We start from the raw sequence: 54,818 nt of genomic DNA, 5'->3' as shown, positions 1-54,818 counted from the left end.
TGACCGAATTTTGACATAACATCTAGTAAGCTGCGGTGCCGGAGAAGCAATTCGGATACTTGCTGTTGAAATTGATCCAGTGTAGGAGCACTCATTGGTTTCACCTCTTTCACCACCCTCTTAGGATGCGATCTTAATTTACATTATAAGCTTCTTATGCCGTCTTTTCAAAATATGAATTATTAAAAATTATAAATCTTTGTAATTTGTAGCCGCCCCTAGGGTTAACAAGGCAATTATTGGAACATAATTGTAATGGAGGTGAACCATAATGGTTAGACGAATAATTCAAATAATGGGTATGTTGTTTGGTGGTATGGCTGGCGGTGAAGTATACGGATGGATCAACGGAGCGGCCGTATGGTCAGGCTCATCCTTTGGAATGATGCAGCGATCCGGCACTTATTACATGAATGTAGCCATTGGCGCGGTTTTTGGTGTGGTTTTGGCAACGATGCTAGCAGGACAAATCATTCGCTATATGCACAAGGGCGCAGAGCAGGCAGCAGCACTACCGATGCCAAAGCTGATTGCAGGCGCAGGAGGGCTGCTCGCAGGGCTGTTATTGACTGTATTGATTTATCCGGCAGTATCCGCTCTGGAGGGAATGGGGAGGCTTATTCCTGCGGTTATGATGATAGGCTTCGGTTATTTGGGCATGCATATCGGTTTGCACAAACAGGAGGAGCTTGCAGAGGGATTTGCAGCTTTGCTTGAGAGACGCAGAAGCGTATCTCCTGTAGATGAGGCTGGCGGCTATGAGGAACATAAGATACTTGATACAAGCGTAATCATTGATGGTCGTATTGCAGACATCTGCAAGACAGGCTTTATTGAAGGCACTCTTGTTATTCCAGAATTTGTGCTCGAGGAGCTTCAGCATATTGCTGATTCTTCAGATCTGTTGAAGAGGAATAGGGGACGGCGCGGGCTTGATATTTTGAACAAGATTCAGAAAGAGCTCGATGTGAAGGTTCTTATTTACGAGGGAGACTTCGAGGAAATCGGTGAAGTGGACAGCAAGCTTGTAAAGCTGGCTAAGGCGCTTCATGGCAAGGTTGTTACGAATGATTTTAATTTAAATAAAGTTTGCGAGCTGCAAGGCGTATCGGTACTTAATATTAATGATTTGGCTAATGCAGTGAAGCCTGTAGTCCTGCCGGGAGAAGAAATCATTGTTCAAGTGATAAAAGACGGCAAAGAGCATGGACAAGGCGTCGCTTATTTGGATGACGGCACGATGATCGTAGTGGAAGGCGGACGTGAATATATCGGCAACACGATGGAAGTGCTCGTGACGAGCGTGCTGCAAACGTCAGCAGGCCGAATGATATTCGCTAAGCCTAAGCTGTTGGAAAAAGCGCTGTAACAAGGTATGATAGTACTATTGTTTAAGCGCAAACGGCTAACGCCGCCGGATGGCGGAAAAAGCTCGTTTCGCAGTGAAGCATAAATGGGTTTATAGATGCGAGTCTTATAGACGCATATGCTTTAACACAGTGTGAGGCGGGTTGAGTCATGGGAGCAGATTGGGGAGTTATCGTTGTTGCAGCTGGAAGAGGCACAAGGATGGGAACTAAGGAGAGCAAGCAGTATTTGCAGCTAGGGGACAAGCCTATTCTCGTCCATACGCTAGAGCTGTTCGAGTCGATGGATACGGTGAAGGAAATTGTGCTCGTAGTTGGAAGCGAGGACGTAGAGCGCTGCCGGGACTGGGCCTCGCAATATGCAGTAACAAAGGTGAAGAGCATTGTTGCCGGGGGAGCTGAACGCCAGCATTCTGTTTATTGCGGCTTGAAGGAGCTGTCGACGGACTGGGTTATGGTGCATGACGGCGTGCGTCCGCTTGTAACGGCGGCTGCGGTTCGTGCGTGCTGCACGCAGGCTGAGCGAAGCGGTGCTGCTGTGCTCGCTGTCCCGGTTAAAGATACGATAAAGCAAGTGAATGAAGCGGGAATGATCGTTTCAACACCTGACCGCCGAAGCTTGTGGGCGATTCAAACGCCGCAAGCTTTTCGGCGTGTCCAGCTGCTGGACGCGCATGAGCGTGCAATGGCAGAGCAATTTATCGGGACAGATGATGCGATGGTGGTTGAGCGTATGGGCGCTAGTGTAACTGTTGCGGAAGGCGAATACACAAATATAAAAATTACGACGCCTGAAGATTTGCCGTGGGCGGAATTTTTGCTCGCAAAGCGTCGTGCCGATCAGGCAGAGAGGAACGGTGAGCAAGAATGATTCGAGTAGGACAAGGATTTGACGTGCACCAATTGGTAGAAGGGCGTCCCTGTATCATTGGGGGAGTAACCATTCCGTATGAGAAGGGATTGCTCGGGCATTCGGATGCCGACGTGCTGCTGCACACGATAACGGACGCTATTTTAGGCGCACTTGCGCTTGGCGATATCGGCAAGCATTTTCCTGATACCGACGCTGCATTTAAAGATGCCGACAGCTTGAAATTGCTCGAGGAGGTATGGAAGCTTGTGCGTGAGCGCGGCTATAAGCTAGGCAATATTGATTCCACTATTATTGCACAGCGGCCCAAAATGCTTCCTTACATTCCCCAAATGACAGAAATTATTGCAAAGGCGCTCGAGGCAGATGTAACCCAGGTGAATGTGAAGGCTACGACCACGGAGCAGCTGGGATTCGCAGGACGCGGCGAAGGGATTGCTGCACAATCCGTTGTCTGTCTAATTAAGGATGTGCTATGATCGGAAATATTCAGCGTTAGCGAATGTTTTCGAGTGAGCAAAATTTAGAGGAGGTATTTGAAATGACAGCAGAGGTTAGAGTTCGTTATGCCCCATCTCCGACGGGACATTTACATATTGGCAATGCAAGAACGGCCTTATTTAATTATTTATTTGCTAGAAATCAAGGTGGAAAGCTTATCATTCGTATTGAGGATACGGATGTGAAGCGCAATGTAGCAGGCGGGGAAGAAAGTCAGCTACAGTATTTGAAATGGCTCGGTATAGATTGGGACGAGAGTATTGATATTGGGGGCGGCTATGGCCCTTATCGCCAGACGGAGCGTCTTGATATCTACAATGAGTACTGGCAGCAGCTTATCGATCGCGGTTTAGCATATCGCTGCTACTGCTCTGAGGAAGAGCTTGAGAAGGAGCGGGATGAGCAAACAGCGCGCGGTGAAACGCCTCGTTATTCAGGACAGCATCGCCATTTGACGGAGGAGCAAATACAGGCTTTTGAAGCTGAGGGTCGTGTTCCGAGTATTCGTTTCCGTGTGCCTGAGAATCGGACCTATGCGTTTAACGATATCGTAAAAGGCTCAATTAGCTTCGATACTGTAGAAATGGGCGATTTCGTCATTGTGAAGAAGGATGGAATACCGACCTATAACTTTGCGGTAGTGCTGGATGACTATTTGATGAAAATAAGCCATGTTCTTCGCGGTGAGGATCATATTTCCAATACGCCGCGTCAATTGATGATCTATGAAGCTTTTGGCTGGGAGCCTCCGCTATTTGGACATATGACGCTAATTGTAAATGAGCAGCGCAAGAAGCTGAGCAAACGTGATGAGTCGATTATTCAGTTTATTTCACAGTACGATGATCTCGGTTATTTGCCGGAGGCAATGTTCAACTTCATTACCTTGCTCGGCTGGTCGCCGGAGGGTGAGCAGGAGATCTATACTCGGGACGAACTGGTGTCTGTCTTTAACCCGGAACGCTTAAGCAAAAGCCCTGCGGTATTCGATACGCAAAAGCTAAGCTGGATGAACAATGAATATTTGAAGAAAGCGGATCTAGCGCGCGTTGTAGATCTTTGCTTGCCGCACTTGCAGAAAGCAGGCCTTGTAGCTAGCGAGCTTGATGCGGAAGGCCGTGCATGGGCTACTGATCTGGTAGCACTCCATCAGGACAAACTTCGCTATGCATCGGAAATCGTGCCAATGACAGAGCTGTTCTTCCGTGATACGGTAGAGGATGAAGAGGAAGCGCTAGCGGTGCTGGCTGAGGAGCAGGTGCCTACAGTGCTTCAAGCCTTCCTGGCACTGATCGAAGCGGGAGAATCCTCGTTCCAGGTGGATGGCATCAAAGAAATGATTAAGGCTGTTCAGAAGGGAACAGGCTTCAAAGGAAAGCAGCTATTTATGCCGATTCGTGCTGCGCTTACCGGGCAGACTCACGGGCCTGACCTCAATCAATCGATTGCTTTATTAGGAAAAGAGAAGGTTATTGGTCGACTGCGTGGGCGTCTAACTGGATACGGTCTATAGGAGCGATAAACGGTTAATATAGTAGAGTGAACAGAATGTCCTTGTCACATTTTTGGGTATTCGGTATACTATGACTAATAAATGAATGAATTGAACGGCCATGAACAGGAGAAGTACGTTTGCTTGTGGATTCGCAGAGAGGACAACCGTCATTCGAATCGGCGTCGCATGTGATGTGACAAAGGGAAAGCAGAATGGGGCTGCAAGTTGTCTGGTCCGCCGAACGGAAATATGCACCTGGGAGCTTTGTTCTGAGCTGCTGCAGCAGGAGATGTACGATCATAAGGATAAAGCGAGCATGTTTTATCGTTTTTGAGAATGTACATTGGGCTAGGCAGGGTAGGCAACAACGTAACGTCTGCGTTAAAGACCTTAAGATGAACAAGACACAGCACAGGCTGTTTCTTTGTTTGAGCAGAGTGGGACCGCGAGATAACACGCCTCTGCAGCATAATATGCTGCGGGGGCTTTTTTATTTGAATTTTATGAGTGTTTGAAAAAGGAGCATTGCTTATGTTTCGTCATTTCCGATCGGACATATTGGCGGTTTTCGAAAATGATCCGGCTGCCCGCAGCCGCTTTGAGGTTGTTTTCACCTATTCGGGTTTACACGCCATATGGGCACATCGTATCGCCCATCCCTTATATCGCAAAGGCTTTTTTACGATAGCGCGAGTGATCTCGCAGATCAGTCGCTTTATGACAGGGATAGAGATCCACCCTGGGGCTACAATCGGAGATCGTTTGTTTATCGATCACGGTATGGGAGTGGTCATAGGGGAAACCTGCGAAATAGGTGATGATGTCGTCATCTATCAAGGTGTCACCCTAGGCGGAACAGGCAAAGAAAAAGGTAAGCGGCATCCGACTATTGGCAATAATGTCGTTATAGGCTCAGGTGCTAAGGTGCTCGGCTCGTTCGAGGTTGGCGAATTTTCCAATATTGGGTCGAATGCGGTCGTTCTGAGAGAGGTACCTGCCAATTGTACGGTGGTGGGAAATCCCGGACGCGTAGTAAAACGGAATGGACAGCGTGTAGGCGATCGATTAGACCACACACAGCTTCCAGATCCGGTCATAGAAATGTTCCGTACGATGCAGAAGGAAATAGATGGGCTGAAAACCGAACTAAAGGAGCTTCGGAAACCTGTAGCTGGAGGAGACATAAGAAAATGACAGTAACGATTTATAACACGGCATCACGGCTGAAAGAGACCTTTGTGCCGCAAGAGCCTGGGAAAGTCAAAATGTATGTTTGCGGTCCAACCGTTTACGATTATATCCATATTGGTAATGCAAGACCCGTTATTTTCTTTGATGTAGCTCGTCGTTATTTGGAGGATATCGGAAATGAAGTGCAGTACGTTGTGAATTTTACAGACGTTGACGATAAGCTTATTCGTAAAGCGGAGCAGCTGGGTACGACTGTTCCGGAAGTAGCGGAGACGTTTATTGCAGCATTTTATGCAGATATTGAATCTTTAGGCGTTCATAGGGCTACACTTAATCCGCGTGTAACTGAGCATATTCCTCAGATCATTACGTTTATACAAGGGTTGATAGACAAAGGCTATGCCTATATGAGCGAAGGCGATGTATATTATCGCACAGCTGCATTCGCGGATTATGGTAAGCTGTCCCATCAAAATATTGATGAGCTTCAGTTCGGCATCCGGGTTGAAATTGGCGACCGCAAGGAGAACCAGCAGGATTTCGTGCTTTGGAAAGGCGCTAAGCCAGGAGAGATCAAATGGGATAGCCCATTCGGCGCCGGACGTCCAGGCTGGCATATTGAATGCTCAGCAATGGCTCGTGAGTATCTTGGCGATACGCTGGATATTCATGGCGGCGGACATGACCTTCAATTCCCGCATCATGAGTGTGAGTGCGCACAATCAGAGGCGTTGACAGGCAAGCCGCTCTCCAACTACTGGATGCATAACGGTTATATCCACATTAACAATGAAAAAATGTCCAAATCACTCGGCAATGGCATTACAGTCCATGAACTGGTGAAGCGGGTAAAACCACATGCAATTCGTTATTTTATGCTATCCACTCACTATCGCAGTCCGCTCAATTTTAGCGATGATACGGTATCGCAAGCGGAGAATAGCGTGGAGCGGATTGCCAACTGCGCAGCGAATCTTAAGCATAGACTGTCAGCGTTTAAAGAAGAGTCGCTTCAAGCGGCAGCTACAGTTAATGGACTAGTTCCATCTGGAGATGATGCTCTAGATGCCAAGCTTAAGTTAATACATGAACAATTCCATGCCAAAATGAGTGATGATTTCAATACGCCTGACGCCATCACCTCTATATTTGATTTAGTGGGAGAGGCGAATCAATATTTGAATCGAGCGGATGCTTCATCCAAGGCAATCCAAGCGCTGTTAGTGTTGCTGGAACGAATGGATGCTGTGCTTGGACTGCTCCCTCAGCAAGAGGCGGACGCAGAGCTGCTTGACGAGGACATTGAACAGCTGATCATCGAGCGGACAGAAGCCCGTCTTGCCAAGAACTGGGCGAGAGCTGATGAAATACGCATACTGCTGACTGAGAAAAATATTATACTCGAGGATACTCCGCAAGGTATCCGTTGGCGGCGCAAATGAGCGGGGATAATGCAACAAACATGCTGCTATTTCATCCCCCATCCAAAAAACCGCAGCTAATGAATCCAATTATTCTCGCTTATGTAGGAGATGCGGTCTTCGAGCTGCTTATCAGACAATATTTAATTTCGCTCCCGAACCAGAAATCGCATCATATTCATCGGGAAGCAACCAAGTTTGTATCCGCAAAGGGACAGAAAAAAATATTGGATCGCTGGCAGCCGCATCTGACTGAGGAAGAGGCGGATATTGTCCGCCGCGGTCGAAATGCAAAGTCGGGCACACCGCCCAAAAATGCTGATCTTGCTGACTATCGTCTCGCTACAGCTTTGGAGAGCTTAGTTGGTTATCTATATTATGAAGGCCGTATAACTAGGCTGAATGAATTGATCGCGATTGCAATTGGAGATCCAGAGAAACAATAAACAGCAGCAACCGTGAAAAACAATAAGAAGATACGAGGAGGGATACCGATGACTGAAGAAATTATCCAGGACGAAATGATTGCCGGTAAGCACCCTGTACTTGAGGCGCTGCGCTCGGGTCGTGAAATTAATAAAATATGGATTGCCGACGGTGCGCAGAAAACATTAACGCAGCCGATCGTTGCTGAAGCTAAAAAGTTTGGAATCGTTGTTCAGTTTGTCGACAAACGGAAGCTTGATAGCTTAACACCGGGCGTAACTCATCAAGGCGTTGTCGCACAAGCTGCCGCCTTTGCTTATGTGGAGGTAGAGGAGATTCTTGAGCGTGCGAAGCAGAGGGATGAAGTTCCATTTATATTGCTTCTGGATGAGATTGAAGACCCGCATAATCTCGGCTCCATTCTGAGGACAGCAGAGTGTACGGGTGTACATGGCGTTATTATTCCTAAGCGCCGCTCGGCATCCTTGACGGCTACTGTCCTAAAAACGTCTGCAGGCGCCGCCGAGCATGTGCCTGTCGCTCGTGTAACGAACTTGGCTCAGACCATTGATAGGTTGAAGGAAGCGGGAGTATGGGTAGCGGGAACTGACCTGGCAGCTTCGCAGGACGTATACAAGATGAAGTTTGATATGCCGCTGGTTGTTGTCATTGGCAATGAGAGCAAAGGAATGGGAAGACTAATTAAGGAAAAATGTGATTTCCTCGTTAAGCTGCCGATGCTTGGCCAATTGAATTCGTTGAATGCATCTGTTGCAGCTGGTGTTCTGATGTATGAGGTCGTTCGACAGCGCCGGAGTACTTAGATCATGAACCGGCGCGACGATATTTTGTTAGTCGACGGGTATAACATGATTGGGGCTTGGCCGGTGCTTGAGAAACTGAAGGAATATGACCTTGAGGAGGCTCGTGATAATCTGCTTGGCATGCTTGCGGATTATCAAGGCTTCACCGGCATGCAGGTTTATGTGGTGTTCGACGCGCATCAGGTACCTGGGATAGGAGCCACATATCGCAAGCACAAGCTAACGATCGTCTATACAAAAGAGAAAGAAACGGCTGATGAATGTATCGAGCGTCTTTGCTCAGAACTATTTGTGAGACGAAGGAACATTTATGTTGCTACGTCCGATTTAGTAGAGCAGCATGTGGCTTTTGGCAAAGGAGCGCTGCGTGTATCCGCTCGCGAGCTGCTTATTGATATCGAGCAAAACAAAAAAAATATTAAACAATCGCTCCGTGAGGATAAGCCCGGAACACGCAATTCGGTAGACGGTATCGTGAGCCTTGAGATTCGCAGCAAGCTGGAAAAGCTTCGACGCGGTGAGAAATAAAAGAAATTAGATGAATAAGGATGATAAGAAAAGGTTCATTGATCCACAAGGTTACAAAAATGCTAATTAATAGATTATATTTGGAAGTCTGATTGGTTGACGGTGTAAGGTTACATAATGTATACTAGCTCTAATATTAGCGATAAGAACGAGTGGATTTTGCTTGGTATACATTCTTATCTTTCGGCGTTGACCACTGCTTAATTCATACTTATGGATAAAGCTAGATCGGTTAGCGTGAATATGAATCTAGCGATGTACGCCTTGCAGGCCGGAGGGATAGTTCGTGAGTATCGACCTCAAAGAATGGAGTACGCTTGAGTATGACAGCAGTACGGACGAGGATATCGTAGAAGCGGTCCGCAATGGCGACAGCATAGCGTTGGAATATTTGATAAATAAGTATAGGAACTTTGTGAGAGCCAAAGCGCGCTCGTATTTTCTTATCGGTGCGGATCGGGAAGATATCGTACAGGAGGGTATGATTGGTCTTTATAAGGCAATTCGTGATTTTAAAGGTGATAAGCTTGCAAGCTTTAAAGCCTTTGCGGAATTGTGTATAACCAGACAAATTATTACCGCCATCAAAACAGCCACGCGTCAGAAGCATATCCCGCTTAATTCCTACGTATCACTCGATAAGCCCATTTATGATGAAGACTCGGATCGTACGCTGCTCGATGTTATTTGCGGCACGCGAGTTTCTAATCCTGAAGAATTAATCATAAACCAAGAAGAGTTTATAGGCCTGGAAGATAAGATGTCTGAAATATTAAGCGACCTTGAGCGTAAGGTATTAATGCTTTATTTGGACGGAAGATCGTATCAGGAAATCGCGGTTGACTTGGATCGTCACGTCAAATCGATTGATAATGCTCTTCAGCGCGTAAAGCGTAAGCTTGAACGTTACTTGGAAGTCAGAGACATAAGCGGTTAAACACAATGATTTGTATATCGTTCAAGGTGAAGACTGTCTTCCATCTGGCGGTTTCTAGATGAGAGATAGTCTTAATTGTTTTAAATGGCTTGAAGTAGAGTATACTGATAGAAACGAGCCTGATGTCAAGGTAGTTACCAATTATTCGTAGGCCGCACAGCTATCTTTTACGTTGACATCAAAATTACGGTATGATAAAGTGTTTAGGTAGGCCTAAATTCGAGGTTTTTTTTCGTATTGGCGTCGGAATCAATGAACTTTCATATAGAGCTTCATGATTCGTATTTTGTAGCAGTTCGGGAGGTGTAATTCAATGCGGGTAATTATCACGTTGGCATGCACAAACTGCAAACAGAGAAACTATGCGAGCAGCAAGAACAAACGCAATCACCCCGACCGCATCGAGTTGAAGAAGTTTTGCAAGTTCTGTAACGAGCAGACTCCTCATCGCGAGACGAGATAGTCAAATGGAGGTGTGAACGTGGCATTTTTGGCTAAACTAAAGCAAAGCTTTGGGACAACGTTTAGTTTTTTTGCCGACAGCTGGGCGGAGCTTAAGAAGGTTCGCTGGCCAAGTCGTAAAGAGTTGACAAGCTATTCAATCGTAGTTTTGCTTACGATCACGCTTGTAACGATTTATTTCTGGCTTCTTGACATCGGGATCTCGTCTCTGGTTGAACTCATTGTTTAAGAAGGGTCCAAAGGTGGATTTGTGATGGAAAAAAGATGGTACGTCGTGCATACCTATTCAGGCTATGAGAACAAGGTGAAAGCCAATTTGGAGCGCCGTGTTGAATCAATGGGCATGGAAGATAAGATCTTCCGCGTGCTCGTTCCTATGGAAGAAGAAGTGGTAGAGAAGGATGGCAAGAAAAAAACCGTCCAACGTAAAGTCTATCCCGGATATGTTCTTGTGGAAATGGTTCAAACCGATGATTCATGGTACGTTGTTCGTAATACGCCTGGCGTAACTGGATTTGTAGGATCAACAGGTGCCGGTTCAAAACCGATTCCTCTATTGCCTCATGAGGTTGAGCAAATACTCAAGCACATGGGCATGGATGAGCCGAAACCGAAAATCGAGTTCGATCTGAAGGAAACCGTACGCGTTAAAGTAGGTCCTTTCGCAGATTTTGTCGGTACAGTGGAAGAAATTTTATTGGACAAAGCGAAGTTGAAAGTTCATGTTAACATGTTTGGCAGGGAGACCCCGCTAGAGCTGGATTACACTCAAGTGGAAAAGATATAATATCTGGTTCCCGTACCCACCCGGAATGAATGGGTGGGGATTTGGAGCGAAGTGACATTGCTTCTTTGAGAAGTAAATGTTGCTTACGCATGGAATAAAGGGTTAGGAGGTGTGTCAGGCATGGCAAAAAAGGTCATCAAATTGGTCAAATTGCAAGTTCCTGCTGGTAAAGCAAACCCAGCGCCGCCGATCGGTCCAGCACTAGGTCAAGCAGGCGTTAACATTATGGCGTTTTGTAAAGAGTTTAACGCTCGTACAGCAGATCAAGCAGGCTTGATTATTCCAGTCGTTATTACAGTATTCGAAGACCGTTCCTTTACATTCGAAACTAAAACGCCGCCGGCAGCAGTATTGCTACGCGTTGCAGCTGGAATTGAAAAGGGTTCAGGCGAGCCTAACAAGAAAAAGGTCGCTACTGTAAAACGTGACAAAGTTCGCGAAATCGCTGAGCAAAAAATGCCCGATCTAAACGCAGCTTCAGTTGAAGCAGCAATGCGTATGGTTGAAGGTACTGCTCGCAGCATGGGCGTAACTATTGTTGACTAATACCGCGAGGTAGCTTGCTTTGCGAGGCTTCGGCTTTCGCGAGTGGGAGGATCATCCTTAGGAGGATTTTCCGCTACAACCACATAAGGAGGAAATTACAATGGCTAAACAAGGTAAAAAATATTTAGAAGCTGCTAAGCTTATTGACAGCGAAGCAACTTACGAGCCTTCAGAAGCGATCGAGCTTGTGAAAAAGGCAGCTACAGCTAAATTTGACGAATCCGTTGAAGTAGCAGTACGTTTGGGTGTAGACCCGCGTAAACAAGATCAAGCTGTTCGTGGTGTAGTTGTACTGCCACACGGTACAGGTAAAACAAAACGCGTTCTCGTTTTCGCAAAAGGCGAAAAAGTGAAAGAAGCGGAAGCTGCGGGTGCTGACTTTGTTGGCGATGCAGATATGATCAACAAAATCCAACAAGGCTGGTTCGAATTCGACGTTTGCGTAGCAACGCCGGACATGATGGCTGAAGTTGGTAAACTTGGACGTATCCTCGGTGGTAAAGGTTTGATGCCTAACCCTAAAGCAGGAACAGTAACGTTTGACGTTGCTAAAGCCGTTCAAGAAATTAAAGCCGGTAAGATTGAATACCGTCTTGATAAAGCAGGTCAAATCCATGCTCCTATCGGTAAAGTATCTTTTGATGCTGAGAAACTCAACGAGAACCTCAAAGCATTGATCGACGCGCTTAACCGCGCTAAGCCAGCAGCAGCAAAAGGTATTTACCTGAAAAACATCGCCGTTTCTTCGACAATGGGCCCTGGCGCTCGTGTTTCCACAGCGGTATATCGCTAAGAAGAACGGAACTAAATTCGAATACGCATACCGTAGACAGTAGGTGCCATTAGGCTTAATTTCCTACCGAGGTGTTATGATAAAACGTTTGTAAGCAATATTCGATCCTTTCGGATTGATGCGCGATAACGACATCATGGCCTTCGCAGTCTCTGCGAAGGCCTTTCTCATGCATCGAGGCGTGGAAAGCCCGTCGTAATTAACGGAATGTATACTATTACGGGAGGTGTACAGTTTGGCTAACGCAAATATCATCCAAGAGAAACAAGAGGCAGTTGCCGTAATCGCGGCAAAGATCGCTGCTAGCTCCAGCACAGTAGTAGCTGATTATCGTGGATTGAACGTTGCGCAAGTAACTGAACTTCGGAAACAACTTCGTGAAGCAGGGATCGAATTCCAAGTTCTTAAAAACTCGCTCGTTCGTCGTGCAACTGAAGGTACGGATTATGTAGAATTGAACAATATTCTTACAGGTCCTACAGCCATTGCATTCGGTACAGAAGACGCTATTGCTCCAGCAAAAATTTTGAACGATTTCGCTAAGAAAAATGAAGCTTTGAAACTTAAAGGCGGCATTGTTGAAGGTAAAGTCGTATCAGAAGAAGAAATCAAAGCTCTTGCGGAACTTCCGTCCCGCGAAGGTTTGCTTTCTATGCTACTCAGCGTATTGCAAGCTCCAATGCGCAACTTCGCGCTTGCGGTTAAAGCAGTCGGCGAGAAACAAGAAGCACAAGCTTAATATTCAACTAGCTACAGCGTTAAGCCGACGAAAGTTGGCTGTGTGATAAACCAAAAAAAATAAACCATATTCCCGGAGGTATAATCATGTCTAAAGATCAAATCTTAGAAGCGATTAAAGTAATGAACGTTCTTGAACTGAACGATCTTGTTAAAGCAATTGAAGAAGAATTCGGCGTAACTGCAGCAGCTCCAGTAGCAGCAGCAGGTGCTGGCGCAGCTGTTGCAGCTGAGCAAACTGAATTCGACGTAATTCTTAACGGTGCTGGCGCATCGAAAATCAACGTAATCAAAGTTGTTCGCGAAATTACAGGTCTTGGCCTGAAAGAAGCGAAAGACTTGGTTGACAGCGCTCCTAAAGCTGTTAAAGAAAAAGTTTCTAAAGAAGATGCAGAAGCAGTTGCAGCTAAGCTTTCCGAAGCTGGCGCTTCCGTAGAAGTTAAATAGTATTGCTTTGACAAAATAAGCTGATCATGCGATTGAACGTTGAATCGGCTGACGAGCCCCTTGAACCGTAAGGATTCAAGGGGTTCGTTGTATGTTAAAAGATAAGAATGTATAAGTTAGCATACTTATACATTCTTATCTTTCAACGCGAAACGAGCCATTGCCGCTGCGGCTGGTGATAGCTGTTAGCGATGGATGCTATGCAACAACGGAGGAGATGAATGATGTCGAATCACTATTACTCACAGAGCCCAGATGTGAAGCATAATCGTCAAGTTCATGAAGTGTCTCTTCGAGACTTTTCTTTTAAATTAATGACGGATGCTGGCGTATTCTCAAAGTCGGGTGTCGATTATGGGAGCCGAGTATTAATTGATGCATTAGAACTGGACGCTAATGCAAAGGTGCTGGATGTTGGTTGTGGTTACGGGCCAATTGGTCTGACAGCAGCGAAGCTTGCTGAGAATGGGCAAGTAACAATGATTGATATTAATGAAAGAGCAGTGGAGTTATCGCGTGAGAATGCAAAGCTCAATCAACTGTCCAATGTAACTGTTTTGCAGAGTGATCTGTTCCAAGCGGTTAAGCATCTGAAATATGATGCCATCGTAACGAACCCTCCTATTCGGGCGGGTAAAGCGGTTGTTCATCAGATATTTGAAGAAGGCTATGAATTGCTCGAGGATGGCGGCAGCATGTGGGTTGTCATTCAGAAGAAGCAAGGAGCGCCTTCGGCGAAAGTGAAACTAGAGTCTTTGTTTGATGAAGTAGAGGAAGTGACGAAGGACAAGGGCTATCGAATTTTTCGAGCTGTAAAAGGCTAGTTAAATGATGCAATTGTTGTTTGTAAAATAGTTTTGAAAATCAAGTTAAATTTATTGACTTGACTTTTTAGATATGGTAAAATTATAAAATGTCAGCATTAAATTGGGCTCTATCTCTTTAGTTAACTAAAATGTCAAGTGTAAATTTAGAGCGCGGAATGCATAACTTTTACACAATTGACGTATAATGTTTACGTTTTGGGCAAAATTATTTGATATGAGACTATCGCGATCCGCGCTGTGATTGGTTAATTGCCGGAACATGCTCTTTTTTCGAACCTATTCGATAAGGGCTTTTCTTTATTTGACTATATAGGCGGCTGGTCCGTCTAGAGTGACGCAGTGGTATCGATGCTGTGATACAGACATGAGGGGTGAGGTTAAGTTGGCAGGACAACTTGTTCAGTATGGTCGGCGCGCGCGAAGAAGCTACGCCAGGATCAACGAGGTGCTGGAAGTCCCGAACCTGATTGAAATCCAACAAAAATCGTATGAGAAGTTTTTGGACAGTGACTTAATTGAATTGTTCCAAGACATTTCTCCGATTTCGGACTTTACGGGCAATCTATCGCTTGAGTTTATCGACTATAGCTTAGGTGAACCGAAATATTCGGTCGATGAATCTAAAGAGCGCGACGTGACGTATGCAGCTCCTTTACGTGTTAAGGTACGTCTTTTTAACAAAGAAACCGGCGAAGTAAAGGAACAAGAAGTTTTCATGGGTGATTTCCCGCTTATGACAGACACCGGAACGTTTATTATTAACGGAGCCGAGCGTGTCATAGTCAGCCAATTGGTTCGATCCCCGAGTGTGTACTTCAGCACGAAGGTCGATAAGAACGGGAAGAAAAACTACACGGCGACGGTTATTCCTAACCGCGGCGCGTGGCTAGAGCTTGAAACGGATGCTAAAGATATCATCTACGTGCGTATTGATCGGACTCGTAAAATACCGGTAACGGTGCTTTTGCGTTCGCTTGGATTCGGTACGGATGCTGAGATTCTTGAGCTGCTTGGCCATGACGAGTATATTCGCAACACATTAGACAAGGACAATACGGATTCAACTGAGAAAGCGCTGATTGAAATTTATGAGCGTCTTCGTCCAGGTGAACCGCCGACTTTGGATAATGCGAAGAGCTTGCTGGTCGCTCGTTTCTTTGATCCAAAACGTTATGATTTGGCCAACGTAGGCCGATACAAAATAAATAAAAAACTCCACATCAAGAATCGGTTGTTCAACCAACGACTGGCGGAAAATTTAATTGATCCTACCACTGGCGAAATCATCGCTGAAGCCGGACAAATGATTGACCGTCGTTTGCTTGATGAAATCCTCGAAAAACTCGAGAAGGATGTTGGCTTCAAAACTTATCACGTGGCTAACGGCGTATTGGATGCTGATAGTATTCCACTACAAACGATAAGTGTATTCTCTCCATATGATGAAACCAAGGTTATTAAAGTAATTGCTAATGGCACGATTGATAAATCCGTTAAGCACATCACGCCTGCGGATATTATTTCTTCCATTAACTACTTTATCAACTTGCTTCATGGTGTAGGCAGCACGGATGATATCGATCATCTCGGTAACCGTCGTCTGCGTTCAGTAGGAGAGCTGCTTCAAAATCAATTCCGTATCGGTTTGTCTCGGATGGAGCGCGTTGTACGCGAGAGAATGTCCATTCAAGATGCGAATGCAATTACGCCACAAGCGTTGATTAACATTCGACCGGTTATTGCTTCAATAAAAGAGTTTTTCGGATCCTCGCAGCTTTCCCAGTTTATGGACCAAACGAATCCGCTTGCTGAGCTGACGCATAAGCGTCGTCTATCCGCACTCGGGCCCGGTGGTTTGACTCGGGAACGCGCTGGCTTTGAAGTTCGTGACGTCCATCACTCCCACTATGGGCGGATGTGTCCGATCGAGACGCCAGAGGGACCAAACATCGGTTTGATCAACTCCTTGTCTTCGTTTGCTCGTATTAATGAGTATGGCTTCATTGAAGCTCCGTACCGTTGGGTAGATCCGAAGACTGGAATTGTAACAGAACAAATCGCGTACTTGACTGCTGATGAGGAAGATAACTATGTCATTGCGCAAGCAAATGCTATGTTGACCCCTGAGGATAAATTCGCAGAAGAAAATACGATTGTTCGTTACAACAAACAAGCTGATAACATTTTGACTATGCCAAGCGATCGCGTTGATTATATGGACGTATCTCCGAAACAGGTAGTATCTGTTGCGACAGCGTTAATTCCATTCTTGGAAAACGATGACTCCAACCGTGCCCTAATGGGATCGAACATGCAGCGTCAAGCAGTGCCGCTTCTTATTCCTAGATCGCCGCTTGTTGGAACTGGAATGGAGCATAAAGCAGCAAAAGATTCCGGAGTTTGTATCGTTGCGAAGTATGACGGTATAATCGAGCGCGCTTCTGCTAATGAAATCTTGCTGCGTCGCGTTGAACAAATTGATGGCAAGCCAGTTGCTGGCGATTTGATAAAGCATAAGCTGCACAAGTTTATGCGTTCCAACCAAGGAACGTGCATCAACCAACGTCCACTTGTACGTAAAGGTGATGTTATTAAGAAAGGTGATATTCTTGCAGATGGTCCTTCCACTGAAATGGGCGAATTGGCTCTTGGGCGCAACGTAGTCGTTGCATTCATGACGTGGGAAGGCTACAACTATGAGGATGCGATCCTGCTTAGTGAGAAGCTTGTGAAAGAAGATGTTTATACATCCATTCACATCGAAGAATACGAGTCAGAAGCTCGTGATACGAAGCTTGGACCTGAAGAAATCACTCGTGACATTCCGAATGTCGGCGAAGAGGCTCTTCGTAATCTAGATGAGCGCGGTATCATTCGTGTTGGTGCTGAAATTGGCGCTGGCGACATCCTTGTTGGTAAAGTAACACCTAAAGGTGTGACGGAGTTGACAGCGGAAGAAAGATTGCTTCATGCGATCTTCGGTGAGAAGGCTCGTGAAGTTCGTGATACATCGCTGCGTGTACCGCATGGTACCGATGGTATCGTAGTGGATGTTAAAGTATTTACACGTGAGAACGGCGACGAGTTGCCGCCTGGAGTTAACCAATTGGTTCGTGCTTATATTGCTCAAAAACGGAAAATTTCCGAAGGCGACAAAATGGCCGGCCGTCATGGTAACAAAGGGGTTATCGCCCGTATCATGCCTGAAGAAGATATGCCGTTCCTGCCTGATGGTACACCGGTTGAGGTTGTACTTAACCCGCTGGGCGTTCCTTCACGGATGAACATTGGTCAAGCGCTTGAGGTTCACCTCGGCATGGCCTGTAAACATCTTGGCATTCACGCTGCAACGCCAGTATTTGACGGCGCTCGCGAGAATGACGTTTTCGATACAATGGAAGAAGCTGGCATGCAGCGTAACGGTAAAACCGTACTGTATGATGGACGGACAGGCGAGAACTTCGAGCGTGAGGTTACAGTTGGTGTCATGTATATGATCAAGCTGGCGCACATGGTCGATGATAAAATCCATGCCCGTTCCACTGGTCCTTACTCACTTGTTACACAGCAGCCGCTCGGTGGTAAAGCACAGTTCGGTGGTCAACGTTTCGGGGAGATGGAAGTATGGGCGCTTGAGGCATATGGCGCTGCGTACACGCTTCAAGAAATTTTGACAGTTAAATCCGATGACGTTGTTGGTCGTGTGAAAACATACGAATCTATCGTCAAGGGCGAAAACGTTCCAGAGCCTGGTGTTCCGGAATCGTTTAAAGTTTTGATCAAAGAGCTTCAAAGCTTAGGTATGGATGTTAAAATTCTATCTGAGAATGAAGAAGAGATCGAAATGAAGGAAATGGACGATGAAGACGAGGCAACGGGTGACAAGCTCAACCTCAATATAGAAGGTGCTGAGATCAGCGCTGCTGAATAAACTAGTTGCTGGATTCCGTCGCATGGTCACGCGCCTGTGACGGAATCTAGCTGATTAGATAGACATTGTCATACATGACGGAGGAGGGTTGCTCCTTGTTGGACGTGAACAACTTCGAGTATATGAAAATCGGTCTGGCTTCGCCGGATAAAATTCGCTCGTGGTCCCGCGGAGAAGTTAAAAAGCCGGAGACGATCAACTATAGGACCTTAAAGCCGGAGAAGGAAGGTCTCTTCTGCGAGAAAATTTTTGGACCTACGAAAGACTGGGAATGTCATTGCGGTAAATACAAACGTGTACGCTATAAAGGTGTTGTTTGTGATCGTTGTGGTGTTGAAGTAACTCGGGCTAAAGTTCGTCGTGAACGTATGGGTCATATCGAGCTTGCTGCGCCAGTATCTCATATTTGGTATTTCAAAGGGATTCCAAGCCGCATGGGTCTTGCACTAGATATGTCCCCTCGCTCGCTCGAGGAGATTATCTATTTTGCATCTTATGTAGTTACAGATCCAGGTGATACCCCGCTTGAGAGAAAACAACTGCTGTCTGAGAAAGAATACCGCAGCTATCGTGAGAAATACGGCTACGGTTTCCACGCAGGTATGGGTGCTGAAGCGGTTAAGAAGCTTCTTCAAGACATCGATGTGGAGAAAGAATTAGAGCAATTGAAGGAAGAATTACGCACTGCTCAAGGGCAGCGCCGTAACCGTGCAATTAAACGGCTTGAAGTTGTTGAAGCATTCCGTAACTCCGGCAACAAACCGGATTGGATGATTCTTGACGTGCTTCCTGTTATTCCTCCGGAGCTTCGTCCGATGGTTCAGCTCGATGGAGGACGTTTCGCTACGTCTGACCTTAATGATCTGTATCGTCGTGTTATTAATCGGAATAATCGTCTGAAGCGTCTACTAGATTTGGGTGCTCCTGATATTATCGTGCAAAATGAAAAACGGATGCTGCAGGAAGCGGTTGATGCTTTGATCGATAACGGTCGTCGCGGTCGTCCTGTAACAGGTCCTGGTAATCGTCCGCTTAAATCTCTAAGCCACATGCTTAAAGGTAAGCAAGGACGTTTCCGTCAGAACTTGCTAGGTAAACGGGTTGACTACTCTGGTCGTTCGGTTATCGTTGTAGGTCCAAATCTAAAAATGTTCCAGTGCGGTCTTCCGAAGGAAATGGCACTTGAATTGTTCAAGCCTTTCGTTATGAAAGAGCTTGTAAATAAAGGCTTAGCACATAATATTAAAAGTGCGAAGCGCAAGGTTGAACGCGTAAGCCCAGAGGTATGGGATGTACTTGAGGAAGTTATTAAAGAACATCCAGTATTGCTGAACCGTGCCCCGACGCTTCACAGACTAGGTATTCAAGCATTTGAGCCTATTTTGGTTGAAGGCCGCGCGATTAAGCTTCATCCGCTCGTATGTACAGCATATAATGCTGACTTCGATGGTGACCAAATGGCGGTACACGTTCCGTTGTCTGCGGAAGCACAAGCTGAAGCTCGTTTGCTTATGCTTGCATCAGGCAACATCCTTAACCCGAAAGACGGCAAGCCAGTCGTTACTCCTTCACAGGATATGGTTCTAGGAAGCTTCTACTTGACGATGGATAACAAAGAGGCTAAAGGTAGTGGTTCTGTATTCGGCACCATTAACGAAGCAATCTCTGCTTATCAACGTGGTATTGTTTCCTTGCACGCTAGAATATTCATTCCAGTGCGTGTGCTTAAGAAAGTTAATTTTACCGAGCAGCAGCAAGCATCGTTACTCGTTACTACAGTTGGTAAAGTAATCTTCAACGAAATTTTCCCAGAGGATTTCCCTTATATCAACGAGGCAACGAAAACGAACCTATTGCAAGGTACACCTGATAAATACTTTGTATACGAAAAAGGCGCCGATCTTCCGAAGTTTTTGGACGCGATCGAAACGCCAGGCGCTGTAGGTAAGGATTATCTCGCATTAGTTATTGCGGAATGTTTCCGTCAATACCACACTACGCTTACTGCGATGCTTCTTGACCGCATTAAACAGCTTGGTTTCACTTACTCGACTAAGGCTGGTATTACGATCGGCGTGTCCGACGTTATCATCCCGAAAGAGAAAGACGAAATCATGAAGCGCTCCGATGATAAGGTTGCTACCGTTATGAATCAATACCGTCGTGGTTTGATTACAAACGAAGAGCGCTATGACCGAATTATCACGATTTGGGGTAAATGTAAAGACGAGATCACCGAGGTTCTTATGAAATCGATGGATCGTTATAACAACATCATGCTTATGGTGGACTCCAAGGCACGGGGTAACAAATCTCAAATTACTCAGCTTGGCGGTATGCGTGGTCTGATGGCCAATCCATCCGGTCGTATCATTGAGTTGCCAATTAAATCAAACTTCCGCGAAGGTCTGACCGTACTCGAGTACTTTATCTCGACTCACGGAGCGCGAAAAGGTTTGGCGGATACTGCACTTCGGACAGCCGATTCCGGTTACTTGACTCGTCGACTCGTTGACGTTGCACAAGACGTAATCGTGCGTGAAGATGACTGTGGCACGGACAAAGGCTTCTCCGTAAGCAAAATTCAAGATGGTAAAGAGGTTATTGAAGACCTTTATGACCGTATTGAAGGACGTTATGCGTTTGAAACCGTTCGTAATCCAAAAACAGGCGAAATTATCGTTAATCGCAGCGAGCTTATTGATTCTAATAAAGCCGATGCCATTATTGATGCTGGCGTTGAAAAACTGCAAATTCGTTCCGTACTGAGCTGCCGTGCGCGTCATGGCGTATGTAAGATCTGTTACGGCCGCAACCTTGCAACTGGTAAGCACGTTGAGATTGGTGAAGCGGTAGGTATTATCGCGGCTCAATCGATCGGAGAGCCAGGAACACAGCTGACGATGCGTACGTTCCATACGGGTGGCGTAGCCGGCGATGATATTACACAAGGTTTGCCGCGTATCCAAGAGTTGTTTGAGGCGCGTAATCCGAAAGGTCAAGCGATCATTTCTGAGCTTGACGGTGTAATTAAAGAAATCCGTGAAGCTAAGGACCGTCGTGAAATCGAAGTTCAAGGCGAAGCGGAATCCAAAGTGTATGCCGTTACTTATGGCTCGCGTATTCGTGTAACCCAAGGCCAACAAATCGAAGCCGGCGATGAGCTGACTGACGGTTCTATTGACCCTAAAGACATGCTGCGCATCAAAGGTATCCGCGGAGTTCAGAACTATATTTTGCAAGAAGTACAGCGCGTTTATCGGAACCAAGGGGTAGAAATCAATGACAAGCACGTTGAGGTCATGATTAAACAAATGCTCCGTAAAATCCGTATCGTAGACGCTGGCGGTACGACTCTGCTTCCTGGTGCGTTTGTTGATATTCATGAATATGAATCACAAAACCGCGCTGCGATTTTTGCAGATCTCGAGCCTGCCGTTGCAAAACCAGTTCTACTCGGTATTACGAAGGCATCGCTTGAAACAGATTCCTTCTTGTCAGCAGCTTCTTTCCAAGAAACAACTCGCGTATTGACTGATGCGGCTATTAAAGGCAAAGTTGACCAGTTGCTTGGACTCAAAGAAAATGTTATCATAGGTAAGTTGATTCCAGCTGGTACTGGAATGGCGCGCTATCGTAACATTCGACTTGCTGGTCTAGAAGATGAAGCTATTACTAAAGTTGAAGGCGAATTAGAGACCGAAGCTGTAACTGTCGACTAATTGTTGATGTATACTTTGGATCGATAGCCCGATGCTAGCATATATTGCAGGAGCGTTCCATCTTCCGTTTTCTTTTGGAAGCGGAGGATGATCGCTCTTTTGTATGTTTAAAGCACGATTGTCTTTTGAGAAAGTTTTACAAATGATAATCATAGAAGTTTCTTGACACAAGCACAGTGTAGGTGTTAATATATCGAAGTGTGCCTAGTTGTGTGATCACTGAATGGAAGAATTGAAGGTGATTTTCATGCAATTCAGAGTCGGCGCAAAGCAGACAGCCAAGATGCTCGAGCACCAAAGAGCGATTGAAGTCTATGTTGCACGTGATGCAGATCCGCAGATGAAGGATAAGATTATTCATCTATGTGAGCGGGCGGGAGTTCCAATAAAATGGATCGATACGATGGAAGAACTAGGGGAAACCTGTGGAATCGATATCGGGGCCGCAATGGCAGCACTCGTAAACGAAGAAGAATAATGCAATAACTGTTTTTGTTGGTTGATTGTTTAACGATGATTAACTGGCGAGAATTTTTGTTTGTTCTTTAATGAACCGCCTGGATCTGTGGGCTTAAAATTAGGTAAAATGTCTACCATACATGCGTATACGGCTGTTGCCGACCTTTGGTGGAAAGAGTTCGTTTACGCGAATAAATACGAGCAGATTTATAAACGAAGCTTTATAAATTCTTGTATTTTCAAAAGACATGAATATAGGGAAGGGGGTGGCAACATGCCAACAATTAACCAACTAGTCCGTAAAGGACGCCAAGCGAAAGTCGTTAAATCGAAATCGCCGGCATTGCAAAAAGGTTTCAACGCATTGAAACGTGAAGCTACAAACATGAGCGCTCCTCAAAAACGTGGTGTGTGCACTCGTGTAGGTACTATGACTCCAAGGAAACCGAACTCCGCACTTCGTAAATATGCTCGTGTTCGTTTAACGAACCGTTTAGAGGTTACGGCTTACATTCCGGGTATCGGACACAACTTGCAAGAGCATAGCGTTGTTTTGATCCGTGGTGGTAAAGTAAAAGACTTAGCAGGAGTACGTTATCATATCGTTCGCGGCGCACTTGATACTGCGGGTGTTAACAACCGTATGCAAGCTCGTTCGAAATACGGTACAAAACGTCCTAAAGCTAAAAAATCATAAGTATAACCCTAACGGGTCATTGAAATGCTAGAAATAGCGACTATTAGAAGAAAGGGGGACTTTCTCATGCCACGCAAAGGTCCTGTAACAAAACGCGATGTACTTCCAGATCCGCTGTATAACAGCAAACTGGTAACTCGTCTAATTAACCGCATTATGCTTGATGGTAAAAGAGGCGTTGCACAAACGCTATTGTATGATGCTTTCAAACTGATTCAAGAACGCACGGGTAAAGATCCGATGGAAGTGTTCGAAGCAGCTTTGAAAAATATTATGCCAGTACTTGAGGTTAAAGCACGCCGTGTCGGCGGTGCAAACTATCAAGTGCCTATCGAAGTTAAACCAGAGCGCCGTACGGCACTTGGTCTTCGTTGGCTCGTGAACTACTCACGTAACCGCGGTGAGAAAACGATGGAAGAGCGTTTAGCTGCTGAAATCACAGATGCATCCAATAACACTGGCGCAGCTGTTAAGAAGCGCGAAGACACTCACAAAATGGCTGAAGCAAACAAAGCGTTTGCTCACTACCGCTGGTAGAATTTTCACATTCGAAAGGAGACAATTTTATGTCAAGAGAGTTCTCCTTGTATAATACACGTAACATCGGGATTATGGCGCATATCGATGCCGGTAAAACCACTACAACTGAACGGATCTTGTTCTTTACAGGCCGTACCCACAAAATCGGCGAGGTGCACGAAGGTGCAGCTACGATGGACTGGATGGAACAAGAACAAGAGCGCGGTATTACGATTACGTCTGCCGCGACTACCGCTCAATGGCATGGACACCGCATTAATATTATCGACACCCCGGGACACGTTGACTTCACTGTTGAAGTTGAACGTTCCCTACGCGTATTGGACGGGGCCGTTGGGGTTTTCAGTGCAAAAGAAGGCGTTGAGCCGCAGTCTGAAACTGTATGGCGTCAGGCTGACAGATACAACGTACCTCGGATTGCATATGTAAATAAAATGGATATCATTGGTGCAGACTATCTGAATGTTATTAAAGACATGCGTGAGCGTCTAGGTGCCAATGCTGTAGCAATTCAAATTCCTATCGGTGCTGAAGGCGACTTTAAAGGCGTTATCGATATCATCGAACGTGTAGCATATGTATACCAAGATGATAGCGGTAAAGACCCTCAAGAGCTTCCAGTTCCTGCGGAGTACGCCGACCAAGTCGAAGAGCTTCGTACGGAATTGATTGAGAAAGTAGCAGAATTGGATGAAGACTTAACGATGAAATATTTGGAAGGTGAAGAAATCACTATTCCAGAAATTAAAGCAGCACTCCGTAAAGGTGTTTGCGAAGTTAAAATCTTCCCAGTTGTTGCAGGCTCATCATACCGTAACAAAGGTGTTCAACCGATGCTGAATGCAGTTGTTGATTACTTGCCATCACCTCTAGATGTACCAGCTATTAAAGGTACTCTTGAAGATGGCGAAGAAGGTTCGCGTCCATCTTCGGATGATGCACCATTCGCAGCACTTGCTTTCAAAATCATGACTGACCCTTATGTTGGTAGATTGACTTTCTTCCGTGTGTATTCAGGCGTACTAAAATCCGGTTCGTATGTTCTTAACTCAACTAAGGGCAAACGTGAGCGTATTGGACGTATTCTACAAATGCACGCGAACAGCCGTCAAGAAATCACAGAAGTTTTTTCCGGCGATATCGCTGCAGCAGTTGGTCTTAAAGATACAACTACAGGCGATACTCTATGCGAAGAGAAAAATGTGATTATTCTTGAGTCCATGAACTTCCCTGAGCCAGTTATCTCGGTTGCTATCGAACCAAAAACGAAAGCTGACCAAGACAAACTAGGTATCGCGATCTCCAAACTTGCTGAGGAAGATCCAACTTTCCGTGCTCATACGGACGAAGAAACAAACCAAACGATCATTTCTGGTATGGGTGAGCTTCACCTTGAAATCCTCGTTGACCGTATGTTCCGTGAATTCAAAGTTGAGACAAACGTTGGTAAACCACAAGTTGCTTACCGTGAAACGTTCCGTCAAGCTGCGAAGGTTGAAGGTAAGTTCGTTCGTCAATCCGGTGGTAAAGGTCAATTCGGACATTGTTGGGTTGAGTTTTCACCACTTGAGCCAGGTTCAGGCTTTATATTCGAAAACAAAACAGTCGGCGGTTCAATTCCTCGTGAATTTATCGCTCCTATCCAGGCTGGTATTGAAGAGTCAATGAAGAACGGTGTAGTAGCCGGCTTCCCGCTCGTTGATGTCAAAGCTGTTGTTGTTGACGGATCCTATCATGATGTTGACTCCTCGGAGATGGCGTTTAAAATTGCAGGTTCGATGGCGCTTAAAGCTGCCAAAGAAAAATGTAAGCCAGTTCTTCTTGAGCCAATCATGAAGGTTGAAGTTACTGTTCCTGAAGAGTACATGGGCGATGTTATGGGTATGTTGAACTCCCGTCGTGGTCGTATCGAAGGTATGGATTCTCGTGCAGGTGCACAAATTATCCGCTCCAAGGTACCTCTCTCCGAGATGTTTGGATATTCCACAACACTACGTTCCGGTACACAAGGACGTGGCGTATTCTCTATGGAGCTTTCTCACTATGAAGAAGTTCCAAAATCGATCTCTGAAGAGATCATTGCTAAGCACAAAGGCGAGTAATCGCTTTTAGGCAATGCATTTAATATATGCTTTTGGCCGTCATTAAAGTTTGCTTGCAAATGGGATGCCGGCCCACACATAAAAAATTCCATGATATATTGAGGAGGCTCAAGTTCAATGGCTAAGGCTAAATTTGAACGTAACAAACCGCACGTTAATATCGGTACAATTGGTCACGTCGATCACGGTAAAACGACTTTGACTGCAGCTATCACAACAGTTCTTTCTAAAAGATACGGCGGTGCAGCAATTGCATTCGACCAAATCGATAAAGCTCCAGAAGAGCGCGAGCGCGGTATCACAATCTCAACATCACACGTTGAGTATGAAACTCCAGCTCGTCACTATGCACACGTTGACTGCCCAGGTCACGCCGACTATGTAAAAAACATGATTACTGGTGCTGCTCAAATGGACGGAGCTATTCTTGTAGTTTCCGCTACTGACGGTCCTATGCCACAAACTCGTGAGCATATCTTGCTTTCGAAACAAGTAGGCGTACCTTACATCGTTGTTTTCTTGAACAAATGCGACATGGTTGAAGACGAAGAGCTTCTTGAATTGGTAGAAATGGAAGTTCGTGACCTTCTTGCTGAGTATGAGTTCCCAGGCGACGACACTCCAATCATCCGTGGTTCAGCTCGTGAAGCACTTGCTAACCCTGATGGCGAGTGGGCTGACAAAATTATCGAGCTTTTCGAGCAAGTGGATACTTATATCCCAACTCCTGAGCGCGATACTGCTAAGCCTTTCCTTATGCCTGTCGAGGACGTATTCACAATCACTGGCCGTGGTACAGTTGCTACAGGTCGTGTTGAGCGTGGTATTATCAAAGTGGGCGACGAGATCGAAATTATCGGTCTTGCTGAAGAATCCCGTAAATCCGTAGTAACTGGCGTTGAAATGTTCCGCAAATTGCTTGACTCCGCTCAAGCTGGCGACAACGTAGGCGCATTGCTTCGTGGTGTAGACCGTAACAACATTGAGCGTGGACAAGTTTTGGCTAAACCGGGTTCGGTTAAACCACACACTAACTTCACTGCACAAATCTACGTTCTAACTAAAGAAGAGGGTGGCCGTCACAAGCCTTTCTTTACTGGCTACCGTCCACAGTTCTACTTCCGTACAACTGACGTAACAGGTATCATCAACCTTCCAGAAGGTACTGAAATGGTTATGCCTGGCGACAACATCACTGTAACGGTTGAGCTTATCGCTCCAATCGCTGTTGAAGAGGGAACTCGTTTCTCTATTCGTGAAGGCGGCCGTACTGTAGGCGCTGGCGCTGTAGCATCTATCCAAAAATAATTAATGGCGGCATATGCCGCTGTTATATAAGAAGCCCTCACTTAGGTGGGGGCTTTTCATATTTTAGGAGCTAAATAATGAATAGAGCTATTTACTTCATTTTACAAATAACTAATCATTGACTGTACGCGGCAAGCGCCTTTAATATTAGGGAATAGTAAATAGATGGTTGTCCATGTCTCCTAGGATCATACTGCTCCCATATAGACGCCGGCTTTACTAGAAAATAGTGATGATGCTCTTCTGGAAAAGAACTATCTCAAGATCAGCATGACAACTTACAAGAAAAGAGGGGTTAGAAAGATGAGTAAGAAATTATGGATCAGTATTGCTTTAGCTTCAGTTATGGTTGTAACGGCAGCGTGTGGTGCCAATACGGGGAAAGCGAATACGAACTCAGGTTCAGATGCATCAAATGCTAGCGGAGAGACTGAGAAGTCGTATACGATAGCTATTTCACAAATTGTTGAGCATCCATCCTTGGATGCCACGCGAGAAGGCTTTATCGCTGCTCTTAATGATGCAGGTATTGAAGAAGGAAAAAACCTAAAAATTGATTTTAACAATGCACAAGGCGATGCTACCAATATCAAAACTATTTCTCAAAAAATTGCTAACAGTAAAAGCGATCTCGCTCTAGGTATTGCTACTCCAACAGCTCAGGCACTTGCAGATGATGTAAAGAACATACCGGTATTGTTTGCAGCTGTAACAGATCCAATTGATGCAGGAATCGTAACGCAATTGGAAGCGCCAGGCGGCAATATTACAGGTGCTTCAGATACAAACCCGGATGCGATTAAGCAAACGATGGATTTTATCGCAACTCAAATTCCTAATGTGAAAAATGTAGGTCTGATTATTAATGAAGGCGAACAAAATGCAGTAGTTATGGGTGATATTGCTGAGACAGCATTAGAGAAACATGGCATTAAGCTGATCAAAGCTTCTATCGCCAATTCTTCGGATGTTAAACAAGCTGCTGATTCTTTGGTAGGCCGTGTAGATGCTATTTATATTACTTTGGACAATATGGTCGTTACAGGTGCGGATGCAATCATTGAAGTAGCTAATGCTAACGATATTCCTTTTTTCTCAGCTGATCGTGATACAGTAGAAAAAGGGGCATTTGCAGCAGTCGGCTTTAAATATTATGATCATGGCTATGAAGTTGGCCAAATGGCGGTAGAAATATTGAAAAATGGAAAAAATCCAGGCGAGATGGATGTAACCGTTCCTCAGAAGCTTGATTTCATTTTTAATATGAAAGCAGCTGCTGAACAAGGCATTACAGTAACAGATGACATGAAAGCTTTTGTTAAAGACCAAGCAAACAATATTATTGAGTAACTTTTGGTTAGATCGTTTAAAACTATAGGAATTAAGCATAAATGAGGGGGATCAGGCAACTGGTTCACCCTCTTGCTGTGAAAAGGAGGTATGTCATATGCTCGTATCGATGCAAGGAGCTGTAGAAAGCGGATTGTTGTATGCTCTGATGGCACTTGGAGTATACATCACGTTCCGAATACTTGATTTTCCGGATTTAACTGTCGACGGCAGCTTCACTACAGGTGCTGCAATTGGTTCTGTACTGACGGTGAACGGTACGGCACCTTGGCTTGCCGTGTTATGTGCATTTGCAGGCGGGGCGATAGCTGGTACTTGTACGGGCTTACTTCATACGAAGGGGAAAATCAATGGTCTCCTCTCGGGTATCATCATGATGATTGCTCTGTATTCCATAAACTTAAGAATTATGGGAAAACCGAACGTGTCCTTAAGAGGCAAGGAAAACTTGTTCGATAATGTTTCAACTCTCGTGATGATGATTATCTTCGTCATCATTGTTAAACTGATTCTCGATTTATTTTTCAGGACAGATATGGGCTTGAGCCTTCGGGCTACAGGTGATAACTCGCGTATGATTCGCAGCTTTGGTGCGAATACCGATATTACGACGATCTTTGGAATTGCTTTATCTAATGCGCTGGTGGCGACGTCAGGAGCACTCATTGCTCATTATCAGAAATATGCAGATAACAGCATGGGCATCGGGATGATCGTTATCGGCTTGGCATCCGTTATTATTGGAGAAGCTATTTTTGGTTCGCGTTCGATTTTCAGAGCTACTTTAGCAGTTATTCTTGGCTCAATTATATATCGTATTATTTATGCATTTGCGCTGCGAATAGAATGGCTCGATGCTTCAGATATGAAGCTGATTACAGCTGTTATTATTATTTTCGCATTAGTCGTTCCTTCTACGCGTAGAGCTTGGAAACAGAAGAATACGGCACGCAAGCGTACAGCTGAAATGCTGGCAACTCTAGATAAGGCTCATACAGGAGGTGGACGCTGATGTTGGAAATTGCCAAGGTGTCCAAGCTGTTTAATCCAGGCACTGTGGATGAGAAAACAGCTCTTGTGGGAGCAAATCTTATCATGAAGCCAGGCGATTTTATTACGGTGATCGGAAGCAACGGTGCTGGTAAATCTACCTTAATGAATATTATTTCTGGCGTAATGAAGCCAGATGCGGGTGAAGTTCGGATTGATGGGCAAAATATAAGCAATCTTACCGAATATGAGCGCAGTCGTTGGATTGGTCGTGTGTTTCAGGACCCTATGGCTGGTACAGCGCCGAGGATGTCGATAGAGGAGAATTTAGCGATAGCTTATTCACGCGGAAAAAAACGCGGCTTCTCCTTAGGCGTAACACGTGCTAAACGTTCTATTTTTAAAAATGAGCTTCAGCGCTTGGGTATCGGCCTTGAGAACCGTTTAAGCGCGAAGGTCGGTATGCTGTCAGGCGGAGAGAGACAAGCGCTTAGCTTGCTTATGGCAACCTTTACGAGACCGCAAATTTTGCTGCTTGATGAGCATACGGCTGCACTTGATCCTGCAAGAGCGGAATTAATAACAGCTTTAACTGAAACACTCGTTAGAGAAATGAATTTAACAACGTTAATGGTCACTCATAACATGGAGCAGGCGATCCGACTGGGCAATCGACTCATCATGATGGATAAGGGACGAATTATTCTTGATGTGCCGGAAGAACGCAAGAAGGATCTAACTGTCGCACAGCTTCTTGGTGAGTTTGAACTTATTAGTGGGAAAAAGCTAGCTGATGATCGGATAGTGCTCGGCTAAAACAAGAACCATCATTTCCGTCTTCATGCGGTGATGATGGTTCTTTCTTATCGTCGTATAGGATGGAGATTAATTCGTTTATTCTATCGAGCGTTACTTGCGAAAAAAACATTACTTTTGTTTGGCGTTATTTGGTGGTATTCTTTCAGCAATCATTTGTTTATAATCATGAAGTGCCCATTTTATCCGTTATTATAATCGGTAAGTAATGAAAGCTTGTAATAAGGGACATAATGGGTGCTATGCGCAAATTGGGCTGGACAAGGCAATCCATAGATACATTTCGCGCGAAAAATGCTATTTTAAAAGAACGTAAATAATATGTTGCAATTGCCTATAATCTTAGGTATAATATTGACTGTTGGTCTGACGTTGCGATGATGTGAGAGGTTGCCGACACACCCGGCCCCTTTGCCATGGGGCATGTGCCAGGGTTTTCTCACGGAGTATGTCCGATAATAAATTGGGCGATAGAAGGAGGGACTTATATGGCAAAGCAAAAGATTCGTATCCGCTTAAAAGCATACGATCATAGAATTCTTGATCAATCCGCTGAGAAAATTGTTGAAACTGCAAAACGTTCGGGTGCAAGCGTGTCCGGGCCGATTCCGTTACCTACGGAAAAGCAAATCATCACCGTTCTCCGTGCGGTACACAAGTACAAGGATTCCAGGGAGCAATTCGAACAACGCACTCATAAGCGTCTAATCGATATTGTTAACCCAACGCCGCAAACGGTTGATGCGTTGATGCGCTTGGATTTACCATCCGGTGTAGATATCGAAATCAAACTGTAATACAAGCATATGCGATTATAGGAAGGAAATGAGGTGTCAACATGAAAGGTATCTTAGGAAAAAAACTTGGTATGACTCAAGTGTTTACTGCTGAAGGTAACGTTATTCCGGTAACTGTTATCGAAGCTGGACCTTGCGTAGTACTACAGAAGAAAGACCAAGAGAATGACGGTTACGAAGCTGTTCAATTCGGTTTCTCCGATAAGAAGGAGAGCAGATCGAACAAGCCAGAAGCTGGTCATGCTAAAAAAGCAAATGCAACACCTAAGCGCTACGTTCGTGAAATTCGCGGAATTAATCTAGGTGATTATGAAGTTGGCCAAGAAGTTAAAGCTGACCTATTCACAGAGGGCGAATTCGTTGACGTAACAGGTATTTCAAAAGGTAAAGGCTTTGCCGGCGTTATCAAACGTTGGGGACAAAGCACGGGTCCTATGTCTCACGGTTCCCGTTACCACCGTGGACCAGGTTCGATGGGTTCTATCCAAGCGAACCGTGTACCGAAAGGCAAACGCCTTCCAGGACATATGGGTCACGAAACCATTACGATTCAAAAACTTGAAGTTATCCGTGTAGATGTAGAACGTAACGTTCTTCTAATAAAAGGTTCGATTCCGGGCCCTAAAAACGGATTTGTAAAAGTGAAACAAACCGTTAAGAACTAATCGCTTTTTAAGAAAGGAGGAACAGGAAATGCCTAAAGTAACAGTATATAACGTGAGCGGCGCGCAAGTGGGCGAGCTTGAACTGGCTGAAACGGTATTCGGTATTCAACCAAATGTTCATGTCCTGCACAGTGCTGTTGTTAATCAACAAGCATCTGAACGCTTCGGTAATCACAAAACTAAAGGACGCTCCGAAGTACGCGGTGGCGGTCGTAAACCTTGGAAACAAAAAGGTACTGGCCGTGCTCGTCAAGGTAGCATTCGCTCCCCGCAATGGGTTGGCGGCGGTACAGTATTTGGACCGACTCCACGCTCTTACGGATTCAAGCTTCCTAAGAAAGTTCGTCGTCTAGCTATTAAATCGGCATTGTCTTCGAAAGTGATTGCAAACGAGATTATCGTTTTGGATCAACTGACACTAGCAACGCCTAAGACGAAAGAATTTGCAGCAATCCTTAGCAACCTTAAAGTTGGCCGCAAAGCTCTTGTAGTAACGGCTAATTATGAAGATAATGTAGCTTTGTCTGCTCGTAACATCCCAGGTGTGAAGTTCGTTGCAGCTGACGGCATTAATGTTCTGGATGTATTGGTGCATGACAATCTTATCATCACTAAAGAAGCAGTAGAGAAAGTACAGGAGGTGCTTGCGTAATGAAAAATCCACGCGATATTATCAAGCGCCCGGTTATCACGGAACGTACGTCCGATTACATGGTTGATAAGAAGTATGTGTTCGAAGTTGATCTTCGTTCAAACAAAACTGAAATCAAACTTGCAATTGAGCAAATCTTTAAAGTAAAAGTAACCGGCGTTAACACAATGCGTGTTGCGGGTAAACCAAAACGTTATGGTAAACATAGCGGATACAGACCGGATTGGAAAAAAGCGATCGTTCAATTGAGCGCTGACAGCAAAGAACTTGAATTCTTTGAAACGTCTGTTTAGAAAAGGAGGAAATCGAAGTGCCAATTAAAAAGTACAAACCGACATCTCCAGCTCGTCGTAACATGTCCGTCTCGACTTTCGAAGAGATCACGACAAGCACACCGGAGAAATCGTTGCTTGCTCCGCTTTTCAAAAAAGCTGGACGTAACAACCAAGGTAAAATTACGGTTCGTCACCACGGCGGCGGACACAAACGTAAATACCGTATTATTGACTTCAAACGTACTAAAGATGGTATCGTTGGTAACGTAGCGACGATCGAATACGATCCGAACCGTTCATCCAACATCGCTTTGATCCATTACTTAGATGGTGAGAAAGCATACATCATTGCTCCAAAAGGTTTGAAAGTTGGAGACAAAATCACTTCTGGTGTTGGATCCGATATTAAAACTGGTAACGCGTTGCCGCTTGTGAATATCCCTGTCGGTACAGTTATCCACAACATCGAATTGAAACCAGGCAAAGGCGGACAACTTGTTCGTGCAGCTGGTACAAGTGCACAACTTCTTGGTAAAGAAGAGAACTATGTATCCGTTCGTTTGAACTCTGGTGAAGTTCGTCGTATTTTGAACACTTGCCGCGCAACAATCGGTTCTGTTGGTAACGAGGATCACGAACTTGTGAAAATCGGTAAAGCCGGCCGTAACCGTTGGTTAGGCAATCGTCCAACTGTACGTGGTGTTGTCATGAACCCTAACGATCACCCACACGGTGGTGGTGAAGGCCGTGCTCCAATCGGACGCAAATCGCCTATGTCTCCTTGGGGTAAACCAACACTTGGATTCAAAACGCGCAAAAAGAAAAAAGCATCGAGCCAATACATTATTCGTCGTCGCACGAAATAATAGCTGCTTGATACAACCTGCGTGATACGAAAGTATCGCTACCGCTTATTTGAAGGGAGGAACACAAATGGGTCGCAGTTTAAAGAAAGGTCCGTTTATCGACGGTTACCTGCTTAAAAAAGTCGAGGTATTGAACGAGACTGAGAAAAAAGTCGTTATCAAAACCTGGTCCCGCCGCTCGACCATTTTTCCACAATTCATCGGTCACACGTTTGGGGTATATGACGGTCGTAAGCACGTGCCGGTATATGTAACGGAAGATATGGTTGGACACAAGCTTGGTGAATTCGCGCCAACTCGTACGTATAAAGGCCATGCTGGTGAAGACAAAAAAACGGGCAGACGTTAATTTGCCCTTAAACATCTTTATGTGAATGAGAGGAGGTTCCTACATGCCAGAAGCTAAAGCGCACGCTAGATATATTCGTATTGCTCCTCGTAAAGCACAACTCGTTGCGGATTTGATTCGCGGTAAACAAGTTGGCGAAGCAATCGCTATTCTGCGTCACACGCCTAAGTCTGCATCTCCGATTTTGGAGAAGCTGCTAAACTCTGCCATTGCTAATGCTGAGCACAATTATCAGCTTGACGTAAATAAATTGGTTATATCGCAAGCCTTCGTAAACCAAGGGCCAACGATGAAACGTTTCCGTCCTCGTGCGATGGGTCGCGCAAGCCGGATCAATAAAAGAACCAGCCACATTACCTTGGTGGTATCTGAAAAATAAGGAGGGATTACGTGTGGGTCAAAAGGTAAATCCAATAGGCTTCCGGGTCGGAGTTATCCGTGATTGGGAGTCCAAATGGTTCGCGGGCAAAGATTTCGGCGATCTTCTTATGGAAGACGTTAGAATCCGTGAATATTTGAAAAACAAGCTGAAAGACGCAGCTGTTTCTCACATCGAGATCGAACGTGCAGCTAACCGCGTGAACGTAACGATTCAAACTGCTAAACCAGGTATGGTTATTGGTAAAGGCGGTTCCGAAGTGGAAAACCTTCGTACTGAGCTTGGTAAAATCACTAAAGGTAAAAAAGTACACATCAATATCTCTGAAATTAAATACGCAGATCTTGACGCTATTCTTGTAGCTGAAAGCATCGCACAACAACTTGAGCGTCGTGTATCTTTCCGTCGCGCATTGAAGCAAGCAATTCAACGCTCCATGCGTTCAGGTGCTAAAGGGATCAAAACCGCAGTTAGCGGACGTCTCGGCGGCGCGGAAATCGCACGTTCGGAAGGCTATAGCGAAGGAACAGTACCTCTTCATACACTACGCGCTGATATCGATTACGGCACGGCTGAAGCGGCTACAACATACGGCCTAATCGGCGTGAAAGTATGGATCTATCGCGGCGAAGTCCTTCCGGTTAAGAAGAAAGCTCCCCAGGAAGGAGGCAACTAATCATGTTGGTACCTAAACGTGTTAAACACCGTAAACAACAACGCGGTCATATGAAGGGTCGCGCTAAAGGCGGCACTACTGTAGCATTTGGTGAATATGGTCTACAAGCTCTTGAACCATCATGGATCACTAACCGTCAGATCGAAGCGGCTCGTATTGCAATGACTCGCTACATCAAACGTGGTGGTAAAGTATGGATCAAAATTTTCCCTGCAAAACCAATTACTCAAAAGCCTCTTGAAGTGCGTATGGGTAGTGGTAAAGGTAACGTTGAGAAATGGGTAGCCGTAGTTAAACCAGGTAAAATCCTGTTTGAACTTGCTGGTGTATCCGAAGAAACCGCTCGTGAAGCGATGCGTCTTGCGGCTCATAAATTGCCAATCAAGACTAAATTCGTGAAGCGTGAAGAAGTGGGTGGTGAAGCAAATGAAAGCTAGTGAATTTAGAAACCTAACCTCTGCTGAGCTTGAACAACAGGTCGCTGGTTTTAAAGAAGAGCTTTTCAATCTTCGTTTCCAACTGGCTACTGGCCAATTAGATAACCCGACTCGAATCCGTGATGTGCGTAAAGGAATTGCTCGTGCTAAAACGATTTTGCGTGAAAGAGAACTCGGAATTAGCAGCTAGTATTAACCCTTACAAGAATGCATAACCACGGCTGGAGGAAGGAGGAAGAACATGAGCGAACGCAATGCCCGTAAAGTTTTAATTGGCAAAGTGGTAAGCGACAAGATGGACAAAACAATCGTAGTTGCCATTGAAACATACAAAAAACACGATTTGTACCATAAACGCATTAAAGTTACGAAAAAATTTAAAGCGCATGATGAAAACAACCAATCTAAAATTGGCGACATCGTGAAAATCATGGAGACTCGTCCGCTATCGAAAGACAAACGCTTCAGACTTGTAGAAGTTGTTGAAGTTGCTGTCATTATCTAATGAGCGTATGCAGTATCTGAGCATTTTTCCGAAAGGAGGACGTTGAAATGATTCAACCATTTTCGCGCTTAGCAGTTGCTGACAACTCTGGCGCAAAACAATTGATGTGTATCCGTGTACTTGGTGGAACGGGACGTCGCGTTGGACACATCGGCGATTTGATCGTTTGCTCAGTAAAACAAGCAACACCAGGCGGCGTTGTCAAAAAGGGTGACGTTGTTAAAGCGGTTATCGTTCGTACTAAGCGTTCGGTTCGTCGTAAAGACGGTTCGTATATCGCTTTTGATGAAAACGCAGCTGTAATTGTGAAAGAAGATAAAAGCCCACGTGGTACTCGTATCTTTGGACCAGTTGCCCGCGAGCTTCGCGATAAAGATTTCATGAAAATCGTATCGCTAGCACCAGAAGTAATCTAATAAACCTATATATTAGCTTGAAGCACAAGCGTGCAGGAGGTGTAACTCATGCCAAGGCTGAAAAAAGTACTCGAATCTCATAACAACAAATTGCACGTGAAAAAAGACGACGTGGTTATCGTCATTACCGGTAAAGACAAAGGTAAGAAAGGCCGCGTTATCGCTGCGTACCCGCGTGAAAATCGCGTTCTCGTAGAAGGTGTCAACAATGTTAAGAAACATACTCGTCCATCGCAAGCTAATCCACAGGGCGGTATTATCGAACAAGAAGCGCCAATTCACGTATCAAACGTTATGCATATCGATCCGAAAAGCGGTAAAGTAACACGTATCGGATATAAAGTGCTAGACAACGGCAAGAAAGTTCGGATCGCGAAACGTTCCGGAGAAGTAATCGACTAATCGTTACGGTAGGAAGGAGGTCCATGATCAATGGCAGCAAGATTAAAAGGTCGTTTCTTAAACGAAATTACTCCTGCTCTTATGCAGAAGTTCAACTATACGTCTGTAATGCAAGTGCCGAAAATTGAGAAGGTAGTTATCAACATGGGGGTAGGCGAAGCGGTTTCCAATTCGAAAATCCTTGATGTAGCAGTTGAAGAGCTACGTACCATTTCCGGTCAAAAACCAGTCGTTACTCGTGCGAAGAAGTCTATTGCAGGCTTTAAGCTTCGTGAGAACATGCCAATCGGGGTTAAGGTTACATTGCGCGGCGAGCGTATGTATCACTTCCTTGATAAACTAATTAATATTTCCCTACCGCGTGTACGTGACTTCCGCGGTGTATCGAACAAAGCATTTGATGGCCGTGGCAACTATACGCTTGGCTTGAAAGAGCAATTGATATTCCCAGAGATCGAGTACGACAAAGTCGATAAAGTGCGCGGTATGGACATCGTCATCGTCACGACGGCAAAAACGGACGAAGAATCTCGTGAACTGCTGACCCAAATGGGCATGCCGTTTACGAAGTAATCCACTTTTAGGAGGTGTAATACCCAGTGGCAAAAACTTCGATGAAAGTGAAGCAACAACGCACTCCGAAATTTAAAGTGCGTGCATATACGCGCTGTGAGCGTTGCGGCCGTCCGCATTCTGTTTTGCAAAAGTTTAAAATTTGCCGGATTTGTTTCCGTGAGTTAGCACATAAGGGCCAGATTCCTGGCGTTAAAAAAGCAAGCTGGTAATCAGCCTAGTTTGGGAAGGAGGTTAACACAATGGTTATGTCTGATCCGGTTGCAGATATGTTGACACGCATTCGTAATGCGAATGTTGTTCGTCACGAGACCGTGGAAATGCCCGCTTCGAAAATGAAGAAGCAAATCGCTGAGATTTTGAAGCGCGAGGGTTTTATCCGCGACGCTGAATATATCGAAGACAACAAACAAGGGATTATCCGTATTTTCTTGAAATACGGCCCTAACCAAGAACGCGTTATTACTGGCTTGAAACGTATTTCAAAACCAGGCCTTCGCGTTTATACACAATCAACTGAAATCCCCCGTGTACTCGGTGGACTTGGAATTGCAATTATTTCCACTTCCAAAGGGATTATGACCGATAAAGAAGCTCGTCAGGTTAAATCCGGCGGCGAAGTAGTTTGCTACATTTGGTAAGAAACAAGTCACAAAGATAGGAGGTGTAACAATGTCCCGTATTGGTCGCAAACCAATCCAAGTGCCTAATGGCGTAACAATCAGCTTGGACAACACAGTTATAACTGTAAAAGGACCGAAAGGAACACTTTCCCGTGAAATTCATAAAGAAATGAACGTGAATGTAACGGAAACTGAAATCCTAGTAGAACGTCCTTCCGATAATAAATTGCATCGCTCGTTGCACGGAACAACTCGCAGCGTCATCGCTAACATGGTGAGCGGCGTAACAGAAGGCTTCTCCAAAAACTTGGAGCTTGTCGGCGTAGGTTACCGTGCAAACAAAGCTGGTGACAAAGTAGTTCTTAACGTTGGTTACTCTCACCCAGTTGAGATTACACCAGAAAACGGCATCGAGTTCGACGTACCTGCAAACACTAAGATTACTGTTCGCGGTATTGATAAAGAGCTTGTTGGTGCAACTGCAGCAAAAATTCGTTCCGTACGTGAGCCAGAACCGTATAAAGGTAAAGGTATCAAGTATGAAGGCGAACGTATCATCCGTAAAGAAGGTAAGGCTGGTAAGAAAAAATAAGCAGACCGTCGGTTTGCTTAAGATAGCGTCTTAAGGCTGAAAGAAAGGAGTGAACTTTGTATGATTACGAAAGGCGACAAAAACAAGGCTCGTCTGAAAAGACACCTTCGTGTTCGTAAAAAAATTAACGGTACAGTTGCACGTCCGCGTCTATCTGTATTCCGTTCCTCCAAGCATATTTATGCTCAATTGATCGACGATGTTTCAGGCGTAACAATCGTTTCCGCGTCCACACAGGACAAAGAATTGGTTGAAGCAATTGGCAACGGTGGCAACATCGATGCAGCTAGCAAAGTCGGAGAATTGATTGCGAAACGCGCTCAAGCTAAGGGTGTAACCCAAGTAGTATTTGACCGCGGCGGTTACTTGTATCACGGCAGAATTCAGGCACTTGCTACAGCAGCTCGTGAAGCTGGCCTAGAATTCTAATCGACTTTATCAATAAGGAGGTTAAACGACTTGCGTGTAGATCCAAATACGTTAGAACTGACTGAAAAAGTTGTTAATATCAATCGCGTATCTAAAGTTGTAAAAGGCGGACGCCGTTTCAGCTTTAGTGCACTTGTAGTAGTCGGCGACGGTAAAGGCTACGTTGGCGCAGGGATCGGTAAAGCAGGCGAAGTACCTGATGCAATCCGCAAAGGTATTGAAGATGCTAAGAAAAACCTGATCCACGTTCCAATCGTTGGCACGACTATTCCTCACCTTGTACTCGGACATTTCGGTGCAGGTGAAGTTCTTCTGAAACCAGCTTCTGAAGGTACTGGCGTTATCGCTGGCGGCCCGGTTCGTGCAGTTCTCGAACTTGCTGGTGTCGGCGACATCTTGACGAAATCGCTAGGTTCTTCGAATTCCATGAATATGGTTAACGCAACGCTTGAAGGTCTTTCCCGTCTTAAACGCGCGGAAGAGGTTGCAAAGCTTCGTGGAAAAACAGTCGAAGAGCTCTTACGCTAAGGAGGGAAATAAGATGGCAAAATTGCAAATCACCCTCGTTCGCAGTTTAATCGGTCGCAACGAGAAACAACGTGCAACGGTTGAATCTTTCGGTCTTAAAAAGATTCGTCAGGCAGTTGTTTTGAACGATAGCCCAGCTGTCCGCGGCATGGTTAACACTGTTAGTCACTTGGTAAAAGTAGAAGAAGTCTAAACATAGATTTCGGTTCTAGAAATAAATAAGGAGGTGCACGAACGATGAAATTGCATGAGCTAGCACCAGCACCGGGCTCAACCCAAGCGCCAAAGCGTAAAGGTCGCGGTATCGGTTCCGGTAACGGTAAAACGGCCGGTAGAGGTCACAAAGGTCAAAACGCTCGTTCTGGCGGCGGCGTTCGTCCTGGTTTCGAGGGCGGACAAAACCCTTTGTATCGTCGAGTGCCGAAGCGTGGATTCAATAACGTCTTCCGCAAAGAGTACGCGATTGTTAACATTGAAGAACTCAACGCATTTGCAGCAGGAACTGAAGTCACTCCAGAAGTTCTCATCGAGACTGGGATTGTAAAAAATCCACTCGCAGGAATCAAAATTTTGGGTAATGGTGAAGTTAGCGTTACACTTACTGTAAAAGCAAACAAGTTCTCTCAATCTGCGGTAGAGAAAATCCAGGCTGCCGGCGGTAAAACCGAGGTGATCTAATTGTTCAAGACCGTGTCCAACATTTGGAAAGTGGCGGATCTTCGTACAAGGATCCTCTTCACCCTTTTCATCCTATTGATCTACCGTATCGGTGCATTTATACCGGTACCCGATGTAAACAAAGATGTGTTCAAGCAGGTTGATGCAGCCGGTGCGGATCTGTTCGGCTTGCTTAACACGTTTTCCGGCGGTGCTTTGTTCCAATTCTCCATCTTCGCAATCGGAATTACACCTTACATTACAGCCTCGATTATCGTGCAGTTGTTGTCGATGGACGTAATTCCTAAATTTGCAGAGTGGGCAAAGGAAGGCGAGAACGGTAAACGTAAGCTCGCACAAATCACTCGTTATGGTACGATTGGTCTTGGTTTGATCCAAGGCTTTGCAACAGCGATCGGCTTTAACCGTCAATACGGTTATGAAATGATTGTTGGCGCAACGTTCGTTGATTACTTGCTAATTGCTATTATCCTGACTGCAGGTACTGCTTTCTTGATGTGGCTAGGTGAGCAAATTACGGAAAAAGGAATCGGAAATGGTATTTCCATTCTAATCTTTGCAGCAATTGCAGCTGGTATCCCTGGACATATTCGTACGATTATCGAATCTGAATTCGTAGGTGCCCAAGACCAACTGTTCTTAAATATCATCAAAATGCTGCTGATTCTGATTGCGATTATCGCAATCATCGTCGGTGTTATATTCGTACAGCAAGGTATTCGTAAAATTCCTGTTCAATACGCTAAACGTGTAGTTGGACGGAAAATGTACGGTGGACAATCGACTCACATTCCGATGAAAGTGAACGGTGCAGGCGTTATCCCGGTCATTTTCGCGGTATCGCTCGTTATGTTCCCGATTACGATTGCACAGTTCTGGTCAACTCAGCCCTGGGCAAAATGGATTACTGACAATATGAACTATGACAGACCGCTTGGTATGGTATTGTACGTATTGTTAATTATCGGTTTTACCTTCTTCTATACATTCGTGCAAATTAATCCGGTTCAAATGGCTGATCAGATGAAGAAAAACGGCGGATACATCCCGGGCATTCGCCCAGGTAAGCCAACCTCGTCATACCTAACACGCGTTATGTCGCGTATTACATTGACAGGTGCGATCTTCTTGGCTGCCATTTCTGTACTACCAGTGTTCTTCGGAGCACTTGCAGGATTACCGCGCTCAGTGCAGCTAGGCGGCACTTCGTTGCTAATCGTTGTCGGTGTTGCACTGGATACGATGAAACAAATTGAGAGCCAGTTGATCAAACGCCATTACAAAGGGTTTATCAATAAATAACAATAGGTTCTGACCGGGCTTCCGCGTTCGTCAACTAGCGCACTGCGGTTGCCCGCCCGAGCCTATTGTGCTTAAAGCGAGGAACTCAGCAATGAACATTTTATTCATGGGCCCTCCGGGAGCCGGTAAAGGTACACAAGCTGAACGGATCGTTGAAGAGTTCGGTATTCCTCATATTTCAACTGGCGATGCATTCCGCCTCGCTATGAAACAAGGAACCGCACTTGGAATCAAAGCGAAAGAGTATGTCGATCAAGGCTTGCTCGTTCCCGATGAGATCACGAACGGTATTGTGAAGGAAAGACTTGAACTAGAAGATTGCCAAAGTGGATTTTTGCTCGACGGGTTTCCTCGCACACTGCAGCAAGCAGAAGCACTCGATGTTATGCTTGCGGAGCTCGGTCGCAGTATTGACCATGTTGTTAATTTAAAAGTTGATCGCAGCTTGCTTCTTGCTCGTTTGACGGGCAGACGCATATCGAAAACGACTGGTACGACTTATCATGTAATCTTTAACCCGCCTAAGGTCGAAGGTATCTGCGACAAAGACGGTGGGGAATTGTATCAACGTTCAGATGATACAGAGGAAAAGGTAGGCACACGTTTGGATGAGTATTCATCCAAAACTGCTCCTCTACTTGATTACTACAATGCTAAAGGACTCCTTCGTGAAGTCGACGGCGAGAAGGACATTGATGTTGTAACATCTGACATCGTATCCTGCTTGCGAGGTTCATTGTAATGATTATCTGCAAATCCGAATCGGAGCTGCGATATATGAGGGAAGCTGGACGCATTGTTGCGGAAACGCATCGATTGATGGCGCAGGCTGTGAAACCAGGCATCACAACACGTGAGCTTGACCAAATCGCTGAAGCGTACATTAAGAGTCAAAATGCGATTCCGTCCTTCAAAGGTTACAATGGTTTCCCTTCCAGCATTTGCGCTTCTGTAAATGACGAACTGGTGCACGGCTTCCCTGGGTCACGCAAGTTGAACGAAGGCGATATTATTAGTATTGATATCGGTGCGCAGTTTGAAGGCTTTCATGGCGATTCGGCTTGGACCTATGCGGTTGGATCAATAAGCCCTGAAGTGCAAAAACTGCTTGATGTAACGGAAGCGTCGCTTTATGCGGGTCTTGCGCTTGTCAAACCAGATATTAGACTATATACAATTTCGCATGCTATTCAAAAGGTCATTGAAGATGCAGGATTCTCCGTAGTAAGGGAATACGTAGGGCACGGAATCGGCGCGGACCTCCATGAGGAACCACAAATACCGAACTACGGATTGCCAGATCGCGGACCTCGTCTCAAGACCGGAATGGTGCTTGCAATCGAACCAATGGTTAATATCGGTGAACGATATGTCCGTACGCTAGAAGACAATTGGACGGTTGTAACGGAAGACAGCACATGGTGTGCCCATTTTGAGCATACAGTAGCTGTTACAGAGGACGGCTTTGAAATATTGACCATTTTGCCGCAGCAGCCGGAGGTTTGACAATGGATGCTCGTCCCCAGATTGGTCAGTTCGTCAAAGTACTTCGCGGTAAAGATGAAGACAGCTATGCAGTCATCCTAGCAATTATCGATGATCGATTCGTCCAGATTGCGGATGGCCACAAGCGTCGATTCGATGAGCCGAAGAAAAAGAACGTTCTACATCTCGAGTTACAGCCTGCAATTAGTCCGGAGGTTTCAAGCAGCATGCTAGAAACCGGCAGGGTTACCAACGCAAAGTTACGTTATGCAATTCAGAAGTATGTAAATGCGAAAGGAGAATGACAGTTGGCTAAGGAAGACATCATTGAGGTCGAAGGTACGGTTATTGAGCCGTTGCCGAATGCCACGTTCAAGGTGGAGCTGGAGAACGGTCATCAAATTCTCGCACATGTTTCCGGTAAGCTTAGAATGCACTTTATCCGCATTCTGACAGGAGACAAGGTGGTTATACAGTTATCGCCTTATGACTTATCAAAAGGGCGCATCACCTATCGTAAGTAAGCTGATTAGTCAGCTTGTTTGCGAAAGATTCGGGAGGTAATCACAATGAAGGTAAGACCTTCGGTAAAGCCGATTTGCGAAAAATGCAAAGTCATTCGTCGTAAAGGCAACGTTATGGTGATTTGTGAAAATCCGAAACACAAACAAAAACAAGGATAGAAGGAGGAAATATAGCCTATGGCACGTATAGCTGGTGTAGACTTGCCGCGTGATAAACGCGTCGAAATCGCCCTGACATACATTTTCGGTATCGGCAAAACAACGTCGCAAAAACTTTTGAATACTGCTGAAGTTAGCTACGATACTCGCGTTCGCGATTTGACAGAAGATGAACTTGCTCGCCTTCGTGAAGCAATTGATAAATCTGTTAAAGTAGAAGGCGACTTGCGTCGTGAAATTTCACTTAACATTAAGCGTCTGACTGAAATCGGATGCTACCGTGGTCTTCGTCACCGTCGTGGCCTGCCTGTTCGCGGTCAACGTACGAAAACGAATGCACGTACGCGTAAAGGTCCTCGTCGGACTGTAGCTAACAAGAAGAAATAAGAAGGGAGGATAATGGACAATGGCTAAACCAAAAAAAGTCGTTCGTACGAAACGTCGCGACCGGAAAAATATTGAGACTGGCGTTGCGCACATTCGCTCGACATTCAACAATACGATCGTTACGATCACGGATCCGCACGGTAATGCAATTTCATGGGCAAGCTCTGGTAACATGGGCTTCAGAGGCTCACGTAAGAGCACACCTTTCGCAGCTCAAATGGCTGCTGAAACTGCTGCGAAAGCAGCGATGGAACATGGCATGAGAACCGTAGAAGTGATGGTAAAAGGTCCAGGCGCTGGCCGTGAAGCTGCGATTCGTTCGCTCCAAGCTGCTGGGTTGGAAGTTAACCTCATTAAAGACGTAACACCAGTTCCTCATAACGGATGCCGTCCGCCGAAACGTCGTCGCGTATAGTTCGATCTGATGTGGTATCAAATATCAACAACTGGTGAATAATGGTTGTGAAGGTTTGGCATACTACAAGATTTGACTTAAAATAACGGTAAGTTAACGGAGCGACGTTTGAAGGAGGGTACTATTAGTGATTGAGATCGAAAAGCCGAAAATCGAAACCGTAGAACTGAATGATGAGGGAACTTACGGACGTTTCGTCGTTGAACCGCTTGAACGCGGTTATGGCACGACGCTTGGAAATTCGCTTCGCCGGATTTTGTTGTCGTCGTTGCCTGGTGCAGCAGTAACTTCGGTTCAAATCGATGGGGTGCTTCACGAGTTCTCTACGGTTCCCGGAGTGATTGAGGATGTTACCGAAATCATTTTGAACCTGAAGGGCCTCTCGTTGAAAATCCACTCCGATGAAGAAAAGGTGTTGGAAATTGACGCGGATGGCGAAGGGAATATTACAGCGGGCGACATTCGAGCTGACAGCGATGTCGAGATTTTAAGCCCTGATCTTCACATCGCAACCTTGGCCTCCGGCGCGCGGCTCCATATGCGAGTATTTGCTAATCGGGGACGCGGTTACGTGCAAGCGGACCGCAACAAGAAAGACGAACAACCGATTGGCGTAATTCCCGTTGATTCAATCTACACTCCAATTACTCGTGTGAATTATAGCGTTGAGAATACACGTGTTGGTCAAGTAACTAACTACGACAAGCTAACGCTTGAAGTATGGACTGACGGTAGTATTCGTCCTGAAGAGGCTGTAAGCCTTGGAGCTAAAATTTTAACTGAGCATTTGGATCTGTTCGTTGGATTAACCGATGAAGCCAAAGACGCTGAAATTATGGTTGAGAAGGAAGAAGATAAGAAAGAGAAAGTTCTTGAGATGACGATCGAAGAACTTGATCTTTCCGTCCGTTCTTACAACTGCTTGAAACGTGCTGGCATTAACACTGTTCAAGAGCTGATTACGAAATCCGAAGAGGATATGATGAAGGTCCGTAACCTCGGACGCAAATCACTCGAGGAAGTTCAAGAGAAGCTGGAAGAGCTAGGTTTAGGCCTACGCATGGAAGAGTAGTTAACCAACAAGAATAGACAAAAGAGCAAGGGAGGGGAAAAACAAGATGGCATATCAAAAATTAGGACGTGACGCAAGTGCACGGAAAGCTTTGTTCCGTGACCTCGTTACTGACTTGTTCCTTTATGAGCGTATTCAAACGACTGAAGCTAAAGCGAAAGAAGTTCGTTCAATCGCTGAGAAGTTGATCACTAAAGCTAAGAAAGGTGATCTTCATGCTCGTCGTCAAGTAGCTGCTTATGTTCGTCGTGAAACAGTTGATGGTGAGCAAGATGCTATTCAAAAGCTGTTCTCTGATCTAGCTGGCCGTTACTCGGAGCGCGCAGGCGGATACACGCGTATTCTAAAACTAGGACCCCGTCGCGGCGATGCTGCGCCTATGGTTTACCTGGAATTGGTTGACCGCGCGTAGTAACCTAATCATTGTAAATGTATAAGCTTGTCCACAGCGTTAAACCTTGTCCAAGCTTTATACGCGAGTTAACGGCTTATGCCTGCCTTTGGCGGTATGAGCACGCTAACGCGATAAGAGATAAACAGAGTTTAGGCGTAGCCTTACACTTTGTTTATCTTAGTGAAAAGGGTGGACCCTTGTGGCCACCTTTTTTTATTTGCAATTCAAATTGTTAATCACATTGTGTATATCGCAGTTCAGAGCATAGGTCCTTATAAATAAAGGTCAATAGGAAGCGATTGATGAGCTTTGAGCGCATCTCTATGATGTCCTGAGGGCGAAGCTTCTCATGCTTCCTTATTATAGGTTTCAGGGAGCTTAAGAATCCCTTTAGTTAAAGGGGGGATTTGGTTGAGGAATATATGCGTGAAGGTCAGCTATGACGGTTCTGCATTTAACGGCTTTCAGACGCAGCCATACGGTCGAACGGTTCAGGATGAAATTGAGAAGGCGATCAAGAAGCTTTCTGGCGAAACGACGATTATTATCGGTTCAGGTCGCACGGATGCTGGTGTGCATGCGCAGGGACAGGTGTTCAATTTCTATACGGAATCTACGATTCCGACGGAGAGATGGGCAATCGCGCTTAATACGCGGCTTCCCAAGGACATCGTCATAATCGAAGCATTTGATGTACCGGAGCACTTTCATGCAAGAAGATCCGCGAAACGCAAAACGTATCGCTATACGATTGATACCGGGAAGTTTCCAGACGTGTTTGGCAGGCAGTATCGTTTTCACCACCCAACGCCGCTTAATGTGGATGCGATGCGCGAGGGTCTGCGCTGCCTAGTAGGCAAGCATGACTTTACTTCGTTCACATCGATACATTCAACTAAGCCTCATCATATTCGTACGATCTACGAAGCAGACTTTGTGCAGGAAGGCCCGATCGTGCATATGTACGTGACAGGCAACGGCTTTTTGTACAATATGGTTCGGGTTATTATGGGAACTTTATTATGGGTTGGCGAAGGAAAGCTTGCTTCCTCAGACATTGAAAGCATCCTTAAGGGGCAAAATCGAGCTCTTGCGGGTCCAACCGCTATGCCGCACGGTTTAACGCTTATGGATGTGGAATATTCTACCGAAATACAAGGATAATTCACTATAAATTACTTGCACTTAGCTACAATTTATAGTAGAATATAACTTGTGCTTTCGAAGTGGCTAACCCACAGCCCCGACTGAGATTGTCACAAACTTGGCTATCAATATTGAATAAACAAACCAACGTTTACGTTGTTATAAAAACGATTAATGTATGTAATTAAGGAGGATCATCCATGCGTACCACCTATATGGCTAAATCAACTGAAGTTGAGCGTAAATGGTTCGTCGTCGATGCGGAAGGCAAAACGCTTGGCCGTTTGGCGAGTGAAGTTGCTGCCCTGATCCGCGGCAAGCACAAACCGACATTTACGCCACATGTTGACACAGGCGATTTCGTTGTTGTTATCAACGCTGAAAAAATTCATCTGACAGGCAACAAGATGTCAGATAAAATTTACTACCGTCACTCTATGTACACTGGTGGCTTGAAAGCTACTCCAGCACAAGAGATGATTAAAACCAAGCCAGAGCGCGTAATTGAACTCGCTGTACACGGCATGTTGCCTAAGAACCGTCTTGGTAACAAAATGAAGCTTAAACTTAAAGTATACGCAGGTGCGGAGCATCCACATCAAGCACAAAACCCTGAAGTTTACGAACTTCGCGGGTAATAAAGAGGAGGACAAGTTTCATGGCTCAAGTGCAATACTATGGAACCGGTCGTCGTAAACACTCTGTTGCACGTGTACGTCTTGTGCCGGGTGAAGGACGAATCATTATTAACAAACGTGAACTTAATGAATATTTCGGTCTAGAAACGTTGAAGCTGATCGTAAAACAACCGCTTAACCTTACTGACACATTGTCGAAATACGATGTGCTTGTTATTGCTAACGGCGGCGGTATGTCCGGTCAAGCAGGCGCTATCCGTCATGGTATTTCTCGTGCTCTGCTTAAAGCAGACCCTGAATTCCGTCCAGCTCTAAAACGTGCAGGCTTCCTGACACGTGATCCGCGTATGAAAGAACGTAAAAAATACGGTCTTAAAGCGGCTCGTCGCGCTCCACAATTCTCGAAACGTTAATCGGATCGAGCAAAGTGTCTTCTCTGCAAGCCAGAGGAGGCACTTTTTTTGTGTTTATAATTAAAATTCCCAAAACTTTATTTCATTTTGGTGTAAACTTATATTGAACATTACACGCGCAGGACGTATAATTTTATTACAGACTAATTTACTAGGATTTAATAACGGAGGGCATACAAATGAACCTTTTTGAGAAAGAAGCATTGATCAAACAAAAGGAAGTTGAACTCGAGAACGCAACACCGGAAGAAATTATTGCGTTTGCAGTTGAGACATTCCCTAATATTACTTTCGCATGCAGCTTCGGAGCAGAGGATGTTGTTATTGTTGACATGATGCAGAAGATCAGCCCGAAATCAGATATTTTCTACTTGGATACCGATTATCATTTCAAGGAAACCTATGAGACTCGTGATAAAATGGCAGCGCGCTACCCAGGTATTCCTTTCGTCGAGGTTAAGCCGGAACTTACGACTGAAGAGCAAGCCGCTCAGTTTGGTGAAGAGCTTTGGAAAACTGATGCGAATGCGTGCTGCAATATTAGGAAGGTTAAGCCATTAACTAATATTCTTTCGAAGTATGAAGCCTGGATTACTGGTATTCGCCGTGATCAAGCGCCAACTCGTGCAAATTCGAAAAAAATCGAATACGATACAAAATTCGGACTCGTTAAATTTAATCCGATTGCTCATTGGACTACTGAGGATGTATGGAACTATATTCGTGAGAATGATGTGATTTATAACCCGCTGCATGATCAAAACTACCCAAGCATCGGCTGCGAGCAATGCACGCGTAAAGTAATGCCTGGTGAAGACCCTCGCGCGGGACGTTGGGCCGGTCAAGAAAAAACAGAATGCGGATTGCATAAATAAGTAATTTTAGGTGTAATTATCGCAAATGAGTGCATTCAGAAAACAGCGATGGAAATTGTAAACGCATGGTTTCTTAACCCGCTTGTGGGTAAAACAAAATCAGATGAGGTTCCTGCAAACTTACGGATGAAAAGCTACCTTGCATTGCTGCGCGACGGCATTTGTCCGCCGCCTGAATTCTCCCGTCCAGAGGTTGCTAAAATTTTTATCGAAGGTATGTCGGAGCAGCCTGTAGGCTAATTCATGTAACAATAGAGGATTGTCTCATAAACGACCATCTCGTCCCATATAAATGAAAGTGTGCATTAAGCTTACTATGAAGCTGAATGGTGCCGCTTATTCATTTGATGGAGAACGGGGTGGTTTTTTTATGCGCCGAATCAGTCGGCATGTGGTCATTTGGTTAACGTATAAAGGTGTTATTCGTATTGGGATTGGGTTAGTCGTTATCGCATTAACGGGTGTACTGCTTACGCAATCGATGCCATCGACGAAAACATGGTCTTATTGGACACTCCCATTGTCAGGAAAGACGATTGCGATTGATGCGGGCCATGGAGGCGTGGACGGGGGAGCTGTCAGCAAGCAGGGAGTCATTGAAAAAGATTTGAACCTCGCGATTGCGCTGTATTTACGGGATTATTTGCAGCAGGCTGGCGCTATCGTCATGATGACAAGGGAGGGGGACTATGATTTAGCTACGGGTGATGCAAGAGCCTACAGCAAGCGGAAAACAGAGGATTTGAAGCGGCGTGTAACCGTAATTGAGCAGAGCAACCCTGCTGTGGTAATCAGCATCCATATGAACAGCATTCCTTCGACCAAATGGTCAGGTGCGCAAACCTTCTTCCAAGCAGGAAATCATCCAGATAATGTAGTACTAGCTACCTTTATTCAGAATGAGATTAAGCGCAATTTGGAAAACACAACTCGTGCTGCGGCTGCCGTTAAGGATGTTTATGTACTTAAGAAGATTGAAAATATTCCAACGGCGCTGGTCGAGGTTGGCTTTTTGTCCAATCCCGGTGAATCGCAGCGGCTTGCAGATTCGGAATATCAAAGACAGGTAGCTGCCTCCATTTATGAGGGCATACTGAGATATATGTCTGGCGAGAAGCTAAGCGGCAGCATGCTGCAGGACGAAGTGACAACGGAGTAATCGTGTGAGGATTGCTTTTTATGAAAATATAGGGAAGTATACTTAGACAGGGACGACGCAGTCGTTTCTTCTTAGTTAAGATGCAACTGTGTTATAATGACTATTATATTGCAATGATAATATAAAGGTGGGACACATAATATGTTGACACGAGAGCAAGTCATCGAGGCCGTCGAATTAGTGACGGCGCAGCATCAGGCGGATGAGACGACCATCCGCGATGTCATGGTTCGGGACCGTCAAGTTTCCATGACGGTCCTTGGGGTTAGCGCGGCTGCGCAGCCCGCGCTGGAAGCCTCGCTCCGCGAGGCGCTGGCGCGCCTAGGCGCCGAAACCGTGCATTTCCGGTTTCGGGCTGAGGCAGCGCCTGCCGCTGGCGCAGGCGTGTCTACGCCGCCGCCTGCGGCTGCTAAAGCACCGGCGGCGGCTAGCGCCGGTGCCGGCAAAGCTGGCGGTCCCGCGCCCGTTCAGGGCCATGGGACCGGTCTTGCCAATCCGCTGCTGGACCCAAGCAGCGGCGTGCAGTTCATTGCTATCGCCAGCGGCAAGGGCGGCGTCGGCAAATCGACGGTGACCGTCAATCTGGCGGTCGCTTTGGCTCGCAAGGGCAAGCGCGTCGGCATTATTGATGCCGACATTTACGGCTTCAGCGTGCCTGATATGATGGGAATCGAGGAACGGCCGGACGTGGTGAACGAGCGGGTCATACCGATCGAGAAATTTGGCGTCAAGGTGATGTCGATGGGCTTCTTCGTAGAGGATAACAGCCCGATCGTATGGCGCGGCCCGATGCTTGGCAAAATGCTGCGAAACTTTTTCCAAGAGATCGAATGGGGCGAGCTGGACTACCTGCTGCTTGATCTGCCTCCAGGAACGGGTGACGTTGCGCTTGACGTGCATCAGATTATTCCGCAGAGCAAAGAAATCATCGTCACAACGCCGCATGCGACAGCTGCCTTCGTAGCTGCAAGAGCTGGCGCAATGGCAATTAAGACAGAGCATGAGATCATCGGCATCGTCGAAAACATGTCTTATTACGTGTCTACGACTTCTGGAGAGAAGGAGTATGTGTTTGGACGCGGAGGCGGTGCAAGGCTTGCAGAGACGCTTCACGCTGATTTACTCGCACAAATTCCTTTAGGCGCACCTGATAATCATGTGTCGGAGCCGGATTTTGCTCCATCCGTTTACAAGGCAGATACGGAAACAGGCAAGCTGTATTTGGAATTGGCAGATCGTGTACTAAGCAAATGCAGCAGCTAAGCAAATATTTCTTATAACAAATAAAGCCCGAATGATTGTCTTATGAAGCGATGATGCATTGGCTTCAGCGGACAACCTATTCGGGCTTTATGATGTTTAATACAGTATCAGCTTACAAAGCTACGATCCAGAATCCGATCCCTCATCCTCGCCGTTTGAGCTATCACCGCTCTGATCTTCCCCAGATTGCTGGTCGTCGCCTTCTTCTTCATCCTTCTTTTTTTCTACCTTTTCATCTGGGTTTGGTTTAAGCTCCTCTTGTACGGCCTTTTTCATCAGATCCAGCACTTCAAGACGAAACAGTGGATTTTGCATCGATTCCTGCATAAGCGACATCACTTCTTTGCGGTACTGCGTGCTTTGCAGCACCTCGAGAATCATTTTGTCCATTTCAGGATTTTTGAGCACCTTGATTAATTCAGCTTGATAGGCTGGATCCTTGATTAGCTCCTTATGGATTTGTTTGTTTTCCTTGTTAACGGATTTCGCAAACTCTCCTGCAAATCGAGTGTCTGTCATAAGCTTCTTAATCACTTTGTCATATTGAGGAGATATAATGACATCCTTAACGGCAAGGCGTACCTCCTCCTGATCCTGCACCGATAATAATTTGGAGCTTAGAGCAGAGTAGCCTGTCATTTGCTGTGTTGATTCCTGCAAAGCCTTCTGAGCATCCTCAGTTTTCAAAATGTCAATGACCATCGTCTTCATGTCTTTGTAGCTAACCTGCTCTTTTCCGCCTGACGATTCGGCACCACAGCTTGCAAGCACAAACATCATGGCTGAGATTATCCACAATAAAGCCCATTTTTTGCGCATTCTTTGCATGCTCCTTTCTATGTCAGTAAAACGGTATACCAGTTAATTAAGCACATCGTCCTCAAAGAGTTGGATCATGATCTTATTATGCGCATTGTTCACCGTATTATCATGGACAAAAGTTAGCTTTTTGTTGTGAACGTGGTAAAATAAAGGATAATGCGGAAGCAAACGATTTCTTTTTTGGGAACGTCTTCGCTATGATCAATTTTTTGCCAAAAAACAGTGCCGCATTTTGGTTGAAATGGCATCGATAATAAACATTCAGGAGGAAATCGAACGTGAATTTGAAAAAGTTGTTCTTTTTATTTTGGAGCGGCATGGCTGTCGGGGCGGTTGTTTGCATCATAGCCGGGGCAATTATGAGCTGGGTCGATCCAGATTTTGGCTTCTTAGGCTTTAAAGCGATCGGATTTAATGCGTTAATGATGGGCTTGGTCGGATTATTAATTGGTGCCTTCAGCCAAATGGGCTTTTTCGCCTATTTAACTTTAAATTATATCGCTCTTAGCGTTTTCGGCAAAAAATACTTGTGGAATGCATTGCAGGGCTACACGACGATATTTGCAGCAGCAGGCTTCGGCTATCTTCTTTATGAAGCGAAATTAAACAACTGGTTTTTCTGGGTGCTGCCGCTTGTGGTGCTTCTCCTTTCTGCCGTTGTGTCTCATTTCAAGGTCAAGCAAACGAATAAATCAGCTTTTGTACCAACGATGTTTCTTATGTTTGTCGTTACCTTCATTGAAGCATGGCCGGCACTATCGGGAGAAACGAACGTATCTGCCATTATATTTATGATGACTCCGTTGTTCGTCTGCAATGCGTACCAAATTATGATGATGCATCGCCTAGTCAAAAAAGAAACGACCGACTCAGCAGCAATAGCTGCAAAGCCGGCCCTATAGCTTAGTATTCGAATTCGGCGGCATCAAGCTGTGGGAATATAGACGATGTCTTATCCTGCACAGCTTTGCCGTCGATTTCTGTTTGTGTAATAAGATCGGTTACGGTAACGAAGTCATAGCCCTTATCGCGAAGCTGGTCGATGACGATCGGAAGAGCCTCGTGCGTCTGTTTCACAGAATCGCTTGCATGAAACAGAATAATGTCGCCCGGATGGGCTCTTGTTACGACGCGGTTAATGATTTTGTCTGTACCGATGTTCATCCAATCGAGGGAATCGGTATCCCATTGAATGACCTTGTATTGAAGCTCTTCTGCAATTTTCAACACTCGCTTGTCAAAATCACCGTTAGGAAGTCGGATCAATTTCGGTTGTTTTCCAGTCACGTCGGATAAAATAGTATGTGCGGTCGTGATTTGCTTGCGAATTTCTTCGTCGCTCAGCTTGCTGTAGTTATCATGCTTGTGGCCATGGCTGCCGATTTCATAACCAGCGTCTTGAATTTTTTTGACGATTTCTGGATGAGACTGACTCCAGGGAGAAGAGAGGAAGAAGGTAGCCTGTTTAATATTTTTTTCTTTTAGCACATTAAGAATAGGCTCCGTCCGTTTGTCACCCCAGCTAATGTCAAAGGTTAGGGCAACGACCTTTTTGTCCGTAGGCACGCTGTAAATAGCAGCTGGCTGCTGCGGAGCGAATACGGTGATGTTGTCGCGCTCGGCATAAATAACGCCAACAGAAAATATTAAAGCGACAGCAATTAAAAAATACCTTTTCAGCTTGCGACCGTTCAGTACATAAAAAACGTTCATGGGGAAGGGCACTCCTCTCTAATGAAAGCTTGGACAAAGATAAGAAAGTATAGATCCGACTTTATACTTCACTTATCTTTTATCGCAAAACGAGCTTGGCCGTCGGGGAAGGCTGCAGTCGTTTGTGCTTGTACTACAATCTATGCTCGTACGACAGAGATATTCATCTATATTGGAACTTATAAGAGCAGGGGAGAGAAAATATGTTTAAATGGCGATTGGTCTGGGAGCATTTCAAGCAAATGAATCATTATATTGCATTCGGCTCGATCTTATTTTTTGCAGGTATGGTCATTGGTGGTACAAACCCGGCATTCAAAGCATTTCTGGACGCGCAGCTGAGCGGAATTGCAGAGCTTGTCAGCAAGATTGATGAATCTAGCAATCCGACCCTGTCTATGATTAAATTAATTTTTTTGAACAATGCTATTAAATCGATAGTCGTTATTTACTTAGGTGCATTTTTGGGAATTTTGCCTTTCTTCTTTTTAGTAGTTAATGGCATGGTCATTGGTTATCTATTGAAAGCGAGTGCGGAGCTGCATGGCGGCGCATATGTCTTTGAGCTTATCGTAAAAGGTTTGCTTCCACATGGTATTCTCGAAATACCAGCCATTATTATTGCCTGCGCGTATGGGTTAAGGTTTGGAGTGCTCGTACTCAAAGCAGTCGGCGCTAGCTTATTCGGCAGATCGAAGGAAGGCAGCGCAGGCACAGACATTAAGGAATTTGTTATTCGAACGGTTCCTGTCGTCATTATATTGACGATTACGCTGCTCATTGCAGCTATCATTGAAAGTACATTTACAATGTGGCTCGTTACGATGTAATAATTTTTCCAATATTTGAGCATAACAGTAAAGCAGTGTCGAAACGCATTTGCGTGAGATGTTGCTTTTTTGTTCGTTTAAGGACGCTCTAGCTGCGCTTCACATCTAAAGGAGGTCACTCATGGCTATGCTCGGAATACTATTCAACGATAAAGAATGCAAAGAACTCGACTACGTCCTTCGCAAGGAATTAGATGAAATGCTGCTTGACCTAAGCGATTCACGCTTAGATGGCGATATTAAACAAGCCATCACGAGAAGATACAAGATCATATTCCGCATGTATGCTCGTATTGCTTCACC

The 54,818-nt window shown here is 45.3% G+C and carries 72 protein-coding genes, 1 pseudogene and 1 other annotated feature (2 of these 74 cut by a window edge); of the genes and pseudogenes, 70 read left to right on the top strand and 3 right to left on the bottom strand.

Annotation, left to right across the window (positions count from 1 at the left end):
* Positions 1-95: the 5' end (the start) of a DUF1573 domain-containing protein gene (locus tag MHI37_RS28565; protein WP_076338927.1), read on the bottom strand. 301 nt of this gene lie to the left of the window's left edge; 95 of the gene's 396 nt are visible here — the first part of the coding sequence; its start codon is at positions 93-95; its stop codon lies off the left edge, out of view.
* A gap of 176 nt (positions 96-271) precedes the next feature.
* Here MHI37_RS28565 and MHI37_RS28560 point away from each other — a divergent pair, with 176 nt between their 5' ends.
* The 67 genes and pseudogenes from MHI37_RS28560 to MHI37_RS28230 all read left to right on the top strand — a co-directional run bounded on the left by MHI37_RS28560 (position 272) and on the right by MHI37_RS28230 (position 51,150).
* A complete protein-coding gene (locus MHI37_RS28560) occupies positions 272-1,369 on the top strand; it encodes a PIN/TRAM domain-containing protein (RefSeq protein ID WP_076338926.1) in 1,098 nt (365 codons plus the stop codon).
* A gap of 149 nt (positions 1,370-1,518) precedes the next feature.
* Positions 1,519-2,238: a 2-C-methyl-D-erythritol 4-phosphate cytidylyltransferase gene (gene ispD, locus MHI37_RS28555; RefSeq protein ID WP_076338925.1), complete on the top strand. Its 720-nt coding sequence runs from the start codon at positions 1,519-1,521 to the stop codon at positions 2,236-2,238.
* Positions 2,235-2,717, top strand: a complete 483-nt coding sequence (ispF, locus tag MHI37_RS28550; RefSeq protein ID WP_076338924.1) for a 2-C-methyl-D-erythritol 2,4-cyclodiphosphate synthase — start codon at positions 2,235-2,237, stop codon at positions 2,715-2,717. Before ispD ends, ispF begins: the two co-directional genes overlap by 4 nt.
* Positions 2,718-2,779: 62 nt before the next feature.
* Positions 2,780-4,252 (top strand): glutamate--tRNA ligase, encoded by a 1,473-nt coding sequence (gene gltX, locus MHI37_RS28545; RefSeq protein WP_076338923.1) that lies wholly within the window; start codon positions 2,780-2,782, stop codon positions 4,250-4,252.
* Between the two features lie 100 nt (positions 4,253-4,352).
* Positions 4,353-4,568 (top strand): hypothetical protein, encoded by a 216-nt coding sequence (locus tag MHI37_RS28540; protein WP_144023768.1) that lies wholly within the window; start codon positions 4,353-4,355, stop codon positions 4,566-4,568.
* Positions 4,569-4,765: 197 nt separating this feature from the next.
* Positions 4,766-5,428, top strand: coding sequence for a serine O-acetyltransferase (gene cysE, locus MHI37_RS28535; protein ID WP_076338922.1), 663 nt, complete (start codon positions 4,766-4,768; stop codon positions 5,426-5,428).
* A complete protein-coding gene (gene cysS / locus MHI37_RS28530; protein WP_076338921.1) occupies positions 5,425-6,867 on the top strand; it encodes a cysteine--tRNA ligase in 1,443 nt (480 codons plus the stop codon). The genes cysE and cysS overlap by 4 nt, the downstream gene beginning before the upstream one ends.
* On the top strand, positions 6,864-7,292 hold the full coding sequence (locus tag MHI37_RS28525) for a ribonuclease III domain-containing protein (protein ID WP_076338920.1): 429 nt from the start codon (positions 6,864-6,866) through the stop codon (positions 7,290-7,292). The genes cysS and MHI37_RS28525 overlap by 4 nt, the downstream gene beginning before the upstream one ends.
* A gap of 48 nt (positions 7,293-7,340) precedes the next feature.
* Positions 7,341-8,096, top strand: a complete 756-nt coding sequence (gene rlmB / locus MHI37_RS28520; protein WP_076338919.1) for a 23S rRNA (guanosine(2251)-2'-O)-methyltransferase RlmB — start codon at positions 7,341-7,343, stop codon at positions 8,094-8,096.
* 3 nt (positions 8,097-8,099) lie between these two features.
* Positions 8,100-8,624 carry an NYN domain-containing protein gene (locus MHI37_RS28515; protein WP_076338918.1) on the top strand — a complete coding sequence of 175 codons (525 nt, stop codon included), beginning with the start codon at positions 8,100-8,102 and terminating at the stop codon, positions 8,622-8,624.
* A 286-nt stretch (positions 8,625-8,910) separates the two neighbouring features.
* Complete coding sequence (gene sigH / locus MHI37_RS28510; RefSeq protein WP_076338917.1) at positions 8,911-9,561, top strand: RNA polymerase sporulation sigma factor SigH; 651 nt, start codon at positions 8,911-8,913, stop codon at positions 9,559-9,561.
* A gap of 313 nt (positions 9,562-9,874) precedes the next feature.
* Positions 9,875-10,024: a 50S ribosomal protein L33 gene (gene rpmG / locus MHI37_RS28505; RefSeq protein ID WP_015847242.1), complete on the top strand. Its 150-nt coding sequence runs from the start codon at positions 9,875-9,877 to the stop codon at positions 10,022-10,024.
* Positions 10,025-10,042: 18 nt separating this feature from the next.
* Positions 10,043-10,252 (top strand): preprotein translocase subunit SecE, encoded by a 210-nt coding sequence (gene secE, locus MHI37_RS28500; RefSeq protein ID WP_053373883.1) that lies wholly within the window; start codon positions 10,043-10,045, stop codon positions 10,250-10,252.
* 24 nt (positions 10,253-10,276) lie between these two features.
* Positions 10,277-10,810, top strand: coding sequence for a transcription termination/antitermination protein NusG (gene nusG, locus MHI37_RS28495; RefSeq protein WP_076338916.1), 534 nt, complete (start codon positions 10,277-10,279; stop codon positions 10,808-10,810).
* 120 nt (positions 10,811-10,930) lie between these two features.
* A complete protein-coding gene (gene rplK / locus MHI37_RS28490) occupies positions 10,931-11,356 on the top strand; it encodes a 50S ribosomal protein L11 (RefSeq protein WP_076338915.1) in 426 nt (141 codons plus the stop codon).
* A gap of 100 nt (positions 11,357-11,456) precedes the next feature.
* Positions 11,457-12,149, top strand: a complete 693-nt coding sequence (gene rplA, locus MHI37_RS28485; protein WP_076338914.1) for a 50S ribosomal protein L1 — start codon at positions 11,457-11,459, stop codon at positions 12,147-12,149.
* A gap of 12 nt (positions 12,150-12,161) precedes the next feature.
* Positions 12,162-12,327: a sequence feature (ribosomal protein L10 leader region), on the top strand.
* A 57-nt stretch (positions 12,328-12,384) separates the two neighbouring features.
* The gene (gene rplJ / locus MHI37_RS28480) at positions 12,385-12,888 is read left to right on the top strand and encodes a 50S ribosomal protein L10 (protein ID WP_076338913.1); all 504 of its coding nucleotides are present in this window, start codon (positions 12,385-12,387) and stop codon (positions 12,886-12,888) included.
* Positions 12,889-12,974: 86 nt separating this feature from the next.
* Positions 12,975-13,334 (top strand): 50S ribosomal protein L7/L12, encoded by a 360-nt coding sequence (rplL, locus tag MHI37_RS28475; RefSeq protein ID WP_076338912.1) that lies wholly within the window; start codon positions 12,975-12,977, stop codon positions 13,332-13,334.
* A 221-nt stretch (positions 13,335-13,555) separates the two neighbouring features.
* On the top strand, positions 13,556-14,158 hold the full coding sequence (locus tag MHI37_RS28470; protein ID WP_076338911.1) for a class I SAM-dependent methyltransferase: 603 nt from the start codon (positions 13,556-13,558) through the stop codon (positions 14,156-14,158).
* A gap of 385 nt (positions 14,159-14,543) precedes the next feature.
* A complete protein-coding gene (gene rpoB / locus MHI37_RS28465; RefSeq protein ID WP_076338910.1) occupies positions 14,544-18,092 on the top strand; it encodes a DNA-directed RNA polymerase subunit beta in 3,549 nt (1,182 codons plus the stop codon).
* Positions 18,093-18,187: 95 nt separating this feature from the next.
* Entirely contained in the window at positions 18,188-21,814 is a 3,627-nt protein-coding gene (gene rpoC, locus MHI37_RS28460; protein WP_076338909.1) for a DNA-directed RNA polymerase subunit beta', read from the top strand.
* Positions 21,815-22,061: 247 nt separating this feature from the next.
* A complete protein-coding gene (locus MHI37_RS28455; protein ID WP_076338908.1) occupies positions 22,062-22,292 on the top strand; it encodes a ribosomal L7Ae/L30e/S12e/Gadd45 family protein in 231 nt (76 codons plus the stop codon).
* 255 nt (positions 22,293-22,547) lie between these two features.
* Positions 22,548-22,970 (top strand): 30S ribosomal protein S12, encoded by a 423-nt coding sequence (gene rpsL / locus MHI37_RS28450; protein WP_076338938.1) that lies wholly within the window; start codon positions 22,548-22,550, stop codon positions 22,968-22,970.
* A gap of 66 nt (positions 22,971-23,036) precedes the next feature.
* Positions 23,037-23,507, top strand: a complete 471-nt coding sequence (rpsG, locus tag MHI37_RS28445; protein WP_028609662.1) for a 30S ribosomal protein S7 — start codon at positions 23,037-23,039, stop codon at positions 23,505-23,507.
* Between the two features lie 29 nt (positions 23,508-23,536).
* Positions 23,537-25,612, top strand: coding sequence for an elongation factor G (fusA, locus tag MHI37_RS28440; protein ID WP_076338907.1), 2,076 nt, complete (start codon positions 23,537-23,539; stop codon positions 25,610-25,612).
* 117 nt (positions 25,613-25,729) lie between these two features.
* Positions 25,730-26,920, top strand: a complete 1,191-nt coding sequence (tuf, locus tag MHI37_RS28435; RefSeq protein WP_076338906.1) for an elongation factor Tu — start codon at positions 25,730-25,732, stop codon at positions 26,918-26,920.
* 303 nt (positions 26,921-27,223) lie between these two features.
* Positions 27,224-28,270 (top strand): ABC transporter substrate-binding protein, encoded by a 1,047-nt coding sequence (locus tag MHI37_RS28430; RefSeq protein ID WP_076338905.1) that lies wholly within the window; start codon positions 27,224-27,226, stop codon positions 28,268-28,270.
* A 97-nt stretch (positions 28,271-28,367) separates the two neighbouring features.
* Complete coding sequence (locus MHI37_RS28425) at positions 28,368-29,282, top strand: ABC transporter permease (protein WP_076338904.1); 915 nt, start codon at positions 28,368-28,370, stop codon at positions 29,280-29,282.
* Positions 29,282-30,076, top strand: a complete 795-nt coding sequence (locus tag MHI37_RS28420) for an ABC transporter ATP-binding protein (RefSeq protein ID WP_076338903.1) — start codon at positions 29,282-29,284, stop codon at positions 30,074-30,076. Before MHI37_RS28425 ends, MHI37_RS28420 begins: the two co-directional genes overlap by 1 nt.
* A gap of 488 nt (positions 30,077-30,564) precedes the next feature.
* Positions 30,565-30,873, top strand: coding sequence for a 30S ribosomal protein S10 (gene rpsJ, locus MHI37_RS28415; RefSeq protein ID WP_102715347.1), 309 nt, complete (start codon positions 30,565-30,567; stop codon positions 30,871-30,873).
* Positions 30,874-30,914: 41 nt separating this feature from the next.
* A complete protein-coding gene (gene rplC / locus MHI37_RS28410; protein ID WP_076338901.1) occupies positions 30,915-31,538 on the top strand; it encodes a 50S ribosomal protein L3 in 624 nt (207 codons plus the stop codon).
* 28 nt (positions 31,539-31,566) lie between these two features.
* Positions 31,567-32,190 carry a 50S ribosomal protein L4 gene (gene rplD / locus MHI37_RS28405; RefSeq protein WP_076338900.1) on the top strand — a complete coding sequence of 208 codons (624 nt, stop codon included), beginning with the start codon at positions 31,567-31,569 and terminating at the stop codon, positions 32,188-32,190.
* Positions 32,190-32,483, top strand: coding sequence for a 50S ribosomal protein L23 (rplW, locus tag MHI37_RS28400; RefSeq protein ID WP_053373900.1), 294 nt, complete (start codon positions 32,190-32,192; stop codon positions 32,481-32,483). Before rplD ends, rplW begins: the two co-directional genes overlap by 1 nt.
* Positions 32,484-32,500: 17 nt before the next feature.
* Positions 32,501-33,331, top strand: coding sequence for a 50S ribosomal protein L2 (rplB, locus tag MHI37_RS28395; protein WP_076338899.1), 831 nt, complete (start codon positions 32,501-32,503; stop codon positions 33,329-33,331).
* A 67-nt stretch (positions 33,332-33,398) separates the two neighbouring features.
* Entirely contained in the window at positions 33,399-33,680 is a 282-nt protein-coding gene (rpsS, locus tag MHI37_RS28390) for a 30S ribosomal protein S19 (RefSeq protein ID WP_076338898.1), read from the top strand.
* Between the two features lie 43 nt (positions 33,681-33,723).
* Positions 33,724-34,059 (top strand): 50S ribosomal protein L22, encoded by a 336-nt coding sequence (rplV, locus tag MHI37_RS28385; protein WP_076338897.1) that lies wholly within the window; start codon positions 33,724-33,726, stop codon positions 34,057-34,059.
* A 13-nt stretch (positions 34,060-34,072) separates the two neighbouring features.
* Positions 34,073-34,735, top strand: a complete 663-nt coding sequence (gene rpsC, locus MHI37_RS28380) for a 30S ribosomal protein S3 (protein WP_076338896.1) — start codon at positions 34,073-34,075, stop codon at positions 34,733-34,735.
* Between the two features lie 2 nt (positions 34,736-34,737).
* On the top strand, positions 34,738-35,172 hold the full coding sequence (rplP, locus tag MHI37_RS28375; protein ID WP_054025320.1) for a 50S ribosomal protein L16: 435 nt from the start codon (positions 34,738-34,740) through the stop codon (positions 35,170-35,172).
* Positions 35,162-35,362: a 50S ribosomal protein L29 gene (gene rpmC, locus MHI37_RS28370; RefSeq protein ID WP_053373905.1), complete on the top strand. Its 201-nt coding sequence runs from the start codon at positions 35,162-35,164 to the stop codon at positions 35,360-35,362. Before rplP ends, rpmC begins: the two co-directional genes overlap by 11 nt.
* Positions 35,363-35,413: 51 nt before the next feature.
* Positions 35,414-35,677: a 30S ribosomal protein S17 gene (gene rpsQ, locus MHI37_RS28365; RefSeq protein WP_076338895.1), complete on the top strand. Its 264-nt coding sequence runs from the start codon at positions 35,414-35,416 to the stop codon at positions 35,675-35,677.
* Positions 35,678-35,724: 47 nt separating this feature from the next.
* Positions 35,725-36,093: a 50S ribosomal protein L14 gene (gene rplN, locus MHI37_RS28360; RefSeq protein WP_054025318.1), complete on the top strand. Its 369-nt coding sequence runs from the start codon at positions 35,725-35,727 to the stop codon at positions 36,091-36,093.
* A 48-nt stretch (positions 36,094-36,141) separates the two neighbouring features.
* Positions 36,142-36,495: a 50S ribosomal protein L24 gene (gene rplX, locus MHI37_RS28355; protein WP_076338894.1), complete on the top strand. Its 354-nt coding sequence runs from the start codon at positions 36,142-36,144 to the stop codon at positions 36,493-36,495.
* A 30-nt stretch (positions 36,496-36,525) separates the two neighbouring features.
* The gene (rplE, locus tag MHI37_RS28350) at positions 36,526-37,068 is read left to right on the top strand and encodes a 50S ribosomal protein L5 (protein ID WP_076338893.1); all 543 of its coding nucleotides are present in this window, start codon (positions 36,526-36,528) and stop codon (positions 37,066-37,068) included.
* A gap of 26 nt (positions 37,069-37,094) precedes the next feature.
* Complete coding sequence (locus tag MHI37_RS28345) at positions 37,095-37,280, top strand: type Z 30S ribosomal protein S14 (RefSeq protein WP_037291562.1); 186 nt, start codon at positions 37,095-37,097, stop codon at positions 37,278-37,280.
* 30 nt (positions 37,281-37,310) lie between these two features.
* The gene (gene rpsH, locus MHI37_RS28340) at positions 37,311-37,709 is read left to right on the top strand and encodes a 30S ribosomal protein S8 (RefSeq protein ID WP_076338892.1); all 399 of its coding nucleotides are present in this window, start codon (positions 37,311-37,313) and stop codon (positions 37,707-37,709) included.
* 31 nt (positions 37,710-37,740) lie between these two features.
* Positions 37,741-38,283: a 50S ribosomal protein L6 gene (gene rplF, locus MHI37_RS28335; RefSeq protein WP_076338891.1), complete on the top strand. Its 543-nt coding sequence runs from the start codon at positions 37,741-37,743 to the stop codon at positions 38,281-38,283.
* A 60-nt stretch (positions 38,284-38,343) separates the two neighbouring features.
* A complete protein-coding gene (gene rplR / locus MHI37_RS28330) occupies positions 38,344-38,712 on the top strand; it encodes a 50S ribosomal protein L18 (RefSeq protein WP_076338890.1) in 369 nt (122 codons plus the stop codon).
* Positions 38,713-38,742: 30 nt separating this feature from the next.
* On the top strand, positions 38,743-39,240 hold the full coding sequence (rpsE, locus tag MHI37_RS28325; protein WP_076338889.1) for a 30S ribosomal protein S5: 498 nt from the start codon (positions 38,743-38,745) through the stop codon (positions 39,238-39,240).
* Between the two features lie 13 nt (positions 39,241-39,253).
* A complete protein-coding gene (rpmD, locus tag MHI37_RS28320; protein WP_076338888.1) occupies positions 39,254-39,433 on the top strand; it encodes a 50S ribosomal protein L30 in 180 nt (59 codons plus the stop codon).
* A gap of 44 nt (positions 39,434-39,477) precedes the next feature.
* On the top strand, positions 39,478-39,918 hold the full coding sequence (gene rplO / locus MHI37_RS28315) for a 50S ribosomal protein L15 (RefSeq protein WP_076338887.1): 441 nt from the start codon (positions 39,478-39,480) through the stop codon (positions 39,916-39,918).
* On the top strand, positions 39,919-41,220 hold the full coding sequence (secY, locus tag MHI37_RS28310; RefSeq protein ID WP_076338886.1) for a preprotein translocase subunit SecY: 1,302 nt from the start codon (positions 39,919-39,921) through the stop codon (positions 41,218-41,220). It abuts the gene before it with no gap.
* A gap of 91 nt (positions 41,221-41,311) precedes the next feature.
* A complete protein-coding gene (locus MHI37_RS28305; protein ID WP_076338885.1) occupies positions 41,312-41,962 on the top strand; it encodes an adenylate kinase in 651 nt (216 codons plus the stop codon).
* The gene (map, locus tag MHI37_RS28300) at positions 41,962-42,726 is read left to right on the top strand and encodes a type I methionyl aminopeptidase (protein WP_076338884.1); all 765 of its coding nucleotides are present in this window, start codon (positions 41,962-41,964) and stop codon (positions 42,724-42,726) included. Before MHI37_RS28305 ends, map begins: the two co-directional genes overlap by 1 nt.
* A gap of 2 nt (positions 42,727-42,728) precedes the next feature.
* Complete coding sequence (locus tag MHI37_RS28295; RefSeq protein ID WP_076338883.1) at positions 42,729-43,010, top strand: KOW domain-containing RNA-binding protein; 282 nt, start codon at positions 42,729-42,731, stop codon at positions 43,008-43,010.
* 3 nt (positions 43,011-43,013) lie between these two features.
* Complete coding sequence (infA, locus tag MHI37_RS28290; protein WP_053373919.1) at positions 43,014-43,229, top strand: translation initiation factor IF-1; 216 nt, start codon at positions 43,014-43,016, stop codon at positions 43,227-43,229.
* 45 nt (positions 43,230-43,274) lie between these two features.
* Positions 43,275-43,388, top strand: coding sequence for a 50S ribosomal protein L36 (gene rpmJ / locus MHI37_RS28285; RefSeq protein WP_003333770.1), 114 nt, complete (start codon positions 43,275-43,277; stop codon positions 43,386-43,388).
* A gap of 18 nt (positions 43,389-43,406) precedes the next feature.
* Entirely contained in the window at positions 43,407-43,775 is a 369-nt protein-coding gene (rpsM, locus tag MHI37_RS28280; RefSeq protein WP_054025308.1) for a 30S ribosomal protein S13, read from the top strand.
* A 19-nt stretch (positions 43,776-43,794) separates the two neighbouring features.
* Complete coding sequence (gene rpsK, locus MHI37_RS28275) at positions 43,795-44,190, top strand: 30S ribosomal protein S11 (RefSeq protein ID WP_054025307.1); 396 nt, start codon at positions 43,795-43,797, stop codon at positions 44,188-44,190.
* Between the two features lie 127 nt (positions 44,191-44,317).
* A complete protein-coding gene (locus MHI37_RS28270) occupies positions 44,318-45,262 on the top strand; it encodes a DNA-directed RNA polymerase subunit alpha (protein WP_053373922.1) in 945 nt (314 codons plus the stop codon).
* Positions 45,263-45,308: 46 nt separating this feature from the next.
* Positions 45,309-45,674: a 50S ribosomal protein L17 gene (rplQ, locus tag MHI37_RS28265; protein ID WP_076338882.1), complete on the top strand. Its 366-nt coding sequence runs from the start codon at positions 45,309-45,311 to the stop codon at positions 45,672-45,674.
* Between the two features lie 393 nt (positions 45,675-46,067).
* Positions 46,068-46,820, top strand: coding sequence for a tRNA pseudouridine(38-40) synthase TruA (gene truA, locus MHI37_RS28260; protein ID WP_076338881.1), 753 nt, complete (start codon positions 46,068-46,070; stop codon positions 46,818-46,820).
* A 182-nt stretch (positions 46,821-47,002) separates the two neighbouring features.
* Entirely contained in the window at positions 47,003-47,440 is a 438-nt protein-coding gene (gene rplM / locus MHI37_RS28255; protein ID WP_076338880.1) for a 50S ribosomal protein L13, read from the top strand.
* A 20-nt stretch (positions 47,441-47,460) separates the two neighbouring features.
* Positions 47,461-47,853 (top strand): 30S ribosomal protein S9, encoded by a 393-nt coding sequence (gene rpsI, locus MHI37_RS28250; RefSeq protein WP_076338879.1) that lies wholly within the window; start codon positions 47,461-47,463, stop codon positions 47,851-47,853.
* A gap of 179 nt (positions 47,854-48,032) precedes the next feature.
* Entirely contained in the window at positions 48,033-48,728 is a 696-nt protein-coding gene (locus tag MHI37_RS28245; RefSeq protein ID WP_076338878.1) for a phosphoadenylyl-sulfate reductase, read from the top strand.
* A 21-nt stretch (positions 48,729-48,749) separates the two neighbouring features.
* Positions 48,750-48,968: pseudogene (locus MHI37_RS28240) on the top strand (hypothetical protein); the annotation flags it as partial.
* Between the two features lie 130 nt (positions 48,969-49,098).
* Complete coding sequence (cwlD, locus tag MHI37_RS28235; RefSeq protein WP_076338937.1) at positions 49,099-49,887, top strand: N-acetylmuramoyl-L-alanine amidase CwlD; 789 nt, start codon at positions 49,099-49,101, stop codon at positions 49,885-49,887.
* 141 nt (positions 49,888-50,028) lie between these two features.
* Positions 50,029-51,150, top strand: a complete 1,122-nt coding sequence (locus MHI37_RS28230; RefSeq protein ID WP_076338877.1) for an Mrp/NBP35 family ATP-binding protein — start codon at positions 50,029-50,031, stop codon at positions 51,148-51,150.
* A gap of 120 nt (positions 51,151-51,270) precedes the next feature.
* Here the strand turns inward: MHI37_RS28230 and gerD are convergent, their stop codons facing one another.
* A complete protein-coding gene (gerD, locus tag MHI37_RS28225) occupies positions 51,271-51,969 on the bottom strand; it encodes a spore germination lipoprotein GerD (protein ID WP_076338876.1) in 699 nt (232 codons plus the stop codon).
* Between the two features lie 281 nt (positions 51,970-52,250).
* Here gerD and MHI37_RS28220 point away from each other — a divergent pair, with 281 nt between their 5' ends.
* Positions 52,251-52,874: a KinB-signaling pathway activation protein gene (locus MHI37_RS28220; protein WP_076338875.1), complete on the top strand. Its 624-nt coding sequence runs from the start codon at positions 52,251-52,253 to the stop codon at positions 52,872-52,874.
* Position 52,875: 1 nt separating this feature from the next.
* Here MHI37_RS28220 and pdaB read toward each other — a convergent pair whose 3' ends face one another.
* Positions 52,876-53,685, bottom strand: coding sequence for a polysaccharide deacetylase family sporulation protein PdaB (gene pdaB, locus MHI37_RS28215; protein WP_076338874.1), 810 nt, complete (start codon positions 53,683-53,685; stop codon positions 52,876-52,878).
* Positions 53,686-53,888: 203 nt separating this feature from the next.
* Here pdaB and MHI37_RS28210 point away from each other — a divergent pair, with 203 nt between their 5' ends.
* A complete protein-coding gene (locus MHI37_RS28210) occupies positions 53,889-54,515 on the top strand; it encodes a stage II sporulation protein M (protein ID WP_076338873.1) in 627 nt (208 codons plus the stop codon).
* Positions 54,516-54,642: 127 nt separating this feature from the next.
* Positions 54,643-54,818 carry the 5' portion of a hypothetical protein gene (locus MHI37_RS28205; protein WP_076338936.1) on the top strand. It continues 46 nt past the right edge of the window, so 176 of the gene's 222 nt are visible here — the first part of the coding sequence; its start codon is at positions 54,643-54,645; the stop codon falls past the right edge of the window.

Source organism: Paenibacillus sp. FSL H8-0548 (genome assembly GCF_038630985.1).
Classification (GTDB): Bacteria; Bacillota; Bacilli; order Paenibacillales; family Paenibacillaceae; genus Pristimantibacillus.
Note: the sequence above shows the minus strand (reverse complement) of the source record. Positions and strands in the feature narration are given on the sequence as shown.

Excerpts from the sequence above, each read along its gene's own strand:
- MHI37_RS28560 (WP_076338926.1), top strand. The coding sequence starts at position 272 with ATGGTTAGACGAATAATTCAAATAATGGGTATGTTGTTTGGTGGTATG.
- ispD (WP_076338925.1), top strand. The coding sequence starts at position 1,519 with ATGGGAGCAGATTGGGGAGTTATCGTTGTTGCAGCTGGAAGAGGCACA.
- ispF (WP_076338924.1), top strand. The coding sequence starts at position 2,235 with ATGATTCGAGTAGGACAAGGATTTGACGTGCACCAATTGGTAGAAGGG.
- gltX (WP_076338923.1), top strand. The coding sequence starts at position 2,780 with ATGACAGCAGAGGTTAGAGTTCGTTATGCCCCATCTCCGACGGGACAT.
- MHI37_RS28540 (WP_144023768.1), top strand. The coding sequence starts at position 4,353 with ATGAACAGGAGAAGTACGTTTGCTTGTGGATTCGCAGAGAGGACAACC.
- cysE (WP_076338922.1), top strand. The coding sequence starts at position 4,766 with ATGTTTCGTCATTTCCGATCGGACATATTGGCGGTTTTCGAAAATGAT.
- cysS (WP_076338921.1), top strand. The coding sequence starts at position 5,425 with ATGACAGTAACGATTTATAACACGGCATCACGGCTGAAAGAGACCTTT.
- MHI37_RS28525 (WP_076338920.1), top strand. The coding sequence starts at position 6,864 with ATGAGCGGGGATAATGCAACAAACATGCTGCTATTTCATCCCCCATCC.
- rlmB (WP_076338919.1), top strand. The coding sequence starts at position 7,341 with ATGACTGAAGAAATTATCCAGGACGAAATGATTGCCGGTAAGCACCCT.
- MHI37_RS28515 (WP_076338918.1), top strand. The coding sequence starts at position 8,100 with ATGAACCGGCGCGACGATATTTTGTTAGTCGACGGGTATAACATGATT.
- rpmG (WP_015847242.1), top strand. The coding sequence starts at position 9,875 with ATGCGGGTAATTATCACGTTGGCATGCACAAACTGCAAACAGAGAAAC.
- nusG (WP_076338916.1), top strand. The coding sequence starts at position 10,277 with ATGGAAAAAAGATGGTACGTCGTGCATACCTATTCAGGCTATGAGAAC.
- rplK (WP_076338915.1), top strand. The coding sequence starts at position 10,931 with ATGGCAAAAAAGGTCATCAAATTGGTCAAATTGCAAGTTCCTGCTGGT.
- rplA (WP_076338914.1), top strand. The coding sequence starts at position 11,457 with ATGGCTAAACAAGGTAAAAAATATTTAGAAGCTGCTAAGCTTATTGAC.
- rplL (WP_076338912.1), top strand. The coding sequence starts at position 12,975 with ATGTCTAAAGATCAAATCTTAGAAGCGATTAAAGTAATGAACGTTCTT.
- MHI37_RS28470 (WP_076338911.1), top strand. The coding sequence starts at position 13,556 with ATGATGTCGAATCACTATTACTCACAGAGCCCAGATGTGAAGCATAAT.
- MHI37_RS28455 (WP_076338908.1), top strand. The coding sequence starts at position 22,062 with ATGCAATTCAGAGTCGGCGCAAAGCAGACAGCCAAGATGCTCGAGCAC.
- rpsL (WP_076338938.1), top strand. The coding sequence starts at position 22,548 with ATGCCAACAATTAACCAACTAGTCCGTAAAGGACGCCAAGCGAAAGTC.
- rpsG (WP_028609662.1), top strand. The coding sequence starts at position 23,037 with ATGCCACGCAAAGGTCCTGTAACAAAACGCGATGTACTTCCAGATCCG.
- fusA (WP_076338907.1), top strand. The coding sequence starts at position 23,537 with ATGTCAAGAGAGTTCTCCTTGTATAATACACGTAACATCGGGATTATG.
- tuf (WP_076338906.1), top strand. The coding sequence starts at position 25,730 with ATGGCTAAGGCTAAATTTGAACGTAACAAACCGCACGTTAATATCGGT.
- MHI37_RS28430 (WP_076338905.1), top strand. The coding sequence starts at position 27,224 with ATGAGTAAGAAATTATGGATCAGTATTGCTTTAGCTTCAGTTATGGTT.
- MHI37_RS28425 (WP_076338904.1), top strand. The coding sequence starts at position 28,368 with ATGCTCGTATCGATGCAAGGAGCTGTAGAAAGCGGATTGTTGTATGCT.
- MHI37_RS28420 (WP_076338903.1), top strand. The coding sequence starts at position 29,282 with ATGTTGGAAATTGCCAAGGTGTCCAAGCTGTTTAATCCAGGCACTGTG.
- rpsJ (WP_102715347.1), top strand. The coding sequence starts at position 30,565 with ATGGCAAAGCAAAAGATTCGTATCCGCTTAAAAGCATACGATCATAGA.
- rplC (WP_076338901.1), top strand. The coding sequence starts at position 30,915 with ATGAAAGGTATCTTAGGAAAAAAACTTGGTATGACTCAAGTGTTTACT.
- rplD (WP_076338900.1), top strand. The coding sequence starts at position 31,567 with ATGCCTAAAGTAACAGTATATAACGTGAGCGGCGCGCAAGTGGGCGAG.
- rplW (WP_053373900.1), top strand. The coding sequence starts at position 32,190 with ATGAAAAATCCACGCGATATTATCAAGCGCCCGGTTATCACGGAACGT.
- rpsS (WP_076338898.1), top strand. The coding sequence starts at position 33,399 with ATGGGTCGCAGTTTAAAGAAAGGTCCGTTTATCGACGGTTACCTGCTT.
- rplV (WP_076338897.1), top strand. The coding sequence starts at position 33,724 with ATGCCAGAAGCTAAAGCGCACGCTAGATATATTCGTATTGCTCCTCGT.
- rplP (WP_054025320.1), top strand. The coding sequence starts at position 34,738 with ATGTTGGTACCTAAACGTGTTAAACACCGTAAACAACAACGCGGTCAT.
- rpmC (WP_053373905.1), top strand. The coding sequence starts at position 35,162 with ATGAAAGCTAGTGAATTTAGAAACCTAACCTCTGCTGAGCTTGAACAA.
- rpsQ (WP_076338895.1), top strand. The coding sequence starts at position 35,414 with ATGAGCGAACGCAATGCCCGTAAAGTTTTAATTGGCAAAGTGGTAAGC.
- rplN (WP_054025318.1), top strand. The coding sequence starts at position 35,725 with ATGATTCAACCATTTTCGCGCTTAGCAGTTGCTGACAACTCTGGCGCA.
- rplX (WP_076338894.1), top strand. The coding sequence starts at position 36,142 with ATGCCAAGGCTGAAAAAAGTACTCGAATCTCATAACAACAAATTGCAC.
- rplE (WP_076338893.1), top strand. The coding sequence starts at position 36,526 with ATGGCAGCAAGATTAAAAGGTCGTTTCTTAAACGAAATTACTCCTGCT.
- rpsH (WP_076338892.1), top strand. The coding sequence starts at position 37,311 with ATGGTTATGTCTGATCCGGTTGCAGATATGTTGACACGCATTCGTAAT.
- rplF (WP_076338891.1), top strand. The coding sequence starts at position 37,741 with ATGTCCCGTATTGGTCGCAAACCAATCCAAGTGCCTAATGGCGTAACA.
- rplR (WP_076338890.1), top strand. The coding sequence starts at position 38,344 with ATGATTACGAAAGGCGACAAAAACAAGGCTCGTCTGAAAAGACACCTT.
- rpmD (WP_076338888.1), top strand. The coding sequence starts at position 39,254 with ATGGCAAAATTGCAAATCACCCTCGTTCGCAGTTTAATCGGTCGCAAC.
- rplO (WP_076338887.1), top strand. The coding sequence starts at position 39,478 with ATGAAATTGCATGAGCTAGCACCAGCACCGGGCTCAACCCAAGCGCCA.
- MHI37_RS28305 (WP_076338885.1), top strand. The coding sequence starts at position 41,312 with ATGAACATTTTATTCATGGGCCCTCCGGGAGCCGGTAAAGGTACACAA.
- map (WP_076338884.1), top strand. The coding sequence starts at position 41,962 with ATGATTATCTGCAAATCCGAATCGGAGCTGCGATATATGAGGGAAGCT.
- MHI37_RS28295 (WP_076338883.1), top strand. The coding sequence starts at position 42,729 with ATGGATGCTCGTCCCCAGATTGGTCAGTTCGTCAAAGTACTTCGCGGT.
- rpmJ (WP_003333770.1), top strand. The coding sequence starts at position 43,275 with ATGAAGGTAAGACCTTCGGTAAAGCCGATTTGCGAAAAATGCAAAGTC.
- rpsM (WP_054025308.1), top strand. The coding sequence starts at position 43,407 with ATGGCACGTATAGCTGGTGTAGACTTGCCGCGTGATAAACGCGTCGAA.
- rpsK (WP_054025307.1), top strand. The coding sequence starts at position 43,795 with ATGGCTAAACCAAAAAAAGTCGTTCGTACGAAACGTCGCGACCGGAAA.
- rplQ (WP_076338882.1), top strand. The coding sequence starts at position 45,309 with ATGGCATATCAAAAATTAGGACGTGACGCAAGTGCACGGAAAGCTTTG.
- rplM (WP_076338880.1), top strand. The coding sequence starts at position 47,003 with ATGCGTACCACCTATATGGCTAAATCAACTGAAGTTGAGCGTAAATGG.
- rpsI (WP_076338879.1), top strand. The coding sequence starts at position 47,461 with ATGGCTCAAGTGCAATACTATGGAACCGGTCGTCGTAAACACTCTGTT.
- MHI37_RS28245 (WP_076338878.1), top strand. The coding sequence starts at position 48,033 with ATGAACCTTTTTGAGAAAGAAGCATTGATCAAACAAAAGGAAGTTGAA.
- cwlD (WP_076338937.1), top strand. The coding sequence starts at position 49,099 with ATGCGCCGAATCAGTCGGCATGTGGTCATTTGGTTAACGTATAAAGGT.
- MHI37_RS28230 (WP_076338877.1), top strand. The coding sequence starts at position 50,029 with ATGTTGACACGAGAGCAAGTCATCGAGGCCGTCGAATTAGTGACGGCG.
- gerD (WP_076338876.1), bottom strand. The coding sequence starts at position 51,969 with ATGCGCAAAAAATGGGCTTTATTGTGGATAATCTCAGCCATGATGTTT.
- pdaB (WP_076338874.1), bottom strand. The coding sequence starts at position 53,685 with ATGAACGTTTTTTATGTACTGAACGGTCGCAAGCTGAAAAGGTATTTT.
- MHI37_RS28210 (WP_076338873.1), top strand. The coding sequence starts at position 53,889 with ATGTTTAAATGGCGATTGGTCTGGGAGCATTTCAAGCAAATGAATCAT.